A 56,415-nucleotide genomic window follows, 5' to 3' on the forward strand; every position below is an offset into this window, starting at 1 on the left:
ACGTCGGGGATGGTGGCGATGAGCTGCGCCACCTTCATGATCGGGCCCTTCAGCCCGCCGAGAGCCCGGGCCAGCGCCTCGGCATTAGAGGCGTCCCGCCCCTCCACCCCGAAGAGCCGGGAGCCGGCGATCCGCGCCGCCACCCCGCCGACATTGGCGCCGACGCGGGCATAGCGCGCGGCACGGGCGGAAAGTCGATTGGCTTCGCTATCGCGTTCGGACATCGGCTCGCTTTCGCGGATCGCTCGTCCCCAGCATTTAAGACGCCGTCGCCGTCATTCCAATGCGGCACTTGGCCAACGGCTCCGCAGACGCCCCCGCTTGTCACCGCTGACGGGCGCCACTAGGCAGGAGCCATGTCTCGACTGATCGAAATCGGCGGCACCCGCGCCCTCCTCTTCGCCAGCACCGGACCGCTCCTGGCCAGCCCGGGCGACTCGAACGACTTCATCGGCGAGGCCTGGTCCGTCAGCGCCGACCTGCTCGCGATCCCCATCGAGCGTCTCGGCCCGGACGTGCTGAACCTGCGCACGCGCGTCGGCGGCGAGATCTTCCAGAAATTCGCGAATTATCGCCTGCGCTGCGCGATCGTCGGCGACATCAGCGCTGCCCTCGAGGGCAGCGGCGCCCTGCGCGATTTCGTGCGCGAGACCAATGACGGCCCGGCGCGCTGGTTCGTCCGGGATATCGATCAGCTGCGCGCCCGGCTCGAAGCCGAAACCGCCGCCTAGCAATCGAAGGCCATCAAGAGCCGTTTACCGCGTCACGCGCCGCGAGATCGGCGCGCACCTCGGCGACGCTCGCCGGGCGGCCTCCCGCGGCCTCGACCTTGCGGACGAGATCGGCGATCAGCGCCGCATTGCTGCGTGTCTCACCGAAGGGTGCATCCTCCAGCCCGCCGCGGACATGGATGCCGCGCGCAACGGCGGGCGCGATCAGCCCGGAGAGGTCGACGCCGAGCCCGGCGATCATCACCGGCGCATCGGGCGCATCCTCCGCCAGCAGCTTCAGATGAGCCTCCAGCGCCCATTCGCGCGGCGGAAAGCCCCAGGCGAAGGCGTCGGAGAACATCAGCCGGTAGATCGGTGTCGGCATGCCCGGATAGACTTGGGCCAGCGCAGCGCCCAATCGCGTGAAGCCCGGCTCGTAGATCGCATAGCTCGGATGAATCTTGTGGCGCTCAGCCACCTCCATCCCCTCGCGGATATGCTCGCCGGGGTTCTGGTAGATGAAGCCGGCCTCGCCCTGCGGGATGCCGGCGAAACTCGTCCAGTTGCAGGAGCCGGGATCGAGCACGCCCCATTCGACCAGCTCGCGCTTCGCCAGTTCCTCGAGATGGGTGTAGCGGCCGGAACCGTGCATGTCGCCTGCGTAGGCGGAGCCGAGGATCGGGATCGTCGGATAGACGATGGCGTCGACCTTGGCGCGGATGCCCTCGATCGCCTGCGCATAGAGCTGCCAGTCGTCGCGCTGCCTGCCGGTCGCGACATCGTATACGTGGAGATGGACGATAGCCGCACCCGCCTCGGCAGCCGCAATGCCATCGGCGACGATGTCGGGAATGGTGATCGGGATGCCCGGCTGGCGCTCCTTGCCCCAGGGTCCGTTGATCGCAGCTTCGATCCAGATCGGCTTGGTCATGAGCTTATCCTTCCCGCAAGCCGCATGCGATCGAGCTGTCTGAACGGCTACGCGGCAAAGATCTCTTTTTCCGCCGGTATGATGCCAGCAGGCCTTCGCGCCCATCTTCCATCGAAAGCCAGCGTCGCCACAAGCCACAGAACCAGCGCGAGAATCGCCGTGGTTCCCAAGGTCAGGAACGCAGCCGGGTATCCGAACGCCTGCGCGACCGAGCCGCCGAGCGTCGGGCTGAGTGACGCACCGATGCCCTGTATGGTCATGACGGCGCCCAATCCCACATTGAAATGTCCGCTGCCCCGCAGAATGCCCGCGACGAGGCCCGGTAGGGCAACGCCGAGAAGCCCCGCCCCGACGCCGTCGAGAATCTGCACGGGCACGAGAACCCAATAGCCTTGGAAGCTCGCAGCGATGAGCCCGCGCAATGGCAGCGCGACGAGGGCGAGCACGATCACGATCCAGTACCCCCTGCGCTGCGCCAGCCGGGCGGCGAGGAGTGCCATCGGGATCATGGTCAGTTGTGCCACCACGACGGTCAAAGCGGTCGCCGCGCTCGGGTCGCCCTCGCCTCGGGCCACAATCGCTTGCCCGAGGAGCGGCAGCATCGCGCCATTGCCGAGATGGAAGAGCAGCATCACCAGCGCGGTCACCACCAGCGGCGTCGAGGTCAGCAACACCCGCCAGCCGGAGCCATCGCGTTCTTCGGCGTCCGGCGCCTCACGGCCACGCGCCGCTTCGTGATCGATGGCATCCGCAGGGATGCAGAGCGTCGCCGCGGTCGCGCCGACCGCCATCGCGGCCATGAACCAGAACACCGCCTGCAAACCGAAGACGTAGCCGAGGCCGCCGCCGGCCAGCGCCGCGAACATGTTGCCGCCGTGATTGAACGCTTCGTTGCGGCCGAGCTGCTTTGCGAACCCGGCCTGCCGGACGAGCCCAAGCGTGATCGCAGCGATGGCCGGCGCGATGACGGCACCGGCGACGCCCTGTACGATCTGCGCGCCGAGCGTCACCGAGAGGCTGGGGACGTAAAGCATGGTCAGGCTCGCCACGATGATGGCGAGCGAGGCCGCGATCATCACCGCGCGTTTCGCCCGCGTCGCGTCGACGAAGGCTCCCAGCGGCGTCGTCGCGATCATCCCGGCAAGCCCGCCGACCGTCATGACGACGCCGATGTCCTGCGGCCCCCAGCCCTTCTCCTGCAGATAGACCCCGAGGAAGGGGCCGAGCCCGTCCCTGACATCGGCCATGAAGAAGTTGAGGGCGTTCAGGGCCGGCAGGGACATCGGATTTCTTCCGCAGGGGGCGGCGGCAGAACGTCCGGAAAGGGAGCAGGTTCCCGCAGTCGCGTCGTGCGTGAAGGCGCCAAGGCAGCGCCTTGCAGCAGGCCCCGATGGAGGCTCTAGTTGTGATTGACGACAAAGCTCCGGATGAGGACATGCTCGAACGCTGCGCGACCTATCGTGAAACGCTGAACGCCTTCGCCTGGCGCATTCCCGAGCGCTTCAACATCGGCACGGCCTGCTCGGACGCACATGCCGACGGCGCCGGCAAGCCTGCGCTGATCTTCGAGGAGGACGGCGGAAAACTCGCGACGCTCTCCTTCGACGATCTCGCCCATGCCTCCAACCGCTTCGCCAACCTGCTCCGCGCTCACGGCATCGGGCCGGGCGAACGCGTCGGCATCCTCTTGCCGCAATCGCCGCAGACCGCGATCGCCCATCTCGGCGCCTATAAGCTGGGCGCCATCGCCCTGCCGCTCTTCATCCTATTCGGACCGGAAGCATTGGAGCACCGCCTCGGCCATAGCGGCGCCAGCGTGCTGGTCACCGACGCGGAGAACATCGGCAAGGTCGAGGCGATCCGCGACGCCTTGCCGAACCTGCGCAAGATCTTCGTCGTCGGCGGCGCCGGCCATCTCGATTTCGAGGCCGAGATGGCGAAGGCCTCCGACAGCTTCACTCCTGCCGATACACGGGCCGAAGACCCGGCCGTGATCATCTACACCTCCGGCACGACGGGAAAGCCGAAGGGCGCGCTGCATGCCCACCGCGTCCTGCTCGGCCATCTGCCTGGCGTGCAGATGCCGCAGGAGTTCTTCCCGCAGGCCGGCGATCTGTTCTGGACGCCGGCAGACTGGGCCTGGATCGGCGGTTTGCTCGATGTGCTCCTGCCCAGCCTCTATTGCGGCGTGCCGGTGCTGGCCTCCCGCGCCCGCAAATTCGACCCCGAGGCCGCCTTCGCCCTGATGGCGCGCCACAAGGTGCGCAACGCCTTCCTGCCGCCGACCGCGCTCAAGCTGATGCGGCAGGTCGGCAATCCCAAGCGCTTCGGCTATGCCATGCGCTCGATCGGCACCGGCGGCGAGACGCTGGGCGCCGACATGCTGGACTGGAGCCGCGAGACCTTCGGCTTCCCGGTCAACGAGTTCTACGGCCAGACCGAAGCGAACCTGCTCGTCGCCAATTGCGCCAGCCTCTATCCCGTGAAGCCGGGCTCGATGGGCCGCGCCGTGCCCGGCCACCGCGTCGCGGTGATCTCGCCCGAAGGCCGGGAACTGCCGCCGGGCGAACCGGGATTGATCGCGGTCAACAGGCCCGATCCCGTGATGATGCTGGAATACTGGAACCAGCCCGACGCCACGGCGGCGAAATTCATCGGAGACTGGCTCGTCACCGGCGACACCGGCGCCCGCGACGACGAAGGCTACTTCTGGTTCCAGGGCCGCGACGACGACATCATCTCCTCGGGCTCCTACCGCATCGGGCCGGGCGACATCGAGGACTGCATCATCCGGCACCCTTCCGTGCTGATGGTCGCGGTCGTCGGCGTGCCCGATCCGGTCCGAACCGAGATCGTCAAGGCCTTCGTCCTGCCGAAGCCGGACGTGACACCCTCGGCCGAACTGGCGGCCGAGATCCAGGCCTTCGTGCGCGACCGGCTGGCGGCTTACCAGTACCCGCGCGAGGTCGAATTCGTCACGGAACTGCCGCTGACCGCGACGGGGAAGATCATGCGCAAGGATTTGCGCAATCGCGAGATCGAGAAGCAGCGCGGCGGGTAAACCCTGCCGTCATGCTCGGGCTTGACCCGAGCATCTCAGGCCGGAAGAGACTCCGGCACCTTGTTCGGCAAGAGATTCTCGGGTCTGCGCTGCGCTTCGCCCGAGAATGACGAGGTGGTTACAGCGCCTCCAGGACCAGCTCGAATGTCATCAGCACCGGATTGTCGCCCCGAACCAACCGCCCGCTTGCCAGCGCGCCGCTATAGTCGACCAGCGCGACATCGATCGCCGCTTCGAAGCCCCCCACGCCCGGAGCGATCCGACCCTCGGTGATCGCAACCTCCGTAGCGAAGTTCTCGACCGCCCCGCCATCCGTGAACCGCGCCCCTATGGTCGAGCCGACGCCGCCATGGATCACCGCCTCGCGGATGCCGCGATCGGCGCAGAACGCTTCCAGAACCCTGCAGAAATCGACATTCGGCTTCACCCGCAGCGCGAAGAAGCGCCCATCCCCTGCACCACCCGACGCGGACGACACCGGCCCGAACAGCTTGAAATGGGTCTCGCTGTCCGGCTCGGCCACGAAAACCGCTCCGTCGAGCCCCACCGCCGGCACGGTGATCGTCTCGGCGACCGTTGTCTCGTCCGGCAGGATATGGCCGCCGCAGCGCTTGCCATCGCCTTCCGTCCAGAGCGCATGAGCGTGGAAGAAAGGCGCCCCGTCACGCTGGCCGAAGGTCATTGCACCCATCTCGATGCGCGCGCCGCCTTCTGGCCTGAACGTCTCGCTGTAGAATGCGGCATGCTCCGGCGTCTTCGACAGGGCCGGCATCACATAGGCGAAGGGCAAGAGCTTCAGCCCGTCGAGCTTCACCATGCCCGAGGCGAACCCCTCTGCCGCGAAACCGCTCCTCACCGCCTCCAGCAATGGCACACCAGCTGGCAACATCAGCGAAAAAGCGCGCCCGCCGCATTCCACACATTGGATGCGCTCGGGCGTGCCGGTGCCGGGCTGCTCGATGCGCCTCATGACGCCTTCCCCTTCAGGAAATCGAGCTCGCCGCGCTTCTCCAGCTCATCCTTGACGAGGCGCTTCGGCACCTTGCCGTAGCCCGATTTCGGCAGGGCCTCCCAGAACAGGAAGCGCTTCGGCATCTTGTAGCGGGCGATCTTCGGCCCGAGGAAATCCGCGATCTCGGCCTCCGTCGCGCTCTGGCCGGGTCGGTTGACGCAGACCGCGATACCGATCTCGCCCCAGACCGGATCGGGCACGCCGAGCACGGCCACCTCCGCGATCGCCGGATGGGTCAGGATCTTCTCCTCGATCTCACGCGGATAGATGTTCGAGCCGCCGGAGATGTACATGTCCGAGGCGCGGCCGGTGATGTAGACGAAGCCCTGCTCGTCCATATGACCGAGATCGCCGGTGCGGAACCAGCCGTCGCGGAAGGATTTCGCGTTGGCTTCCGGGTTGTCGTAATAGCCGGCGAAGACCGCGGGCCCGATCACGCAGATTTCGCCCTGAACGCCCGGCTCGACCTCCTTGCCGTCCTCATCCTGGATCTGCACCTGCATGCCCGTGCGCTCGAAGCCGCAGGTGCCGATGCGGGCATTCGGCCCGTCCTCGGCCTCGTGCAGGGCCGGCGGCAGCACGGTGATGTTGCCGGTGACTTCGCCCAGCCCGAAATACTGCACGATCACCTTGCCGAGCTTCTTCAGCGCCGCCTTCTGGTCTTCGCGATACATCGGCGCGCCCGCATAGATGATGTAGCGCAGGCTGGAGTGATCGTGCTGGTCGGCGGCGGGATGCTCGACCAGCATCTTCAGGATCGTCGGCACGGTGAAGATGTTGCTGACGCGGTGCTTCGCGATCAGGCGATAGGCCTCGTCGATGTCGAAGCGTTCGGTCGGCAGCAGGATCGAGGCCGCGCCCCGCGCCGAGATCATGAGCTGGTGCACGCCCGCGCCATGCGAGAGCGGCGCCACCACCAGCGAGGCGTCCTTTTCGGTCGAGCCCGGCACGAGGTCGCAGAGATGGTTGGTGATGACGAAGCCCATCTGGCCATGGGTCAGCACCGCCGCCTTGGAGCGCCCGGTCGTGCCGGAGGTGAAGAAGAACCAGCAGGGATCGTCATGCTCGACCGCGGCATTCTCGATACGCTCGCCGCGATGGCGCGCGATCACCGCGCCGACCTCGTCTTCGCCGAAGGCGCCCGCTCCGATCCGCCAGGTGAACTCCGGCGCGGGGCTCGAAGCAGCGACAGCCGCCGCATGCTCCGGGAAATCGCCATGGCAGAGGAAGCCCTTCGCCCCCGAAGCCGTGGCGAGATAGGCGACCTCGTCCGGCAGCAGGCGGAAATTCGTGGGAACCCAGACGGCTCCGAGCCGGAAGGTCGCGAACATCGAGACGAACATCGCGTCGCAATTTTTGGAATGGACGAGCAGGCGGTCGCCCTTGCCGATGCCGCGCGCCTTCAAACCCGCGGCAAGCGCCGAGACCTGCGCATCGATCTCGGCCCAGTCCAGCGTCTTTTCGCCCCAGATGAAGGCGGGATGCCCGGCCAGGCGGCGCGCATTCTGCGTCACGATATGGGCGAGGTTCATCACCCGCCGCGTCATCGGCACGACACCCCCGATGGGGGCTGCGGTTGCGGAGCTCATCTTGCGGCTCTCCCTGTCTCGATCTGTCGTGGCGCGGCCGCCACAATGGGCTTGCTGCCCTGCTTGGAAACGAACATCTGCGCCAGCAGCGCTTCCATCCGCGCGGCCTCGCGTGCCAGCAGCCGCGAAAGCTCCTCCTGCCGGGCCGGCGCCATGCGGCTGTCGATCGCGGCAATCGAGAAGGCCCCGGCGACGCGCCCGTCCGGATAACGGAAAGCCCGCCCGACGCCCCAGGAACTGGCGACGAGCCGGCCGGGATTGAGCGAGAACCCACGCTCGCGTGTCTCCGCGATATCGACCCTCATCGCGTGCGGCGCAAAGCCGGGGTAGCGCGCCAGCAGCGCCGCTTCGTTGGCGGCGATAATGCGGTCAACATCTTCGTCTGGCAGCGCGGCGAGGAGCGCGAGCGCGCCGGCGCCGACGCCCAGCGGATGCTGGTCACCGGTCTGCAGCGCGTGGGTGCGCACCGGATAGGTACCCTCCTCCCGGTGCAGGCAGATCGCGTAGTTCTCGCGCCGGATGGTGAGAAAGCTCGTATCCTGCGTCTCGCCCGAAAGCCGGCGCAGGCTGTCCATCGCCAGCTCGAGCAGGCCGTGGCGGCGCGCCGCCAGCACGCCCAGCACGAAAGCCTCCTCGCCAAGGCAATAACGGCGCGTCTGCGGCTCCTGTTCGACCAGCCCGGCCCGCATGAGGGCCAGCAGCAATCGCCGGGTCGTCGGCTTGTTGAGCCCACTGCCGGAGACGATCTCGCCGAGCGGCAGGCCTTCGGCCGGCTCCCGCCCGATCAGCGAGAGCAGCCCGAGCGCCCGGTCGACGCTCTGCGAGCCGGACAGGCCGGCTTCGGGCGCGGAACTCTGCGGCAAGCGTTCCTCCTGATAGTCCATATCATGGACCTTGTTCTTATCGCCTGAGCCTAGATTGGCGCATTGCCGATTGCAACGCCGCCTTCGACGTGTAAATCTGCCGACCGTCCGCTACTCACAGTATGGACCGAAATCGACGCCGGCGACCCACAAGATCGGCGCGAAGGGAGGATGAACGATGGCCCTCGTGGCAACCTGCGTAGCGGGCGCAAGCGCGCGCCGCCCGAGCTTCGGCTGAGGCCGCGGCATGGTCGATGTCGCCGATACCCTGACGATCCCCGAGAATCTGAGCGAGAACGCCGACGCGCGTCCGGGCTCCGCCATCATGCGCCCGGTCGAGATCGTCGCGGCCGCGCTGGTCGCCTTCATCATCGGCGTGCTGCTGCTCGGCGTCGTCTCGCGCTATGTCTTCGCGCTGCCCTTCGTCTGGGTCGACGAGGTCGCCTCCATCGCCTTCATCTGGCTCGCCATGCTCGGCGCCGCCATTGCGGTCGACCGCAACGAGCATCTGCGCCTGACGCTCTTCGTCGGCATGATGCCCACGAGGCTGCGCGAATTCGTCGAGACGCTGGCGCTCACCGCCGTGGCCGCCTTCCTGGCCGCGATGGTCGACCCGGCCATCGAATATGCGGTGGAAGAGAGCTACGTCACCTCGGCCGCGCTCAACATTCCCGTCAGCTGGCGCGTCTCGGCCCTCGCCGTCGGCATCGTGCTGATGGCGCTGCTCACCCTGCGCTATCTGTTCAAGACCGCGCGCCTGGTCGACATCGCCGCCGCGGCCCTCGTCGTCGGCGGGTTCGGTCTCGCCTTCTGGCTCCTCGGGCCGACGCTGAAGGGGCTCGGCTACTATAACATCCTGATCTTCCTGATCGGCGTCGTCGCCGCCTGCCTCGTCGCGGGCGTTCCCATCGCCTTCTGCTTCGGGCTGGGCACGCTCGCCTTCCTCGCCTTCTCGACCAACGTCCCGATCATCGTCATGGTCGGGCGCATGGACGAGGGCATGTCGAGCCTCATCCTGCTATCCGTGCCCATCTTCGTGCTGCTCGGCTGCATCCTCGACGCCACCGGAATGGGCAAGGCGATCGTGGATTTCCTCGCATCGCTGCTCGGCCATGTCCGCGCCGGCATGTCCTATGTGCTGCTCGGCTCGCTCTATCTCGTCTCCGGCATCTCGGGCTCGAAGGTCTCGGACATGGCGACGGTCGCGCCCGCGCTGTTCCCGGAGATGAAGCGGCGCGGCTACAAGCCCAAGGACCTGATCGCGCTGCTCTCCACCGGCGCGGCGATGGCCGACACCGTGCCGCCCTCGATCGTGCTGATCGTGCTCGGCTCCGTCGCCGGCGTCTCGATCGCCGGCCTGTTCAATGCCGGCTTCGTCATCGCCGGCGTGCTGCTGGTCGCGCTCGCGGGCCTCGCCCGCTGGAAGGCGGCGGCGGAGGACATGAAGGGCGTGCGCCGCGCTCCGCTCGCGGTCATCGGCAAGGTCGCGCTCGTCGCGGCTCCCGCCCTGGTCCTGCCCTTCATCATCCGTGCCGCGGTCGGCGGCGGCGTCGCCACCGCGACCGAAGTCTCGACCATCGCGGTGCTCTATGCGCTCGTCATCGGCATCGTCCTCTATGGCGGCATCGGCCCGCGCAAGTTCTACGCGATGCTGGTCGAGACGGCGGCGCTCTCCGGCGCGATCCTGATGATCCTCGGCACGGCGCTCGCCATGGCCTGGGCCCTGACCCAGACCGGCTTCGCCCGCGACCTCGCCGGCTTCATGGCGCATCTGCCCGGCGGCTGGCTCAGCTTCATGGCGGTGTCGATCGTCGTCTTCATGATCCTCGGCTGCGTGCTGGAAGGCCTGCCGGCGATCGTGTTGCTGGCGCCCTTGATGTTCCCGATCGCGAAGAGCCTCGGCATCAACGACGTGCACTATGCGATGGTCGTGGTCACCGCGATGAATATCGGCCTGATGGCGCCGCCGATCGGCATCGGTTTCTACATCGCCTGCAAGATCGGCAACGTCTCGCCTGACGAGGCAATGGGCGCGATCTGGCCCTATCTCATCGCCCTGCTCGTTGGCCTCGTCGTCATCGCGCTCGTCCCAGGCCTCTCGACCTGGGTGCTGTGAAGCTCACCGCCAACCATAAGAAACTTGCAAGACAACAGACGTTCTCAAGGAGAAAACGCCCATGACCATCTCGCGCCGCACCCTGCTCCAGGCGACAGCCGCCGCCTCCGCCATCGGCACCTTCCATATCGGCCGCGCCAATGCCCAGGCCGCCGAGTTCACCTACAAATACGCCAACAACCTGCCCGTCGCGCACCCGATGAACACCCGCGCCAACGAGGCCGTTGCGAAGATCAAGGAAGAGACGAAGGGCCGCGTCGACATCCAGATCTTCCCGAACAACCAGCTCGGCTCCGACACGGACATGCTGAGCCAGGTCCGCTCGGGCGGCGTCGAGTTCTTCACCCTCTCGCCGCTGATCCTGTCGACGCTGGTCGCCAACGCCTCGCTCTCGGGCATCGGCTTCGCCTTCCCGAACTATGACGCGGTCTGGAAGGCGATGGACGGCGAGCTCGGCGCTTACGTCCGCGGCCAGATCAACAAGGCCAACCTCGTCGTCATGGACAAGATCTGGGACAACGGCTTCCGCCAGATCACCTCGTCGAAGGGCCCGATCAACACGCCCGACGACCTCAAAGGCTTCAAGATCCGCGTGCCGGTCTCCCCGCTCTGGACCTCGATGTTCACCGCGCTCCAGTCGGCACCGGCCTCGATCAACTTCGCCGAGGTCTACACCGCGCTGCAGACCAAGATCGTCGACGGCCAGGAGAACCCGCTCGCGATCATCTCGACCGCGAAGCTCTTCGAGGTGCAGAAGTACCTCTCGCTGACCAACCACATGTGGGACGGCTTCTGGTTCCTGGCCAACCGCCGCGCCTGGGAGAAGCTGCCGGAAGACCTGCGCGCCATCGTCGCCAAGAACATCAACGCCGCCGCGCTGCTGGAGCGCCAGGACGTCGCCAAGCTCAATGCCGGCCTGCAGGGCGAACTCGCCTCCAAGGGCATGACCATCAACGAGACCAAGGCCGACGCCTTCCGCGACGCTCTGCGCAAGGCCGGCTTCTACGCCGAGTGGAAGAAGAAGTACGGCGACGAAGCCTGGGGCATCCTGGAGACGGCCGTCGGCAGCTCGCTGAGCTGACCTCTGCCACACCGTCATTCTCGGGCGCCGCGCAAGCGGCGACCCGAGAATCTCATGACCAGCTCGCTCTGGTTTCCGAGATGCTCGGGTCAAGCCCGAGCATGACGCGCCTCTTGAACGCGTCCGCGCTACGCCCACAGAAAGACCTTCCATGGCCGACCGGCTGAAGGGCAAGATCGCGATCGTCTTCGGCGCCGGCTCCTCCGGCCCCGGCTGGGGCAACGGCAAGGCCGCCGCCGTCGCCTATGCCCGCGAGGGCGCCGGCGTCGCCTGCATCGACCTGAACCTGGCAGCAGCGGAAGAGACCGCCGCGATCATCGCCGGAGAAGGCGGCAACGCCCTGGCGCTGGCGGCCGATGTCACCAACCTCGCCTCGGTCGAGGCCTGCGTCGCGGACGCTGCGCAGCATTTCGGCCGCATCGACATCCTCCACAACAATGTCGGGGTCACCCATATGGGCGGCCCGGTCGAGCTGTCGGAGGAGCAGTTCAACGCCTCGCTCCAGCTCAATCTCGGCTCGGTCTATCGCTGTGCCAAGGCCGTGATTCCGCAGATGCTGAAGAGCGGCGGCGGCGCGATCGTCAACATCTCCTCGCTCGCCGCCATCCGCTGGACCGGCTATCCCTATTTCGCCTACTACGCCACCAAGGCGGCGGTGAACCAGGCGACGGTGGCGCTCGCGATGCAGTACGCGAAGCAGAACATCCGCGCGAACTGCATCATGCCCGGCCTGATCGACACGCCGCTGATCTACAAGCAGATCTCCTCGCAATACGCCTCCGTCGAGGAGATGGTCGCCGCCCGCGACGCGCAGGTGCCGATGGGCAAGATGGGCACGGCCTGGGACATCGCCAACGCCGCCGTCTTCCTCGCCTCGGACGAGGCCAAGTTTATCACCGGCGTCTGCCTGCCGGTCGATGGCGGTCAGAGTTGCACCGCCGGCCTGCCGGGCTGAGCCACGGCGTCGTTCCCGGGCGAAGCGAAGCGGAGGCACGGGAATCTCGTGCCGGGAAAGCAGCTGGAATCTCCTGCGGCAAGAGATGCTCGGGTCAAGCCCGAGCATGACAGCCCCCTTCCCCGGTCGATTGTTCATTCCCCTATTGGAACGCTTGCTCCATTTCCGCTTCGCTGCCAGAACTGTCGCAACGGGGACGGCAACGGGAATCCAGGATGAGCGAAACCGCCGTTGCGGAACTGCCGCGTGATTTCGACGGCCTGCGCACGCTGATTCTCGCCCAGCGCGAGAGCCTGCCCAAGCGCATCGCCCAGATCGCGGCCTATGCGCTCGACAATCCCGACGAGATCGCCTTCGGCACCGCCGCCAGCATCGCTGTCTCGGCCGGCGTGCAGCCCTCGACGCTGATCCGCTTCGCCCAGCATCTCGGCTTCGACGGCTTCACCAGCCTGCAGGGCGTCTTCCGCGAGCGGCTGCGCGAGCGCAATTCGAGCTATGAGGAGCGGCTCAACACGCTGCGCGCCGGCGAGGACGCGGCCGCCGGCAATCACCGCATCCTCGACGGCTTCCTGACCGCCTCGCGCAAGTCGCTCGACGTGATGAGCCGCTCGCTCGACCACGGAGCGCTCGACCACGCGATCGCGACGCTGGCCGAGGCCGAGACGATCTATATCCTCGCCCGCCGCCGCTCCTTTCCGGTCGCGAGCTACCTCGCCTACGCGCTCGGCAAGCTCGAGGTACGCAACCAGCTCGTCGAATCCGCGGCAGGCCTGAGCCCCGAGATCATCTCCTTCGCCACGCCGGGGGATGCCGCCCTCGTCGTCAGCTTCTCGCCCTATACGCCGGCGACGATCGAGGATGCACGCGGCCTCGCCGAGCGCGGCGTGCCGGTTGTCGCCATCACCGACAGCGCCTTCTCGCCACTCGCCAGTTTCGCCCAGACCTGGTTCGAGGTGGCCGAGGCGGATTTCGGCGGCTTCCGCACCCTGTCCTCGACCATGGCGCTGGCCATGGCGCTCGCCGTCGGCATCGGCGATGCCCGCCGCGCCGGGCGCGGCCGTCGCCGCCGCTCGCGTGAGTAGGAACAAGTATTCCGCATTGACGGCGTAATGGAATTATTATTTCATACCGTCAGCGCGGAGCCGTTCGGCCGACCGCGCCTCACAAGAAGCGACAAGGCCTGGAGGAACATATGACGGGACCGCTCGGCGGATCGGCGCAGGCGCTCGACGTCATCACCATCGGCCGCGCTTCGGTCGATCTCTACGGCCAGCAGATCGGCTCGCGGCTGGAGGATGTCACCAGCTTCGCCAAGTCGGTGGGCGGCTGCCCGGCGAACATCGCCATCGGCACGGCGCGGCTCGGCCTGCGCTCGGCCCTGCTCACCCGCGTCGGCAACGAGCAGTTCGGCCGCTTCCTGCGCGAGCAGCTCGCCCGCGAAGGCGTCAATCTCGACGGCCTCAAGACCGACTCCGAACGCCTCACCGCACTCGCCATCCTCTCGGTCGAGAGCGACAAATCCTTCCCGCTGCTATTCTACCGCGAGAACTGCGCCGACATGGCGCTGGAGGAAGGCGACATCGACCCCGCCTTCATCGCGAAGGCCCGCGCCGTCGTCGTCACCGGCACGCATTTCGCCCGGCCCAAGCCCGAGGCCGCCCAGCGCAAGGCGATGAAGCTGATGCGCGAGAACGGCGGCAAGGTCGTGCTCGATATCGACTACCGACCTAATCTTTGGGGCCTTGCCGGCCACGACGCCGGCGACAACCGCTACATCGCCTCGCAGGCCGTCTCCGAGCGGATGAAGACCGTGCTGCCCGGCTGCGACCTGATCATCGGCACCGAGGAAGAGGTGCTGATCGCCTCGGGCGAGAGCGAGCTCTTGCAGGCGCTGAGGACGATCCGGTCCCTCACCCCCGCCACCATCGTGCTCAAGCGCGGCCCGATGGGCTGCATCGTCTATGAAGGCGCGATCCCGGACGATCTCGAGGACGGCATCGTCGGCAAGGGCTTCCCGATCGAGGTCTACAATGTGCTCGGCGCCGGCGACGCCTTCATGTCCGGCTTCCTGCGCGGCTGGCTCGGCGGCGAGAGCCTCCAGACCGCCGCGACCTGGGCCAATGCCTGCGGCGCCTTCGCCGTCTCGCGCCTGCTCTGCTCGCCGGAGAGCCCGACCTTCGAGGAATTGCAGTATTTCCTCAGGAACGGCAGCCCGCACCGCGCCTTGCGCAAGGACGAGGCCATCAACCACATCCACTGGGCGACGACGCGCCGGCGCGACATCCCCTCGCTGATGGCGCTCGCCTGCGACCACCGCATCCAGCTGGAAGAGCTTGCCGCGAAGCTCGGCGCCGACCCCGCCCGCATCCGTGACTTCAAGGTCCTCGCAGTCAAGGCTGCCGCCCGCGTCGCCGATGGCCGGCCCGGCTACGGCATGCTGCTCGACGAGAAGCATGGACGCGAGGCGATGTTCGAATTCGCGCGTCATCCCTTCGCCTGGCTCGGCCGCCCGGTCGAGCTGCCGGGATCGCGCCCGCTGCGCTTCGAGACGAGCCAGGACATCGGCTCGCTGCTGCCGGAATGGCCGGTCGACCACTGCATCAAGGCTCTCTGCTTCTATCACCCGGACGATTCCGAAGAGCTGAAGCAGACACAGCAGGACAAGCTGCGCGGTCTGTTCGAGGCTGCGCGCAAGGTCGGCCGCGAATTGCTGATCGAGATCATCGCCAGCAAGAACGGCCCGCTGGGGCCGGACACGATCGCTCGCGCGATGGAGGAGATCTACGCGCTGGGCATCAAGCCGGACTGGTGGAAGCTCGAGCCGCAATCCTCTCCAGCCGCCTGGGCGGCCATCGAGAAGACCATCGCGAAGCACGATCCCTGGTGCCGCGGCGTGCTCCTGCTCGGGCTCGACGCCCCTGCCGAGGAGCTGGAGGCAGGCTTCGCCGCCACGGCCGCCGCCCCCATCGTCAAGGGCTTCGCCGTCGGCCGCACCATCTTCATGGCCGCAGCGGAAGGCTGGCTCGCCGGCAAGCTCGACGACGAAGCCGCCATCGCCGACATGGCCCGGCGTTTCGAGGCACTGACCGACCTCTGGCTTGCCACGCGCGGCCGCAAGGCGGCGTAGGCTCGGTGCTGCACTTTCATCCTCGCGGGTCATCCCGGACAAGCCGCGATAGCGGCGCCGATCCGGGATCCATTCCGGAGCTTTCATCGGTTAGGCTCCGGAATGGATCCCCGGTCTCGCTTCGCTCGTCCGGGATGACATCGTTACTTGTTATAGAGAGTCGGAAACCGACATGACTCGTACCGTCCGCCTCACCATGGCGCAGGCGCTGACGCGCTATCTCGCGGCGCAGATGACGGAGGTCGACGGGCAGCGCCTGCCGATCTTCGGCGGCGTCTGGGCGATCTTCGGGCATGGCAACGTCGCGGGCCTCGGCGAAGCGCTATGGCACGAGCGCGAGCGCCTGCCGACCTTCCGCGCCCATAACGAGCAGGCCATGGCGCATGCGGCCATCGCCTATGCCAAAGCGAACATGCGCCGCCGCTTCATGGCCGCGACCACCTCGATCGGCCCCGGCGCGACCAACCTCGTCACCGCCGCGGCGCTCGCTCATGTCAACCGCCTGCCGGTGCTGCTGCTGCCGGGCGACGTCTTCGCCAATCGCATTCCCGATCCCGTCCTCCAGCAGGTCGAGGATTTCGGCGACGGCACCGTCTCGGCCAATGACTGCTTCCGCCCCGTCTCGCGCTATTTCGACCGCATCACCCGGCCGGAGCAGATCATCCCGGCGCTGGCCCGGACCATGCAGGTGCTGACCGATCCGGCCGAATGCGGGCCGGTGACGCTGGCGCTGTGCCAGGACGTGCAGGCGGAAGCCTACGACTATCCCGAGAGCTTCTTCGCCGAACGGCTCTGGACACCGCGTCGCCCCCGGGCGGACCGCGACGAGCTGAAGGCTGCCGCAGCAGCTCTGAAAGGCGCGAAGAAGCCTCTGATCGTCGCGGGCGGCGGCGTACTCTATTCCGGCGCTTCCGACGACCTCGCCCGCTTCTCGGCCACGACGGGCATTCCCGTCTGCGAGACGCAAGGCGGCAAATCCGCCCTCCCCGACGATAGCCCGCTCAACATGGCTGCGGTTGGCGTCACAGGCACGGGAGCTGCGAACCGCTTGGCCGCCGAGGCGGACCTCATCCTCGCCATCGGCACCCGCCTGCAGGACTTCACCACCGGCTCCTGGGCGCTGTTCGGCGCGCAGCAGAAGACGATCATCGGCCTCAACGTCCAGCCCTTCGACGCTGGCAAGCACCGCGCCCTGCCCCTCGTCGCCGATGCCCGCGAGGGCCTGGCCGAGCTGGCGGAGATCATCGGCGGCTGGAAGGCGCCCGAGAGCTGGACAGCCGATGCCAAGGCCGGCAAGGCCGACTGGCGCGAGGAGGCAGACAAGGTCACCGCTGCCACCAACGCGGCGCTCCCCTCGGACGCGCAGGTCATCGGCGCGGTCCAGCGCGCGCTGGGCTCGGACGTCGTCCTGCTCCACGCTGCCGGCGGGCTGCCCGGCGAATTGCACAAGCTCTGGCAGGCCGGGGCACCCGGCTCCTACCACGCCGAATACGGCTTCTCCTGCATGGGCTACGAGATCGCCGGCGGTCTCGGCGCCAAGATGGCGCGCCCCGACAAGGAAGTCATCGTCATGGTCGGCGACGGCTCCTATCTGATGCTGAATTCCGAGATCGCGACCTCGGTGATGCTGGGGCTCAAGCTCACCATCGTCCTGCTCGACAATCGCGGCTTCGGCTGCATCAACCGGCTCCAGAACGCGACCGGCGGCCAGAGCTTCAACAACCTGCTCCGGGATTCCCGGCACGAGACGCTGCCGGAGATCGACTTCGTCGCCCACGCCGCCAGCATGGGCGCGATCGCGACCAGGGCCGCCTCCATCGCCGAGCTTGAAGCCGCGCTGGCGCAGGCGAAGACCAACAGCCGCACGACCGTCGTCGTCATCGACACCGACCCGTTGATCTCGACCGGCGCCGGCGGCGCCTGGTGGGACGTTGCCGTGCCTGAAGTCAGCGAGCGCGATCAGGTGCGTGCAGCGCGGGCGAATTACGACGAACGACGCAAACAGCAGCGCGTCGGTGAATAACAGGCCGTCATCGCGAGCGTAGCGAAGCAATCCAGGAGACGTCGAGCTCCACGAGACCTGGATTGCTTCGCTACGCTCGCAATGACGGCGGCAACCATGAATGAGAAAGACCCGACACATGATCCGCATCGGCGCGAACCCCATCGGCTGGTCGAATGACGACATGCTCGAGATCGGCGGTGACATCCCGCTCGAAACCTGCCTGAAGGAGGCGCGTGAAGCCGGCTTCACCGGCATGGAACTCGGCAACAAGTTCCCGCGCGAGGCCGCCCGGCTGAAGCCGATCCTCGACGCCCACGGCCATGCGCTGGTCTCCGGCTGGTATTCGACCGAGCTGCTCGTCCGCGACGTCGCCGCCGAGATGGAAGCGGTGAAGGCTCATGCGACGCTGCTGCGCGACATGGGCTGCTCGGTGCTGATCGCTGCCGAGACCTCGAACGCGATCCACTCCGACATCACCAAGCCGCTCTCGGCCCGCCCCGTGCTGCCCAAGGCCCGCTGGGACGATTTCGGCGCGCGCTACACCAACTTCGCCGAGGCGGTGAAGGCGGAGTACGGCCTGCAGCTCGTCTATCACCACCACATGGGCACGGTCGTGCAGACCGAGGCCGAGATCGACCGGTTCATGGGCGTCACCGGCCCGGCCGTCGGCCTGCTGCTCGACACCGGCCACGCCACCTGGGGCGGCGGCGATCCCGCTCGCATCGCCCGCCACTGGAAGGCGCGCATCCACCACGTCCACTGCAAGGATATCCGCGAGGAGGTGATGTGGCGTTCCAATCGCGAGGACTGGTCCTTCCTCGAATCCGTCCTCGCAGGCGTCTACACCGTGCCGGGCGATGGCCTGATCGACTATGTCCGCGTGCTGAGAGAGCTCTGGGACTATTCGGGCTGGATCGTGGTCGAGGCCGAGCAGGACCCTAAGAAGGCCGAGCCAGCCGCTTACGCGAAGCTCGGGCATGCCAATCTGGCGCGCTTCATCAAGGAAGCGGGCCTGGTCTGAATACAACGTCATTCTCGGGCGAAGCGAAGCGCAGACCCGAGAATCTCTTGCCGGAGATGCTCGGGTCGAGCCGAGCATGACGAGCCCACCGAGAATGCGCTGGAGAGCCCCATGTCCCATCTCAAGGTCAAGCCCAACGGCTCCCACGGCCACGTCACCCATGTCACGCCGGAGAATGCCGGCTGGACCTATGTCGGCTTCGATCTGCACCGCCTGAAGCCGGGCGAGACCGTCTCCGCCCCGACCGGCGATCGCGAGACCTGCCTCGTCTTCGTCACCGGCAAGGGCAAGGCGGAAGCCGGCGGCAAGGAACTCGGCGAGCTCGGCCAGCGCATGAGCCCCTTCGAGGGCAAGCCCTGGTCGGTCTATGTTCCGCAAGGCTCGGACTGGTCCGTCACCGCCACCACCGATCTCGAACTCGCGGTCTGCACGGCCCCCGGTCTCGGAGGCGGCTTGCCCGTGCGCGTCATCGGACCGGACGATCTCGGCCAGGAGATTCGCGGCAAGGGTTCCAATACCCGCCACGTCACCAACATCCTGCCGGAAGGCGAGCCGGCGGATTCGCTGCTCGTCGTCGAGGTCATCACCCCCGCCGGCAACACCTCGAGCTACCCGCCGCACAAGCACGATCGGGACGACCTGCCGCAGGAGTCCTATCTTGAAGAGACCTATTACCACCGCCTCAACCCGCCTCAGGGCTTCGGCTTCCAGCGCGTCTACACGGATGACCGCAGCCTCGACGAAGCCATGGCGATCGAGGACGGCGACGTCGTGCTGGTGCCGAAGGGCTATCATCCCTGCGCCACCTGCCACGGCTACGATCTCTACTATCTCAACGTCATGGCCGGCCCGAAGCGGACCTGGAAATTCCACAACGCCGCCGAGCATGAGTGGCTGCTGAAGGGCTGATTGCCGGCTCCGCGCGGGCGCCTGGCTCAGGCCCCCGCCCTCTTACCGGAACGAGCCGGCCACCCGGCTCACCGGACGCACTTGTAGACCGTGCCCGATGTGTCCGGCCCCTTCCACTTGATGTCGGCGGCGCTGGAGACGACATGGCTCCCGCCCATCTCCGCCGCCCTGATCTTCAGACGCGTCACGATCGTATCGCGCGCCGTATCGGTCAGCAGCACCGAATGCAGATCGGACTTGCCGTCGATCACGCCGAGCTTGGTGCAGCCCTCCACCACGCTCTGCGTATCCGTGACCACGACCGCGCTGCTGCGCGAGGTGTGATAGGCGCAAGCTCCCAGAAACAAAGCCGGCAGAAGAAGGAAGAAACGCGGCATCGACATGGTCCAGACTGTCCTGATCGGTTTGGCCATCATGTTCCGCTGCTGTCGCGCAAATGCAAGCCCGGATCTGTGCATGCCCCTTCGGGTTCCTTCACCAGATCGGGGTTCACTCAATTTGAGCGGAATTGTGCGGCTATTGAATGATTTCGGCTGTGCGAACTTTAACGCAAGACCTGAGACATTCTTGACCTGCAACGACGGCTGCTCTTAAGTCCCCGCAGGCCAATGGGAGGCTGAAAAGGATAAAATATGCGTAGCATTCTGATCGTCGGCGCGATGGCCGCTCTCCTCGCCGGTTGCCAGACCGCGCAGGAGTCCATGGCTGACGCTGAAGTCACCTGTGAGGCCCAGGGCTTCCGTCCCGGCACCCGCGCTTACCAGCAGTGCCGCTCGGCGAACTATGTCGAGAACCGTCGCGCTTCGAACGAGGCCGGCAACGCGGTCGCCGCCGGTGTCGCGGCGGGCGTCGTTGGCGGCGCGATCGCGGCCGGCGCCAGCCGCAACTACTACTACGGCCCCGGTTATTACGGCCCGCGCCGCTACTGGTGGTAACAATTGAGCGGCGCCTCCCGGATGCGCCGCGCAAGCAATTTGAGAGCCCTGCGACGCCTCGCGCCGCAGGGCTTTTCCTTATGCGCTTCCGAAACCCCTGATTCCGCTCAGCGCTTGGTCGAGCGCCTGCGGGCCGGAGCGGGCGCCGGCTCCTCCCTGCTCGAGGCCGAGGCCAGCAGAGAGCCGATCACGTAGACGGCGAGTCCGAGCCCGACCAGGGCGGCCATGGGCTCGCGCTCGGCCCGCTTGACCAGCATGCGCCCGCCCGTGTCGGCGTATTCACGCGCTCGCGACGCATAGTCGTTGGCGCGATCCGCATAGTCGTCCGCAAGGTCGCGGCGGGCGCTCAGCCAGTTGCTGCCGGCCTTCAAGGCACGGCTTCCGGCTTCCGCGGCGTCGGAGCCGTAGTCATTGAGCCAGCCACGCACCCGGCCATAGTCGGGCTGATACCGCTCCCAGCGCGAGACAGGCCGGCTGCGCAGCGTAGCCCAGGCGATCAGCCCGATGCTCACGGCACCGAGACCGAGCGTCGCGAGCGGATGCCGCTCCACCGTCCGCGCCACGGCTTGCCCGCCTTCGCGGGCCGTCGCGATCGGGTCGGCCTCGTCCCAGGCTTCCCTCGCCCGCTCATAGCCATCCTTCACGGTCTCGCTCGCCTTGTCGGCCATATCCGCCGCCTTGCCGCGCAGCGTGCTCACCGTGGACTCGACCTGATCCTGAGCTTCCTCGGCAGTGGTAGGCACATCCGGCGGAAATCTGTTGGCGATCGCCATGGCGGTCTCTCCGTTTCTGAAAGGGGGCACGGCCATGGAACGAGGGACGGAGCGGCTGGGTTCCCGCCGACGCGCGAAAAGACGGCCGACGCGAAAAGCCATGGGTCATCATTCTTCGCTGTTCGGCCATAACCCGGTCATGTTTGGATGCGATCTCCCCGGGAACAGGGGCAATCAACGAGAAGGAGACGCTATATGCACGTTCAGCACCTCCAGATCGCACATCCCTCGGTTCTCTCGGATCCGGAATGGATCGCGCTGGAAAGCATCGAAGAAAAGACCCAGCATTTCATCTTCGACGATACGATGCTGCTCGCCTTGCGCGATCGCGGGCTCGTCGAGACGGATGGAGCCGCGTGGCACGTCACGCAATCCGGTCAGCAGCGCCTGAGCGAACGCAGCTGAGCTCCCGGCAGATCGCCGGGCTCTCTCGCGCTTATCTTGCAGGATTATCTTGTCGATCGTCACGCCCGCTTTTCGGCGGGCTTTCGGCGGCGCTGGAAAATCTCCGGCGCCGTCGCCATGTCCGGCTGCAGTTCCACTGCTCGATGAGGCGCCATGGGCAAGCCCGTCTCCATTACCATCTCGCATGATCTCGGCCGCGAGGCCGCGCTCAACCGCCTGCGCAGCGGGATCGATCGCATCCGCGACAGGCTCGGCATGGTCAGGATGCAGCTCGTCGAGGAGCGTTGGGAGGGCGACAGCCTGCATTTTGGCGTCGGCGCGCTCGGCCACACGGTCCATGGGCGCGTCGAGGTCGAGGAGCGCCTCATCCGCGTCGAGGTGACGCTGCCCTGGATGCTCGCCGTCTTCGCCGAGAAGCTGAAGATCGGGGTCGAGAAGCAGGGCCAGGTCCTGCTCGAGAAACCCAAGGCGTAGGACTTACCCGTCATTCGCCGTTTGCGTCTCGGTCACCCGGCCGCCGACGTCGCTTCCCCATGTCCGCGGCTCACGCCGAAGGGACAGAAAATTCGCCATGGCAAGCCTAAAAGACGTACGTCTTTCGGTTGAAATCGGCGGTCTCAGTCCCCATGCTCCGAAACGTTCCAACATTTTCGATTTCTTGACGTTTCGGATTCGGGAGACCCATGCATCACGGCCCGCTGATCGCCATCATTGTCGCGGGCCTAGGCCTTGCTTTCGTCTTCGGGGCGCTTGCCCAAAAACTGCGGATTTCCCCCCTCGTCGGCTATCTCGTCGCCGGCGTCGCCGTCGGCCCGTTCACGCCCGGCTTCGTCGCCGATCAGAACCTCGCCAATGAGCTGGCCGAGATCGGCGTCATCCTGCTGATGTTCGGCGTCGGCCTGCATTTCTCCCTCAAGGACCTGCTTTCGGTGAAGGCGATCGCCGTGCCCGGCGCCGTCGTCCAGATCGGCATCGCCACGCTGCTCGGCCTCGGGCTCGGCACCCTGCTCGGCTGGAGCTGGTTCTCCGGCGCGGTCTTCGGCCTTGCCCTCTCCACCGCCTCGACCGTCGTGCTGCTGCGTGCCTTGCAGGAGCGCCGGATGGTCCAGACCGAGCGCGGCCGCATCGCCGTCGGCTGGCTGATCGTCGAGGATATGGCCATGGTGCTGGCGCTGGTACTGCTGCCGGTGCTGGCCGACATCATCAACGGCGGCTCGCAGCCGGGCGCGAGCGCGCCGCTGGCGACCCGCTTCGACCTCGGCATCTGGGGCGTAATCGGCCTGACCTTCGCCAAGCTGATCGGCTTCCTCGCTTTCATGCTCGTCGTCGGGCGGCGCGTCATCCCCTGGGTGTTGCACTGGGTCGCCCATACCGGCTCGCGCGAGCTCTTCCGCCTCGCCGTGCTCGCAGTCGCCCTCGGCGTCGCCTATTCGGCCGCCACCCTGTTCGGCGTCTCCTTCGCGCTCGGCGCCTTCTTCGCCGGCATGATCCTGTCGGAGTCGCCGCTCTCGCAGCGCGCAGCCGAGGAGACGCTGCCGCTGCGCGACGCTTTCGCGGTGCTGTTCTTCGTCTCGGTCGGCATGCTCTTCGACCCCGGCATCATCCTGCGGGCGCCGGGTCCGCTGATCGCGACGCTCGCCATCATCCTGATCGGCAAATCCGTCGCGGCCTGGATGATCGTGCGCGCCTTCGGCCGCTCGAACGCGGTCGCGCTCACCATCTCGGCCTCTCTCGCGCAGATCGGCGAGTTCTCGTTCATTCTGGCCGGGCTCGGGAGCGCGCTCGGAATCCTGCCGGCCCAGGGCCGCGATCTGATCCTGGCCGGCGCGATCCTGTCGATCCTGTTCAATCCCGTGATGTTCGCGCTGGCCGAGCGCCTGGCTTCGGAGCCCCCCGCGACGGCGAAGCCAAAGCCAAAGCCCGCGCCTGCTCCAACCGAGCCGGCCGCGGCGGAAAAGGCCGCGGCTCCTGTTCCCCAGCCCGAAACACCGCCGGAGCGCGACATCACTCCCACCAGCCTCAACGATCATATTGTCGTGGTCGGTTACGGCAGGGTCGGCAGCCTGCTCGGTGCCGGCCTGCTGGCGCAGGGCTCGAAGCTGCTCGTGATCGAGGACAATCCGGACGCGGTCGAAACCGCGAAGCGCGACGGCGCCGAGCTGCTCGTCGGCAATGCGGCCGACCCCGAGGTACTGTCCGCGGCGGCGGTCGGGCGCGCCATCCGCCTCTTCGTCGCCATCCCCGGCAGCTTCGAGGCCGGCCAGGTCTGCGAGCAGGCCCGTGCCGAGAATCCGACCCTGCCGATCGTCGCCCGCGCCCATTCCGATGCGGAGGTAGCCCATCTCACCAAATGCGGCGCGACGTTGACGATCATGGGCGAGGCCGAGATCGCGCGGGCGATGCTGGGCCTGTGCCAGAACCTGGCCGCCACGGCACAGCCTGAGGCCGAAGCGGAAACGAAGGCCGCGCCGCCCGAGACGCAGACCGACGAGGCACTACCAACCGAAGCGGCCGAGCCCCGCATGTTGAGGCCGCGCAAGCCGGCGGCGGAGAGCCCGCCGGAAGATCCGCCGGCCGCCGCGTGAACGAGAAAGGGCGGGACGCCATGCGTCCCGCCCTTCTTGTCTCAACCCGTGCGCTGGACGCGGCTCAGCCGGCCAGCTCGAAGCGGATGTCCTGCGCGCCTTCCCAGAGGGTCTTGCGGCCGAGCGCGTAGAGGTTCTCAAGCCCCGAGGTCAGGGTAAGGAAGTGGTTGCCGGAGAGGACACCGGCCTTGCTGGCGAATTGCACGCCGCCATAGGCGAGCAGGATCTCGGTCTCGCTCACACCGCCCGGATAGAGGATGATCTGGCCCGGAGCCGGATAGGCCGTGTTGTTCTCGTAGCCGACGCCGAAATCGAGATCGCCGAGCGGCATCCAGACGCCCTCGCCACTCCAGCGCACATGCACGATCTTGCTGACGAAGGGCAGGTGCCGCAGGAAGGCGGCGCAGGTCTTCGGCGCGGCCTCGAGCTCGAGCTTCGCGTCGAAGCTGTAGGGGCCGGCGGTGACGATCAGCTTGCTGCTCATGGAAAATCCCTGTCCTTCTGAAAACGGGTCCCTGACGGTGAATGGCATTTCGCCTCGCCCTCGCGCAAGCGCGGTCCCGGGAACAGGTGAGACGCCGGAACGCGAAGAATCCTGCAATCAGCGGACTGGGTTCGGGAACCTCAGGTGATCGCCTCCCGGAGGTCGAGCGTCTCCGTGTGGCCGATCGCGGCATAATTGCGCTTCAGCCAGCGCTTGGCCGCCCCACGGCCTATGTCCCGCAGCCGCAGCAGGAATGACCAGTCGGCGTTCATCCGTGACGAGGAGGTCAGTTCGGCCAGCGGCGGGCCGCCGTCGATCCGGTGCATCAGCACGCGCTTGTACTCGTCGCGCGGCACCTTGCCGGCATCGACGAGCCGGTTGACGAAATCGATGGCGCGCAACTCGCGCAGCAGCGAGGCGTTGAAGGTGATCTCGTTGATCCGGTCCTGGATCTCGCGCGCCTTGGTCGGCAGCTCCTTGCGCTGGACCGGGTTGATCTGCACCAGCAGGATGTCGTCGCAATCAGCCTTGTAGAACAACGGGAACAGGGCCGGGTTGCTCATGTAGCCGCCGTCCCAATAGGCCTCGCCGTCGATCTCCACGGCCTGGAAGACCATCGGCAGGCAGGCTGACGCCATCACATGGTCCGGGGTCAGGTCCTTGCCGTCGAACACGGCGATCTTGCCGGTACGGACATTGGTCGCGGCGATGAAGAGTTTCACCGCGTCGCAGGCCCGGACCTTCTCGAAATCGATCAGATCGGCGACGACGCCGCGCAGCGGGTTGATGTTGAGCGGGTTGATGTCGTATGGGCTCGCGACCTTCGAGAACATCTCCAGGAAGAGCAGGCCGGGCGGCGTGCCGTCACGGCCCCAGGAACCGAGCATCGTGTCGAGCAGCGAGCGCTCCGAGCCAGCATATTTGCCGTCGACGCTGACCGCCCGCCAGAAGGCTTCAAGCTTGGCGCGCGCGCCGTCGGCGCCCCCGTCGATCCAGCCTTCGACCAGCACCACAGCATTCATCGCGCCGGCGCTGGTCCCGGTCAGGGCCTCGATGCCGAGGCGCCCGTCTTCGAGGATGACGTCGAGCACGCCCCAGGTGAAGGCGCCATGGGCGCCTCCGCCTTGCAGGGCCAGCGAGACCGTCTTTTCCGCCTTCGGCCCGGCCAGTCCCTTGACCGGCTCGGCCTTGCGGGAGGGGCGCCCGCTCACGCGGCGGTCCAGCCGCCGTCGATTGGCAGGGTAGCTCCCGTGATCGACTTCGCCGCGTCAGTGCAAAGGAAGACGGCGAGCGCCGCGACCTGCTCGACCGTCACGAACTCCTTGGTCGGCTGGGCGTCGAGCAGCACGTCGTTGATGACCTGTTCCTTGGTCATGTTGCGCGCCTTCATCGTGTCGGGGATCTGCTTCTCGACCAGCGGCGTCCAGACATAGCCGGGCGCAATGGCGTTGACGGTGATGCCCTTGGTCGCGACTTCCAGCGCCACCGTCTTGGTCAGCCCGGCGATGCCATGCTTGGCGGCGACATAGGCTGATTTGAACGGCGAGGCTACGAAGGCATGCGCCGACGCTGTGTTGATGATGCGGCCCCAGCCCTTCTCCTTCATCTTCGGCAGGGCGGCGCGTATGGTGTGGAAGGCTGAGGACAGGTTGATCGCGATGATCTGGTCCCACTTTTCCAGCGGAAACTCGTCGATGGGCGAGACGTACTGGATGCCGGCATTGTTGATCAGGATGTCGATGGCGCCGAACACCTTTTCGCCCTCGGCAATGAAGCCGGCGATCTCGGCGGGCTTCGTCATGTCCGCCGGCGAGAACAGCACCTTGACGCCGAACTCCGTCTCCAGGTCGGTGCGCAGCTTCTCTGCATCGGCTGGCGGGAGGATGCCGTTGATGACGAGATTGGCGCCCTCGGCACCAAGCGCGCGGGCGTAGGCGAGGCCAATGCCGGAGGTCGAGCCGGTGATGGCCGCAGTACGGTCTTTGAGGAACATGAGCGTCAAGGCCCCTGACAATCGAGGAGAAAATGCTTAGGTTCGGGCTGAACGTGGCAATGCCGCAACGACAGGCACTCGCAAGTTGCCCGATGACTCTTTGCAACGCAACATGACGAAAATGCAGCCAAACGCGCATACGCATGACAACCATGTGCATCATACGCATGACGGAGATTGTCGCCATGCGGAGGATCATCGCCGCCACGCCGCCGAGGCGCTGGCGCGCGCCGAGCGGATCTGCCGCGAGCGCGGTCTTCGCCTCACTCCGATCCGGCGGCAGGCGCTGGAAGCGCTCCACGCGGACCATCGTCCGGTCGGCGCCTACGACCTCGCTGACCGCATTTCGCCGAAAGGCGGGCGGCGCCTCGCCCCGATCTCGATCTACCGCGCTCTCGATTTTCTCGTCGAGCAGGGTTTCGTCCATCGCCTCTCCTCGAAGAACGCCTATGTCGCCTGCCTTCACGGCCATGGCGCGAACGAGGTCGTAGCCTTCCTGATCTGCGAGGTCTGCGGCGGCGTCGATGAGGATTCCTCGCCCGCCATGAAGAAAGCGGTGGCGGCCATCGCCGAAACCCGGCAATTCTCGCCCTCTCATCAAATGGTCGAGATCGTCGGCCGCTGCGAGCATTGCCGGAACGCCGCTTCGTCATGAGGCTGTCAGAAACCATGAAAACGCTCTAGAGCAGCCGCATGAATGAGCGCGCCTTCTCCCATCTGACCCCGGAACGCGCCGGCCCGCTCGCCCGGCAGCTCACCGTGCCGGTCAAGGTCGGCCACGTCGTCGTCGGCGGCGGCGCGCCGATCGTCGTGCAGTCGATGACTAACACCGACACGGCCGATATCGCGGCTACGGTGGCCCAGGTCGCCGCGCTCGCGCGGCAAGGTTCGGAGCTGGTGCGCATCACCGTCGACCGCGACGAGGCCGCTGCCGCCGTGCCGAAGATCCGCGAGCGGCTCGACCGCATCGGCGTCGATGTGCCGCTGGTCGGCGACTTCCACTATATCGGCCACAAGCTGCTGGCCGATCATCCGGCCTGTGCCGAGGCGCTGGCGAAGTACCGGATCAACCCCGGCAATGTCGGCTTCAAGGACAAGAAGGACAAGCAGTTCGCCCAGATCGTCGAGATGGCGATCCGGCACCGCAAGCCCGTCCGCATCGGCGCCAACTGGGGCTCGCTCGACCAGGAGCTGCTCACCGCCCTGATGGACGAGAACGCCCGTGCCCAGCGCCCGCTCGATGCCCGCGCCATCATGCGCGAGGCCATGGTGCAGTCGGCGCTGCTCTCGGCGGAGCGTGCCGAGGAGCTCGGCCTCGCCCGCGAATACATCATCCTCTCGGCCAAGGTATCGGGCGTGCAGGACCTGATCACCGTCTACCGCATGCTGGCGAGCCGGGCGAACTACGCCATCCATCTTGGCCTGACCGAAGCCGGCATGGGCTCGAAGGGCATTGTCTCCTCCTCGGCCGCGCTCGGCATCCTGCTGCAGGAAGGCATCGGCGACACGATCCGCTATTCGCTGACGCCGGAACCGGGCGGCGACCGCACGCTCGAGGTCAAGACGGCTCAGGAACTGCTCCAGACAATGGGTTTCCGCGCCTTCGTGCCGCTCGTCGCGGCCTGCCCCGGCTGCGGGCGCACGACGTCGACCGTGTTCCAGGAGTTGGCGCGCGACATCCAGAACTGGATTTCGACCTCCATGCCGGAATGGAAGACGCGCTACCCCGGCGTGGAGAACCTCAACGTCGCGGTGATGGGTTGCATCGTCAACGGCCCCGGCGAATCGAAGCATGCCGATATCGGCATCTCGCTCCCGGGAACCGGCGAGGCGCCGACCGCGCCGGTCTTCGTCGACGGCAAGAAGGTCGCAACCCTCAGGGGCGCCGGCATTGCTGAGGAGTTCAAGACCATGGTCGCGAGCTATGTCGAGCGGCGCTTCGGTGCCGGGCTCGGCGCCTCCAACTGAACCCTGCCTTTGCGCGCCGTTCGCATTATGCTAGAGCCCCCGGCCTTTCGCTGCACCGCAGCGTGTGCGGAGATCCCTGATGGGGCATGAGAAGCCGAATCCTGCGACCGTCCGGCCAGAGGATTCCCGTTTCGGACTCGACGATGGCCAAGGCCAGGCTGCGAGCCAGGGACACGGCAGGACCGGCTTCGCCGCTCTGGCTTTGGGCGCGCTCGGCGTCGTCTATGGCGATATCGGCACGAGTCCGCTCTATGCGCTTCGCGAAACGATCCTCGCCGCGACCGGCGGACAGGAGAACGTCACGGTTCCGCCGACCGTCGTGATCGGCGTCCTCTCGCTGATCCTGTGGTCGCTCGTCGTTGTGGTGACGCTGAAATATGTCGTGCTGCTGATGCGGGCCGACAACAATGGCGAAGGCGGCATCCTGACCCTCGTCGCGCTCGCCCAGCGCAGCCTCGGCCGGGCGCGCAGCCATGTCGCGCTGCTGCTCGGCATGATCGGCGCCGGCCTGTTCTACGGCGACACCGTCATCACCCCCGCCATCTCGGTGCTCTCGGCGATCGAGGGCGTCAAGCTGATCACCCCGGCCCTCGACGATTACATCCTCTGGATCGCCTCGGTGATCCTGATCGGCCTTTTCGTGATGCAGAGCCACGGCACCCATCGCGTCGCGACCTTCTTCGGCCCGATCATGCTGGTCTGGTTCCTGACGCTGGCCGGGCTCGGCATCTACCACATTGCCGACGATCTCAGCGTTTTCCGCTCGATCAACCCCTATTACGCCCTGCTGTTCTTCCGCGACCACGCCGGCGTCTCGCTCGCCGTGCTCGGTTCGGTCTGTCTGGCCGTGACGGGTGCCGAAGCGCTCTATGCCGATATGGGCCATTTCGGCCGCGGCCCGATCCGTGGCGCCTGGCTCTACGTCGTCTTTCCGGCGCTGTGGCTGAACTATCTCGGCCAGGGTGCGCTGATCCTGTCCGACCCGAGCGCCATCGACAACCCGTTCTATCGCCTCGCGCCGCAGGGCCTGCTGCTGCCCTTCGTCATCATGGCGACGGTGGCGACCATCATCGCCAGCCAGTCGGTCATCACCGGCGCCTTCTCGCTGACGCGGCAGGCGATCCAGCTCGGCCTGCTGCCGCGCATGGAGATCCGCCACACCTCCGAGCAGACCTCGGGCCAGATCTACGTGCCGCGCGTCAACCTGCTGCTGCTCGTCGTCGTGCTGATCCTGGTCTGGTCGTTCCGCACCTCCTCCAGCCTGTCGCACGCCTACGGCATCTCGGTCTTCGGCACGATGGTGGTTTCCTCGCTGCTCGCCGCCATCGTCATCCGTCGCCACTGGGGCTGGAGCCTGCCGGCCACCGCCGCGCTCATCCTCCCCTTCCTGCTGGTCGACGTCTCGTTCTTCTCGGCCAACATGCTGAAGCTGTTCCACGGCGGCTATGTGCCGGTGCTGCTCGCCATGGCGCTGACGCTGGTGATGTGGACCTGGATGCGCGGCACCAAGATCCTGTTCGACAAGACCCGCAAGACCGACGTGCCGCTGCTCGAGCTCGTCACCATGCTGTCGAAGAGCCCGCCGGCCCGGGTGAAGGGCATGGCAGTCTTCCTGACCAGCGACCCGGAGACGGCGCCGGCCTCGCTCCTGCACAACCTCAAGCACAACAAGGTCCTGCACGAGCGCAACGTCGTCCTGACCGTGCGCTCTGCCGACACCCCACGCGTGCCCGAGGAAGAGCGTGTGCGCCTCGCCCGCATCACCGACGACTTCTGGCGGGTCGACATGGTCTATGGCTACATGGAAAGCCCGAACGTGCCCAAGGGCCTCGCCATGCTGCGCAAGCAGGGCTTCAAGTTCGACATCATGTCGACCTCGTTCTTCCTGTCGCGCCGCTCGATCAAGCCCTCGCCGCAATCCGGCATGCCGATCTGGCAGGACAACCTCTTCATCGGCCTGACCAAGAGCGCGACCGACGCGACGGACTTCTTCCAGATCCCGACCGGCCGCGTCGTCGAGGTCGGCACGCAGGTCACGGTCTGAACGGCTCCCCCGCCCCAAGGGGGCGTCATGCTCGGGCTGGCCCCGAGCATCTCGTGATCCAGAAGGGCTGATTTACCCGCGCTTCTCTTTCATGGAGATTCTCGGGTCGTCGCTGGCGCGCCGCCCGAGAATGGCCGCTGCAATCTCAGTCCAGCCGTGCCGAAGCCGCTTCCTGCGGCACATGCCGCACACGCTCGCGATAGAGCAGATAGAGCCCCGAGGCGATGACGATCCCGGCGCCGGCAAAGGTCCAGCGATCCGGCCACTGGCCGAAGACGAGCCAGCCGAGCAGCACCATCCAGACGATCTGCGAGTAGATGAACGGCGCCAGCACCGTGGCCGGTGCGAGCCGATGCGCCAGGATCAGCAGCCAGTGGCCGACGCCGCCGAGCACGCCGACCAGGACCATCAGCAGCCAGGGCAGCAGCCCCTGCGGCGTCTCCCAGATCCAGGGCAGCAGCGGAACCGTGGCGAGCGTTCCGGCGGCGCCGGAATAGATCATCGTCGTTTCCGATGAATCATGGGCCGAGAGCACGCGGGTCGACAGCGCGTAGAAGGCGAAGCAGAAGCAGCCGAGCACGCTGAGCAGCGCGGCCGGATGCATGCCGCCGATGCCCGGCCGCGTCACCACCAGCACGCCGAGAAAGCCGACGGCGATCGCCACCAGCCGGCGTGGGCCCGGCCATTCGCCGAGGAGCGGCCCGGAGACCAGCGCCACGAGAAACGGCGCCGCGAACATGATCGAAATCGTCTCGGCCAGTTGGAGATAGCGCAGGGCGATGAAATTCAGCGCGGTCGAGGCGAGCAGGAGCAGCGAGCGCCCCCATTGCAACCAGGGGCGCTTGGTCCGCAGCACGCCGGGATGCGTCCACGGATTGATCAGGGCGAAGACCAGGATCATGCTGCCGGCGTAGCGCGCAAACACCACCTGCAGCGGGTTCATCGACTGCCCCAGCCATTTCGCGCTGGCATCGAGCATCGAGAACAGAAGGACGGCCACGCCCATCAGGCCTATGGCCGCGAGCCGGGCTCGCCCCGCTTCGGAAGAGGCCTCGGATGGCAGGGGCACGTCCGGTTTCGCCATGCTCTGGAGGAATGACAAAACCAGATTGAACCGATTTAGAAGCCTTCGCCAGTGCAGGAGCGCATGCGTTCCATGCAGAAATCAGGCGTCGCTATCGGCCTCGTCGATATCGCTGTCCGGGTCGTCGTGATCGGCGCCGGCCTTGGACAGGCCTTTCGCCGCCTTGCGCAGCAGCTTGCGCAGTTGCTTGCGCTCCTTGCCGTCGAGCTTGTCGAGAAGTTCCTCCTCGACGTCGTTCCAGACGGCATCGAGCTCGATTGCGGTCTTCTGCCCGGCTTCCGTCAGGGCAACCTGGACCAGTCGGCCGTCACGGTTGCCGCCTTCGCGCGTCACCAGCCCCTGCAGCGACAACCGCCCGATCGTCTTCGACACGGTCGGCGGCTTCACGCGCAGCAGCGAGGCGAGCTCGCCCATCGTCATCGGCGCCGGTTGCAGCGCCTTCAGCGCCTGCTCCTGCCCTGGAAACAGGCCGAGCCCGTTCAGCCTCTCGCCCATCCGCGACCGATGCAGCCGGGCGGTGACGAGCAGTGCACGGCCGACGCTTTTCTCGATTGCCTTGGTCATAGGTCGATCCTTCGGGCCGATCCTTGGACGGATAAGCAGACGCTTCGCCGGCTGCGTAATCGCGCGCGAACATGACAGACAGATGACAATCCGATGTCAGAGCTAAAACACTGTCAGCTTCGTGGCGACTTTTTGCAGGAATGCCCCCCGGCTCTCCACGGTCGAGAGATTCATCTCATAATGAGCCAGATAAGTCGTGCGCGCCAGCGGATGGCAAACGGCGCGCAGCGCCCGGCAAACGGCCTTGCGCGGCGGATCGCCCACCAGAAAGGCGCGCCAGCGCGAGCCGCCATAGCTCGTCACAGCCGCAAGCCTGCGGATATTGTGGAGCGCGGGCTGAGCCTTTCCGTCGACCATCTTGAACGAGACGCCGGGCAGGAAGACCCGGTCGAGGAAACCCTTCAGGATCGCCGGGTAGCCGAAGTTCCAGACCGGAAAGCACAGCACCAGAGCCTCTGCCGCCCGGACGCGCTCGACATAGCCGGCAACCGGCAATGTGTTGCTGGCTGTGTCGTGATAGCCGCGGCGCTCGCCGCAGCTCAGCACCGGGTCGAAGCCCTCCGCATAGAGATCGCAATCGTCGACATCGTGCCCCGCCCGCTTCAGCGTCGCGACCACCGTCTGATGGATCGCGGCACCGAAGCTTTCCGGAACCGGATGGGCATAGAGGACGAGCACGCGCATGGCTGAGGCCTCCGTTCGACCATTTGTCGAGCCCTCATCCTGAGGAGCCGCGAAGCGGCGTCTCGAAGGATGCTTAAGCAGGCTCCGGAACCATCTCGATCATCCTTCGAGACGCAGCCTGCGGCTGCTCCTCAGGATGAGGGCTGAAGCTTCAAAAGATCTCTTAGCCGACGCCGGCCTCGGTGAGGCTGCGGAACAGGAAGGTCTTGCCCGAACGGTAATCGTAGCTCGGATCCTCCCAGGCGATCATCTTGCCGGGGTTGAGCAGGCCCTGCGGGTCGGCCTCGCGTTTGAAGGCGAGCTGCGTCTCGTCGGTCTGCTTCATGCCGCCCTCCTCCAGCGTGTAGCGATGCGGGTTGAAGATCGGCGCGCCCATCTCCTCATGAACAGCGATGATCTCCTCCAGCCGCTCCTCGGTGGTGAAACGGATGAGCGGCAGGCCGAAACAGGTGATCTTGCCGTCGAAGCGCACGAATTCGAGATGGCAGGTCACCTCGTCGCCGAAGCGGGCATGGATCTTGTCCACCAGCTCGACCTGGTTCGGGAAGGGATAGAGCACCTGCAGATAGGTGATCGCCGGGTCGACGCGCAGCGCCCTCAGCGTCGTGTGGTTCCAGCCGAGCTCATAGGCCGGCGGCAGGCCCTTGGCGTCCTCGGGCGCGAGCTTGTCGGTGCGCAGCAGCAGCTCCGCCCCCTTGAAGCGGCGCGCATAGGCGCAGAGCGCATCCACCGCGAAATCGGCGGCCATGACGATGACGAGATGGCTGTCGCGCGGCAGGAACTTGCGGTGGCGCAGGAAGTAATCGTGCGGAGCGGGCGCAGCCACGACGCAGAGGTTCTTGAGCGCGAGCCCGTCCTGTTCGCCGACGGCATTGGCGAATTCGGTCGCGGCACGCAGGCTCTCGAAACCGATGATGACGTCGACCCAGTTATAGGCCGGCCCCAGCGGCATCTCGACCTCGGTGATGATGCCGTTGGTGCCATAGGCATGGGCGACCTTGTGCAGATCCTCGCCGGAGAATTCGAGGATGCGCGGGCTTGCCTCCATCGTCGCGACCTTGAGCCGGATGATGTTGCCCCAGTCGCGCAAGCCCCCCCATTTGATCGAGCCGACCCCGCCGGAGCCGCCGGCGATGAAGCCGCCGATCGAGGCGGTCTGGTAGGTCGAGGGGTGCAGCCGCAGTTCCTGCCGCGAATGCGCGCGCGTCTCGTCGTCGATGCGAGCCATGATCGCGCCGGGCTCGGCGACATAGCGACCGGCAGCGATCTCCTTGACCTTGTTGAAGCCGGAGAGGTCGAGCAGAACGCCGCCGGAGAGCGGCATCGCCTGGCCGTAATTGCCCGTGCCGGTGCCGCGCGGCGTGATGGGAATGCCGAGTTCGTGGCAGGCGGCAAGAACCTGCAGAACCTGCGCCTCGCTCGTCGGCGAAACGACGATGTCGGCCACGACATGATCGAGCTGGCGCTTCAGCACCGGCGAGTACCAGAAGAAATCCCGGCTCTTCTGCTTCACCAGCGCCGGGTTCTCTTCGGTGCGGATGCCACTGATGCGGGTCTTCAGCGTGGCGATGTCGTAGCGTTCGGTCATGCGAGGCGTTCCTGTGGCGTCATGCTCGCCCTTGTGGGGAGCATCCACGTCTTGAACACCGCCCGCGACGGAGGAAAACGTGGATGGTCGGCACAAGGCCGACCATGACGGGAAAGGTCATGGCGGGAAAAGTCGTCACTTGGCGCTCGCCATCAGATGGTCGAGTTCGCGGTAGTCCGGCAGCGTCCGGTCGATCGGCTTGCCCGCGACCAGCACGGTACGGTCGGCCTGCGGCCGGGAGAAGAGTTCTGTCCAGTCGCGTGCCCGCGTCAGGATGAGGTCGGCGGTCGCCCCGACAGCGATGACGCCGGTATCCCGCAGACCCATCGCCTCGGCCGGGCTGCGCGCCACGGCGTTGGCCCAATCCGGCCCGGAATGGTCGAGCTGGAGGATACGCGTGCCCTCGCGCAGCACCTCGACGAGGTCGAGATCGCCATAGGCATAGAACGGGTCGCGCGTATTGTCGGAGGCGATCATCACCGGCACGCCGGCCGCCTTCAGCTCATGCAGGGCGGCGACACCGCGCCAGCGCGGCGTGCGACCGGGTTGCCGGTCCTGCAGGTACATGTTGCACATCGGCAGCGAGACCACGGCGATGCCGGCCTCGCGCAGCTTGGCGATGATGCGCGCCTCGTCCTCCCGCGCCTGCAGGCTGAGCGAGCAGCAATGCCCGCAGAGGATGCGACCGGTGAAGCGATGGCGCAGCGCCGCATCCGCGATGTGCTCCAGCGAGCGCGCCGCCGGGTCGTTGGTTTCGTCGACATGGAAATCGAGGTCGAAGCCGTTCTCGATCGCCGCCTGGAACAGGATGTCGAGCGCCCGGTCGAGCTCCGGGATCATGTAGGTGACGCAGCCGAGCAGACCGTCGCCATGCGCCTTCACCGCGGCGATCACCGCCGCCATATGCGCCGGATCGAGCGCGGCGTCGGCGCCGAACAGCGGCGACGCCTGCAGCGCGATGCGCCCCGCCCATTCCGCCCGAACCTCGGCATAAGCCGGCCAGGAGATACCGATCTGCTTGCCCAGCGAGTCGAGATGGGTGCGCAACGCCGCCGTGCCGTGAGCGAAAGCGGTGCGCAGCGAGAAATCCATCCGCGTCCGCACATCCCCGGCGGACCAGTTCGCCTCGCGGTCGGCCCCGACGGTTTCGAGCGCCCCCGGAAAGGTGCCGTCCGGGTTGGGGCTGCGCGGCCAGATATGGCCCTTGTCGATATGAGTATGGCAGTCGACCAAGCGCGGCAGCGCGATGCCGCCGTCGAGATCGAGGCTCGGTGCCGTCCCCGTCGCCACCGCGCCAACGGGCTCGATCGCCTCGATGCGGCCATTGGCAATGGCGAGATCCACCCGCGCCAGCCCATGGCGGTCGGCGGCGATGTCGGCGCCCTCGATCAGGCAGGCAGGGATACGCAGATCGGTGAGGCGGAAGGCCGGCGCGTCGGGCAAGCGGGCGAAACCAGTCGTCACGTTGTCCTTGCCCCTTCCGCTCACAGCCTGTGCGGGTTCGTCGATACCGGGCTGCCCGTAAGCCCGCAAGCCGCGCCGGCCGCTCCTCCCCCGCCGATGGCGCCTGGCGCCATGCGAGCGTCGCATTCGGACTTGTCCGGGGCGGCCGGATCGCGCATGACGGCGGCGTCATCACCAAGAACGAGGTCGGACCATGACCGGCGAAGCCCGCATCATCGACGGCAAAGCCGCTGCCGCCGCGCTCAGGGCCGAGATCGGCCGCGAGGTTGCAGCGATCAAGGCTATCAGCGGACTCGTTCCGGGCCTCCATGTCGTCCTCGTCGGCGAGGATCCGGCGAGCAAGGTCTATGTCGCGTCGAAGGAAAAGCTCGCCGTCGAAGTCGGCATGAACTCGGTGGCCCACCGGCTGCCGGCCGAGACGAGCGAAGCGGAATTGCTCGCCAAACTGGCCGAGCTGAACGCCGACGACGGCGTCGATGGCATCCTCGTCCAGCTGCCGCTGCCCAAGCATATCGACACCGGCCGCATCATCGACGCCATCGATCCCGCCAAGGATGTCGACGGGCTGCACCCGATCAATGCCGGCCTGCTCGCCGGCGGCAAGAACGGGCTGGTGCCCTGCACGCCGCTCGGCTGCATGCTCCTGCTGAGGCAGACGCTGCCGTCGCTGTCCGGGCTCGACGCCGTGGTGATCGGCCGCTCGGAGCTGGTCGGCCGTCCGGTCGCGCAGTTGCTGCTCCAGGCCGACTGCACCGTCACCATCGCCCATTCGCGCACGCGCGACCTCCCCGGCGTCATCAGCCGCGCCGACATCGTCGTCGCGGCGGTCGGCCGCCCGCGCATGATCAAGGGCGACTGGATCAAGCCCGGCGCCACCGTGATCGATGTCGGCATCAATCGCCTGCCCGACGGCAAGCTGACCGGCGATGTCGACTTCACTGACGCGGTGAAGGTCGCGGGCGCCATCACCCCGGTCCCCGGCGGCGTCGGCCCGATGACCATCGCCTGCCTGCTCAAGAACACGCTGACGGCGTTCCACGCCCGGCGGGGATAATTGTTTCCAGCCGTCATGGTCGGCCTTGAGCCGACCATCTCGGAAACCAGTGTTCTCTCTCGTCACGAGATTCTCGGGTCGAAGCGATGCTTCGCCCGAGAATGACGCAGACGCGTCGATCACATATGGATCTGGCGCTTCTCCACCGCCATCGCGGCTTCCTTCACGGCCTCGGCCAGCGTCGGATGCGCATGGCAGGTGCGGGCGAGGTCTTCCGACGAGCCGCCGAACTCCATCAGCACCGTCACTTCGGCGATCAGGTCGCCGGCATGCGGGCCGATGATGTGGCAGCCGAGCACGCGGTCGGTCGCCGCATCGGCCAGCACCTTCACGAAGCCGTCGGTGTGGCGGATGGCGCGGGCGCGGCCGTTCGCCGTGAACGGGAACTTGCCGATCTTGTAGGCGACGCCGGCAGCCTTGAGCTCTTCCTCGGTCTTGCCGATCGCGGCGACTTCGGGGGCGGTGTAGACGATGCCCGGAATGGCGTCGTAGTTCACATGGCCCGCCTTGCCGGCGATGATCTCGGCGACCGCGACGCCCTCATCCTCGGCCTTGTGCGCCAGCATCGGCCCGCGCACCACGTCGCCGATGGCATAGATGCCCGCGACATTGGTCTTGAAGTGGTCGTCGATGACGACGCGCCCCCGGTCGGTCGCGACGCCCGCCTGGTCGAGGCCGAGGCCGTCGGTGTTCGGACGGCGGCCGATCGCAACCAGCACGATGTCGGCGTTGAGCGTCCTGGCCTCGCCCCCGGCGGCAGGCTCGACGGTGACGGTCGCGCCGCCCGTCTTGGCCACGTCGACCTTGGTGACCTTGGAGCCCAGCTGGAAGGTGAAGCCCTGCTTCTCCAGGATGCGCTGGAACTGCTTGGCGACCTCGCCATCCATGCCGGGCAGGATGCGGTCAAGGAACTCTACGACGGTGACCTTGGCGCCGAGACGGCTCCAGACCGAGCCGATCTCGAGGCCGATCACGCCGGCGCCGACCACGACGAGTTCCTTCGGAACCGCGCCGATCTCGAGCGCGCCGGTCGAGGTGACCACCGTCTTCTCGTCGATCTCGACGCCCGGCAGCGGCGCCGATTCCGAACCCGTCGCGATGACGATGTTCTTGGTCTCGAGCTCCTGAGCCTTGCCGTCCTCGGCGGTGACGACGACCTTGCCGGCGGCCGGGATCGAGGCCGTGCCGTGGAAGGCGTCGATCTTGTTCTTCTTGAGCAGGAAACCGACGCCGTTGACGTTGGCGTCGATGGTCTCCTGCTTGTGCGCCATCATCGCCTTGAGGTCGAGCTTGGGCGTGCCGACGACGACGCCGAGCTTCTCGAAGGTGTGGCCGGCTTCCTCGAACATCTCGGAGGCGTGCAGCAGCGCCTTGGACGGAATGCAGCCGACGTTCAGGCAGGTGCCGCCATGCGTCTTGCGTTTCTCGACAACGGCGACCTTGAGGCCGAGCTGGGCGGCGCGAATGGCGCAGACATAGCCCCCGGGGCCGGTTCCGATGACGACGAGATCGTAGGCCATGACGTCCTTCCGCTGATCGGCTGAAGACCGCGGGCGAAGGCCGCGGCAGATGGCGGCCGGCATACATCGGTTCTGCGCCTAGCGCTACGGCATTCCTGTGTTGACCGCAGCCGCGGTGCTTGCCGCGGCTCAGGGAGCGGCGCTTACTGCGCCGAACACAACAAAAGGACGAAACGCCATTCGCTGAAATCTCTGCAGATCAGCCCGCTGGAGGGGCACGCCGTCATGTGGAATCAGGTCTATGATCCATTCGGCAACAGCGTCCTGTCGACGCTCGCGGCCGCGCTACCCGTCGTCGTTCTGCTCGGTCTCATCGCATCCAATGCCGTCAAGGCGCATATCGCCGCCGTCATCGCGCTCATCGTCGCCAATCTCGTCGCGATCTTCATCTTCACCATGCCGGCCGGCATGTCACTGCGCGCCACCCTGCTCGGTGCCGTCACCGGCTTCTTCCCGATCGGCTGGATCGTTCTCAACGTCATCTTCCTCTACCGGCTGACGGTCGAGAAAGGCGCCTTCAAGACCCTGCAGACCACGATCGGCGGCGTCACCGATGACCGGCGCATCCAGCTGCTGCTGATCGCCTTCGCCTTCGGCGCCTTCTTCGAGGGCGCATCCGGCTTCGGCACGCCGGTCGCGGTCACCGGGGCGATCCTGATCGGCCTCGGCTTCTCGCCGCTGGCGGCCTCGGGCCTTTCGCTCATCGCCAATACGGCACCCGTGGCCTATGGCGCGCTCGGCACGCCGATCCAGGGCCTGAGCCAGGTCACCGGCATCGATCCCTTCCTGCTCGGCGCCATGGTCGGGCGGCAGCTCCCGTTCTTCTCGGTGCTGGTGCCGTTCTGGCTGATCTGCGTCTTCGCCGGCTGGCGCGGCATGCTGCAGATCTGGCCGGCAGTCCTCGTCACCGGCATCTCCTTCGCCGTGCCGCAGTTCCTGATCTCGAACTACGTCAATCCCTGGATCGTCGATATCGGCGCTTCGCTGATCTCCATGGCCTGTCTGATCGGCTTCCTCCAGGTCTGGAAGCCGAGGGAGGTCTGGACCTCGCCGAAGCTGCGCGGCCACGACATCTCCGACGACGGGAGCCTTGTCCCGCCCGCTGCCACGACCAGGCCAAGCTCGTCGCAGGTCTGGATGGCGCTGACGCCCTGGATCATCGTCTGCGTCATCCTGCTGATCTGGGGCACGGGCTGGTTCAAGAACGCGGTCAACCCCTGGGCGACGTGGAACTATGCCGTTCCCGATCTGCACAACATGATCAACAAGGTCGCGCCCGTCGCGGCCAGGCCGACACCTGAAGGAGCCGTCTTCTCCTTCACCTGGCTCTCCTATACCGGCTCGGGCATGCTGATCGCTGCGGTCATCTCGGGCTTCGCCCTCGGCTTCGGCCCGCTCAAGATGGCGCAGGTCTACGGCAGGACGCTGAAACTCTGCGCCTATTCGCTGATCACCATCGCCGCGATGCTGGCGATCGGCACGCTGACGCGGCTTTCGGGCATCGACGCCACGCTTGGCCTCGCCTTCGCCGGAACGGGGGTGCTGTATCCCTTCTTCGGCACGCTGCTCGGTTGGCTCGGCGTCGCGCTGACGGGCTCCGACACCGCCTCGAACGTGCTCTTCGGCAATCTCCAGAGGGTCACCTCGGAGCAGCTCGGCCTCTCGCCGATTCTGATGGGCGCGGCGAACTCCTCCGGTGGCGTGATGGGCAAGATGATCGACGCCCAATCGATCGTCGTCGCGTCCACGGCAACCGGCTGGTTCGGCCATGAGGGCGTGATCCTGCGCTTCGTCTTCTGGCACTCGATCGTGCTGGCGAGCCTGGTCGGCGGCTTCGTGATGCTGCAGGCCTATGTCCATCCCTTCTCGGCGATGGTCGTGAAATAGGCCGAGCCCGGAGTGCGGCGGCCCGGGCCCCCCCCCCCACCCCGCCCCCCCGGCCGAGGTGCCGGCCTGCAGGACGATCTGGATCAGCAGGAGCAGCACGCTCCAGCCGAGAACGGTGATTTCAGTCGTCATGGGCAATGCGGTCATGGCTCACTCCAGCTGCGGCATCGGACCGAAAAGCGGCTTCCACCTTGTCCGAAGAATCCGCTGCCAGACAAAGAGATAGATCGTCACTCCGCGTTCGACGGGGCGCTTGACGATCCAGCGAGGAGGAGGATGACAGCTTGTTCGGCCCAGGCCAATCCGGGCGGCGACGCGGCCGCTCAGTGTCGGCTACAACGGCGCGTTGAAGGCCCAGACATGGCCGAAGGGATCGCGCAGGCGGCCATAGCGGGCGCCCCAGAACACGTCGCTCGCCGGCATGAACACGTCGGCGCCAGCGGCCTCGGCTTTCGCGAGGGCAGCGTCGACATCGGCCGGCGTGGGCAGGTTGATGTTGATGGCGACGCCCGTGCCCTTCAGGCTCGACGGCGCCATGATATGGCCGCCGAACTCCGGGAACTCGTCATGCAGGAGGATCTCGCTGCCGAAGAGGGCGAGATTGGCGTGCATCACGCGCTCGCCATCCTCAGCCGCCTGCATGAAGGTGCAGGTTGCGCCGAACGCCTTCTCGTAGAAGGCGATCGCCGCCTTGCCGCCCTTCACGCAAAGGTGCGGCTGCAGCGGCGGGACATTCGGTTGAAAAGCCATGGCCTGTCTCCTCCTGTCCCGCAGCCGCGGGTCTGGTGTCTCAGAGATCGAGCACGAGGCGCGCCGGATCCTCCAGGCCTTCCTTGATGCGGACGAGGAAGGTCACGGCTTCCTTGCCGTCGATGATGCGGTGGTCGTAGCTGACGGCCAGATACATCATCGGGCGGATCTCGATCTTGCCGCCGACCACGACCGGACGCTCCTGGATCTTGTGCATGCCCAGGATCGCCGACTGAGGCGCGTTCAGGATCGGGGTCGACATCAGCGAGCCATAGACGCCGCCGTTCGAGATCGTGAAGGTGCCGCCCTGCATCTCCTCGATCTTGAGCTGGCCGTCACGGGCCTTCTTGCCGAACTCGCCGATCTTCTTCTCGACGCCGGCGATCGAAAGCGCGTCCGCATCGCGCACCACCGGAACCACCAGGCCCTTCTCGGTGCCGACCGCGACGCCGATATGGTAGTAGTTCTTGTAGATGATGTCGGTGCCGTCGATCTCGGCATTGACCGCCGGGATCTCCTTCAGCGCCTGGACGCAGGCTTTCACGAAGAAGCCCATGAAGCCGAGCTTCACGCCGTGCTTCTTCTCGAACACGTCCTTGTACTGGTTGCGCAGCGCCATGACGTTGGTCATGTCGACCTCGTTGAAGGTCGTCAGCATCGCTGCGTTGGACTGGGCCTCCTTGAGGCGGCGCGCGATGGTCTGGCGCAGCTTCGTCATCTTGACGCGCTCTTCGCGGGAGGCGTCGTCCGGCGCCGACGGAGCGCGGACCTGCACCGGAGCCGCCGCAGGCGCAGCGCTGACGCCGGTCGCGATCGCGGCGAGCATGTCGCCCTTGGTCACGCGGCCGTCCTTGCCCGAAGCCGGGACCGACGAGGCGTTGATGCCGCTCTCGGCGGCGAGGCGCGTTACGGCCGGGCCGGAATCCGCGGCCTTGGTCGCAGCCGCCTTCGGGGCCTCGGCGGCCGGAGCAGCAGCGGCGGGCTTGGCCTCCGCCTTCGGAGCGGGCGCCGCAGCGGCGGCAGCACCGCCATCGGCAATCGAGCCGAGCAGCGCGTTGACGCCGACCGTCTCGCCTTCCTTGGCGACGATCTCGCCGAGCACGCCGGCCGCCGGGGCGTTGACCTCGAGCGTCACCTTGTCGGTTTCCAGCTCGACGAGAGGCTCGTCGGCCTTCACCGCCTCGCCCGGCTTCTTGAACCACTTGCCGATCGTGGCCTCGGAAACGGATTCGCCGAGGGTAGGTACGCGGATTTCGGTCGCCATGTCAGGCCTCTGTTGTCTCGTTCTCTGGCGGTCGGTTTGGCATCGGCTGAAGCCCGGGAGCGGCCTTCAGGCGCCGATGCGGCATCGAACCCGGCAACACCGAAGCGGTGTCGCCGGGAGGTTGATCAGGCCGCGAAGGCCTCGTCGAGGAAGGCGTTGAGCTGCGCGGTGTGCTTCGACATCAGGCCGGTCGCGGTCGCGGCCGAGGCCGGGCGGCCGACATAGCGCGGCCGCTTCGACTTGGAGCCGGCATGGCCCAGCACCCATTCGAGATAGGGCTCGACGAAGGTCCAGGAGCCCATGTTCTTCGGCTCCTCCTGGCACCAGACCACATCCGCGGCCTTGAAGCGCGCCAGCTCCTGCGCCAGCGTCTTCAGCGGGAACGGATAGAGCTGCTCGACGCGCATCAGGTAGACGTCGTCGACACCCCGCTTCTCGCGCTCCTCCAGCAGATCGTAATAGACCTTGCCGGTGCAGAGCACGACGCGGCGGATCTTCGCGTCCTTGACCAGCTTGGTGGTCGACTTGCCGCGCTCGGCATCGTCGTGCAGCACGCGGTGGAAGGTCGAGCCTTCGGCCAGTTCGCTCAGGTCGGAGACGCAGCGCTTGTGGCGCAGCAGCGACTTCGGCGTCATCAGGATCAGCGGCTTGCGGAAGTCGCGCTTCAGCTGCCGGCGCAGGATGTGGAAGTAGCTCGCCGGCGTCGAGCAGTTCGCCACCTGCATGTTGTCCTCGGCGCACATCTGCAGGAAGCGCTCGAGCCGGGCGGAGGAGTGCTCCGGCCCCTGCCCCTCATAGCCATGCGGCAGCAGGCAGACGAGGCCGGACATGCGCAGCCACTTGCGCTCACCCGAGGAGATGAACTGGTCGAACACGACCTGCGCACCGTTGGCGAAGTCGCCGAACTGCGCCTCCCACATCGTCAGAGCGTTCGGCTCCGACAGGGTGTAGCCGTATTCGAAGCCGAGCACCGCCTCTTCCGAAAGCATCGAGTTGATGACCTCGTAGCGGGCCTGCCCCTCGCGGATATTGTTCAGCGAGGTGTGGCGCGCCTCGGTCTCCTGGTCGATCAGGACGGAGTGGCGCTGCGAGAAGGTGCCGCGCTCGCAATCCTGGCCGGAGAGACGGACGGGGTTGCCGTCGAGCAGCAGCGAGCCGAAGGCCAGCGCCTCGGCGGTCGCCCAGTCGATGCCCTCGCCCGCCTCGACCGCCTTCTTGCGGTTGTCGAGGAAGCGCTGGATCGTGCGGTGCACGTTGAAGCCGGCCGGAACCGCCGTGATCTTCTCGGTGATCTCCTTCAGCGTCGCTGCCGGCACGCCAGTGGCACCGCGGCGCGGATCGTCCTCATCGGCGCGGATCGCCTTCATGCCGGCCCAGCGGCCGTCGAGCCAGTCAGCCTTGTTCGGCTTGAAGGCTTGCCCTGCGTCGAACTCGACCTCGAGCTTGGCCTTCCAGGCCGCGCGCATCTCGTCGAGCTCGCCGGCGGCGACCACGCCTTCGGCTTCGAGCTTGGCGCCATAGAGCTCCAGCGTCGTCTTGTGGCCGCGGATCTTGCGGTACATCAGCGGCTGGGTGAAGCCCGGCTCGTCGCCTTCGTTGTGGCCGAAGCGGCGATAGCAGAACATGTCGATCACGACCGGCTTGTGGAACTTCTGCCGGAACTCGATCGCAACCTTGGCGGCGAACACGACCGCCTCCGGATCGTCGCCGTTCACATGGAACACCGGCGCCTCGACCATCTTCGCCACGTCGGACGGATAGGGCGAGGAGCGCGAATAGCGCGGATAGGTGGTGAAGCCGATCTGGTTGTTGATGATGAAATGCAGCGAGCCGCCGGTGCGGTGCCCCTTCAGCCCGGAGAGGCCGAGGCACTCCGCCACGACGCCCTGGCCGGCGAAGGCGGCATCGCCGTGGATCAGCAGCGGCAGCACCTTGGAGCGCTCGACGATGTCGCCGAACTGGTCCTGCTTGGCGCGCACCTTGCCGAGCACGACGGGGTCGACGATCTCGAGATGCGAGGGGTTGGCGGTCAGCGAGACATGGACGTTGTTGCCGTCGAATTCGCGATCGCTGGAAGCACCGAGATGGTACTTCACGTCGCCCGAGCCCTCGACGTCGTCAGGCGCGAAGGAGCCGCCCTTGAACTCGTGGAACAGCGCGCGATGCGGCTTGCCCAGCACCTGGGTGAGCACGTTGAGGCGGCCGCGATGGGCCATGCCGAAGACGATGTCGCGCACGCCGAGCGCGCCGCCGCGCTTGATGATCTGCTCCAGCGCCGGAACCAGCGCCTCGCCGCCATCCAGGCCGAAGCGCTTGGTACCGGTGAACTTCAGATCGAGGAACTTCTCGAAGCCTTCGGTCTCGACGAGCTTGTTGACGATCGCGCGCTTGCCCTCGCGGGTGAAGGCGATCTCCTTGTCCGGCCCCTCGATGCGCTCCTGCAGCCAGGCCTTCTGCTCGGGGTCGGAGATGTGCATGAACTCAATGCCGACCGTGCCGCAATAGGTCCGCTGCAGGATCGCGACCATCTCGCGGACGGTGGCGAACTCCATGCCGAGCACGTTGTCGATGAAGATCTTGCGGTCGAGATCGGCTTCGCCGAAGCCGAAGGCCGCGGGTGACAGCTCCTCGGGGTCGTTGCGGCTCTCGATGCCGAGCGGGTCGAGCTTGGCATGGAGATGGCCGCGCATGCGGTAGGCGCGGATCAGCATGATCGCGCGCACGGAATCGCGGGTCGCCTGCTGGACATCGGCCGGCGAGAGCGCCGTTCCGGCGGCCTTGGCCTTGGCGCCCAGCTTGTCGGAGACGACCTTCTCGACCACGGCCCAGTTGCCGTCGAGCGCCGAGATCAGCTCGCCATTGGCGACCACCGGCCAGTTCGGCTTCTTCCAGGAGGCGCCCTTGGCGTTCTCCAGCACCGACTGCTTGTCGTCCTGCAGCGCCCCGAAGAAGCTCTGCCACTGCTCGTCGACCGACTTCGGATCGGCCTCGTAGCGGGCGTAGAGATCCTCGATGTAAGCCGCGTTGCCGCCGTAGAGGAACCCGGTCTGCGCGAGAGCCTCGTTGATATCCTGGCGAGCCATGATGCTCCTGCCTTCCTTCGCCGCTTGCGACATGTCCGGACCCTTGCCCGGACATCCTGTTCAACCTGTCATGCCCGGAGCCTGCCCCCGGGCATCTGCAATCTGTCGTCATGCCCGAGGCTGGCCCGGGCATTTCCTGGGATTTGGTGGCACGCGATGGCCGGCTCCAGGCCGGCCATCATGCGCGCAGGGCGCCTCAGCCCTTCAACACCTCGACCAAGGTCTTTCCAAGGCGCGCCGGCGAGGGCGAGACCCGGATGCCGGCCGCTTCCATGGCCGCGATCTTGTCTTCGGCGCCGCCCTTGCCGCCCGAGATGATCGCGCCGGCATGGCCCATGCGACGGCCCGGAGGAGCCGTGCGGCCGGCGATGAAGCCGACCATCGGCTTCTTGCGGCCGCGCTTGGCCTCGTCCTTGATGAACTGCGCCGCGTCCTCCTCGGCCGAGCCGCCGATCTCGCCGATCATGACGATCGACTCGGTCTTGTCGTCGGCCAGGAACATCTCGAGCATGTCGATGAACTCGGTGCCCTTGACCGGGTCGCCGCCGATGCCGACCGCAGTGGTCTGGCCGAGGCCCTCGCGGGTGGTCTGGAACACCGCCTCATAGGTCAGCGTGCCCGACCGCGAGACGATGCCGACCGAGCCGGGCTTGAAGATGTTGGCCGGCATGATGCCGATCTTCGACTCGCCTGCCGTGACGACGCCCGGGCAGTTCGGCCCGATCAGCCGCGACTTCGAGCCCGAGAGCGAGCGCTTGACCCTGACCATGTCGAGCACCGGGATGCCCTCGGTGATGCAGATGATCAGCGGGATCTCGGCGTCGATCGCCTCGCAGATCGCGTCCGCGGCGCCCGGAGGCGGAACGTAGACGACGGAGGCGGTGGCGCCAGTCTTCTCCTTGGCTTCGGCGACCGTGTCGAAGACGGGCAGGCCGAGATGGACCGAGCCGCCCTTCCCCGGCGAGGTGCCGCCGACCATGATCGTGCCGTAGGCGATCGCCTGCTCGGAGTGGAAGGTCCCGTTCTTGCCGGTGAAGCCCTGGGTGATGACCTTGGTGTTCTTGTCGATCAGGATGGACATGTCTTCTCCTCAGGCCTTCTTGACCGCTGCGACGATCTTCTGCGCGGCGTCGTCGAGGTCGTCGGCGGGGATGACGTTGAGGCCGGACTCGCGGATGATCGTCTTGCCTTCCTCGACATTCGTGCCTTCGAGGCGGACGACCAGCGGAACCTTGAGACCGACGGCCTTCACCGCCGCGATCACGCCGCGGGCGATGACGTCGCACTTCATGATGCCGCCGAAGATGTTGACGAGGATGCCCTGCACCTTCGGGTCGGCGGTGATGATCTTGAACGCAGCCGTCACCTTCTCTTCCGAGGCGCCGCCGCCGACGTCGAGGAAGTTCGCCGGGCTTTCGCCGTAGAGCTGGATGATGTCGAGCGTCGCCATGGCGAGGCCGGCGCCGTTGACCATGCAGCCGATCGTGCCGTCGAGCGCGATATAGGCGAGGTCGTACTTCGAGGCCTCGATCTCCTTGGCGTCCTCCTCGGTCTCGTCGCGCAGCGCGACGACGTCCGGGTGGCGGTAGAGCGAGTTGGAATCGAAGTTCACCTTCGCGTCGAGGCACTTGATCTGACCCTGCGTGGTCACGATCAGCGGGTTGATCTCGAGCATCGCCATGTCCTTGGCGACGAAGGCGTTGTAGATCTGGGTCAGAACCGTGCCGGCCTGCTTGGCGAGGTCGCCGGTCAGCCCCAGCGCCTTGGCGACGGTGCGGCCGTGGTGCGGCATGATGCCGGTGGCGGGATCGACCGAGAAGGTCAGGATCTTCTCAGGCGTGTCGTGGGCGACGGCCTCGATGTCCATGCCGCCCTCGGTCGAGACGACGAAGGCGATGCGCGAGGTCTCGCGGTCGACCAGCGCCGAGAGGTAGAACTCCTTCTCGATGTCCGAGCCGTCCTCGATATAGAGGCGGTTGACCTGCTTGCCGGCCGGGCCGGTCTGCACGGTCACGAGCGTGTTGCCGAGCATCTCCCTGGCGAAGGTTTCGACCTCCTCGACCGACTTGGCGAGGCGCACGCCGCCCTTGGCCTCGGCGGGCAGTTCCTTGAACTTGCCCTTGCCGCGGCCGCCGGCGTGGATCTGCGACTTCACGACGTAAAGCGGACCCGGCAGCTTCCTGGCGGCCTCGACCGCCTCCGCCACCGTGAGCGCCGGGAAGCCGGCCGAGACGGGCGCGCCGAATTCCTTGAGAATGGCTTTGCCCTGGTATTCGTGGATGTTCATCCGGTAGCTCCTGACTGGGCTTTGGAAAAAGAAGGGCCGGAACCGGGCACCGTACCCCATCTGCAAGACGGCGAAACCCCGGCGCGAGCGGCCCTCGCGGCCGATTGCACGGGCAAGGATTTCGATGATAGGACGGAACAATCAGACTGAAGATCTGATTGGAGGATCAACCTATGCCGATGTCGTATTCCTGCATCAACATCGATTCCGTTCGCTCGGCGCGGACCGAGCGAGAACCCTACAACTACTTGGTGGCCGGCAACGTCATCTTGCCGGGGGCTGTCGACAGCTTGCGCAGCGATTTCCCCGACATCCGCGAGTCGGGCTACCATCCCGAGGAAGACCTCAAGCGGCACGGCGCCTTCGCGAAACTCCTCGAGGAGATGAAGGGCCGCGAGATGTCCGAGATCGTCTCCGAGAAGCTCGACATCGACCTCGTCGACAAGCCGAAGATGATCACGATCCGCAAGATCTCCGCCGCGAAGGATGGACGCATCCATACCGACAGCGAGTCGAAGATCGCGACCCTGCTCGTGTACCTCAACGACGCCTGGCAGGACTCGCCCGCCGGACGCCTGCGGGTGCTCTACAACGGCACCGACTTCGAGAACATGAAGGAGGAGATCAGCCCGGTCACCGGCTCGCTCTTCGCGTTCCGTCGCGCGGACAACTCCTGGCACGGGCACACATCCTTCGTCGGCGAGCGGCGCGTCGTCCAGATGACCTGGCTCAGAAGCCAGGCCGACGTCGAGCGCAAGAAGAGCCGCGGCTCCTTCACCCACCTGGTCAAGAAGGTGCTGCATCTCGGGTGACGGCCGCAGCCGTCCCCCGATAGCCTGCTTCTTATGTGCCTGCGCCCGGCGCATCGCTCGCCTTAGCCAGCCAGCGATGCGTCGACGCCCTTGCAGGCGTCGACCAGGCCCTGCACCGAGGCGACCGACTTCGCCAGCATCTCCTTCTCGGCGCCATTGAGGCGGATCTTCACGACCCGCTCGACACCCTTGGCGCCGATGACCACCGGCACGCCGACGAACATGTCCTTCACGCCGTACTGACCCTTGAGATAGGCGGCGGCCGGCAGGACGCGCTTCTGGTCCTTGAGATAGCTCTCCGCCATCGCGATGGCGGAAGCCGCCGGCGCATAGAAGGCCGAGCCGGTCTTGAGCAGGTTGACGATCTCGCCGCCGCCCTTGCGGGTGCGCTCGACGATGGCGTCCAGCTTCTCCTGCGTCGTCCACTTCATCTTGACGAGGTCCGGCAGCGGGATGCCGGCGACGCCGGAGTAGCGGACCAGCGGCACCATGTCGTCGCCATGGCCGCCGAGCACGAAGGCCGAGACGTCCTTGACCGAAACCTGGAATTCCTCGGCGAGGAAGTGGCGGAAGCGGGCGGAGTCGAGCACGCCGGCCATGCCGCAGATCATGTTCGGCTTGATGCCCGAGAACTTCTGGAGTGCCCAGACCATGGCGTCGAGCGGGTTGGTGATGCAGATCACGAAAGCCTTCGGCGCGTACTGCTTGATGCCCTCGCCGACCGACTTCATCACCTTGAGGTTGATGCCGATCAGGTCGTCGCGGCTCATGCCGGGCTTGCGCGGCACGCCGGCGGTGACGATCACGACGTCGGCGCCCTTGATGTCCTCATAGGAGTTCGTGCCCTTGTAGCCGGCATCAAAGCCGTCGACCGGAGCGGACTCGGCGATGTCGAGGCCCTTGCCCTGCGGGATGCCCTCGGCGATGTCGAACAGGACGACGTCCCCCAGTTCCTTGAGGCCGGCGAGGTGGGCGAGCGTGCCGCCGATCTGACCGGAGCCGATGAGGGCGATCTTCTTACGGGCCATTGCCTAGTCCTTTTGTTTCTGGCGCTACCATCGACACCGGCAGCTGCCGGCTTCGACATCCACAATGCCTTGGCTCAGCGACAGGCCGGTGGCCCGGCCGAAGCGTGCGTTCCTTTGGCCCAAACCGGGCTTTTGCTGCAACCCTTGCCCGAAAAGCGGCTTTTCTCGGGCATTGAGCGCAGATCGGGCGATGGCGCTGCGCCAAGCTCGATTTTTCAACGACTTATCGACGAAGGCTTCGCGCGCTCGGTTCCGTTTGGGACGAAGGAGGAAAGTTACAACTTACTTATATTGTAATTCGTAACCAGATTATTCACACGATACCGCTGCCGAGCACCCGCAGGATCACCCGGATCAGGGTCGACAGCCGCGTATCCACCGAGGCCTGCGGCACGTCCGCTTCCRGCGCCAGCGAGGCGGGGTGGATGAAGCGGTTCGTCGCGTCGATCACGAACGCGACCGCGCGCTCGCGGTCGCGCGGCTCGAAGACGCCCGTTGCGACCCCCTCGTCGACGACGCGCTCGAACAGGGCCCTCACCCGCGTGCGGTTGCGCCGGCTGATGGCATGGCGCTTGGCGACGGCAAGCGACAGCGCCGCGAAGAGATGCGGGTCTTCCTGCAACAGGTCGCGGTTGGCCTTGGCCAGCGCCAGGATCAGCCGTTCGAGTTTATCGTCGGCCGGGTCCGGACCATCGGCGATATCGGCGAGCTTTCGCTCGGTCGCCTTCAGCCAGACGTCGACCACCGCGTCGATCAACGCCACGCGGGAGGGAAAGTAGCGGTAGACATTGGCATGCGTCATGCCCGCCTCTTCCGCCACGGCGACGACGGTGAAGCGCTTCAGCCCGAACTTGCGCAGATGCTCGCTGGCGACCGAAAGGATGCGGGTCTCGCTCGGCTCGCGCTGCGGCATGGGTCAGCGGCTCCCCGGTTTTGGGTTCGCAAGGAAACGCGCCGTCATCCCGGGCTTGACCCGGGATCCATGCCGGAGCGCTGCCGAGCGAGGTTCAGGCATGGCCCCCCGGTCGGCACTGCGCCGCAGCTCGCCCGGGATGATCACCTCCCTATCGCCGACGACGAAACTCACGTCTCGACCAGCCCGGTGGTGTCGCCGCTCGCCGTCGAATCCGGCCTGCCATGCGGCAGGGCCAGATAATCCTCCGAGCGCATCTCGATCAGCCGCGAGACCGTGCGGTCGAACTCGAAGGCCTCGCGCCCCTGCTTGGCGTGATAGAGTTCATGCGGCTCGGCCGCCGCCGAGGCCACGAGCTTCACATGGTGCTCGTAGAGCGTGTCGATCAGTATGATGAAGCGCTTGGCCTCGTTGCGCCGGTCGAGATTGAGGATCGGAATGTCGTCGAGCACCAGCGTGTGGAAGCGCTGCGCCAGCGCGATGTAATCCGAGGCGCCGTAGGCCTGGCTGCAGAGATCGCCGAAGCCGGCCCGGGCAACGCCGCCCGCCGCCTGCGGCAGGACGAGTTCGTGGCCTTGCACGGGGAGGACTGCCCGGTGCCCTCGCGCCACGCCCGAGAGCGCCTTGAAGGCCGCATCGAGAGCGGCCCTGGCCTTCGCATCGGCGGGGACATGGTAGACCGGCGCGCCGCCGAGCTTCTCCAGCCGGAAATCGGTGCGGGCGTCGAGCTTGAGGACCTCGACCTTGGTCTGCAGCAGCTGGATGAACGGCAGGAACAGCGCCCGGTTGAGCCCGCCCTCATAGAGCCGGGACGGCTCGACATTCGACGTCGCCACAACGACGACCCCGGCGGCGAACAGCGCCGTGAACAGCCGCCCGAGGATCATCGCGTCCGCGATGTCGGTCACGGTGAACTCGTCGAAGCAGAGCAGGTAGGCTTCGTCCGCGAGATCGGCCGCAACCGGCGCGATCGGATCGGAATCCTTGACCTCGCCGCTCTTGATCTTCTGGCGATAGGCGTTGATGCGGCGGTGGACGTCGGCGAGGAACTCGTGGAAATGCACGCGGCGCTTGCGCTTCACCGGCGCGGCCTCGAAGAACATGTCCATCAGCATGGTCTTGCCGCGGCCGACCGAGCCCCAGATGTAGAGCCCCTTCGGCGCCTGCGCCGTGTCCGGCTTCTTGCCGAAGAGCCAGCCCAGCGCGCTGCCCTTGCGCGCCAGGCGGCGGGCGGCAAGCGTCGCGGTCAGAGCCTCGAGCTTCTTCAGCGCCGTCACCTGCGCCGGATCGCGCTCGATGGCGCCCGCCTCGACCAGGGCGGCATAGCGGTCGGTGATCGAGGCTGTCATGGCGGCGGGCGGTGGCGATCCGAGGAAGTCCAGACCGGGTTAAGGCAGCCCCGCGACCATCGCAACCCCATGCGGCTCCGCCCCGCTGCCCCGTCTCCGGGATACCCGCCCAAAAATTACCCCGGCGCGGGCATGGCCCGGCCGGGGTGACGATCAATCGCGCCGAGCGGGTAAGTCCGCTCACTCGCCCTTGTTCAGGGTGATCGGCTTGATCGCGTTGTTGGCGAGGCCGTACTTCTGGATCAGCGCGTCATAGGTGCCGTTCGCCTGCAGCCGGTCGAGCGCGCCCTTGACGGCGTCGCGCAGCTGCGTGCCTTCCGCCGTCTTGGCGAAGGGGATGCCGGCGAGCGAATGGGTGAAGGGCTTGCCGAGCGGGATGTAGGTGTTCGGCTCCAGCTTCTGGAAGTGGCTCATCGTCTCGCTGCCCTGGACGCCGCCCTGCAGGCGCTGCGTCTTGAGCTGGGTGCGGGCGTCGACCGAGCCTTCGGTGCCGACCACGTTGATCGCCGGCTTGCCCTTGGCGACGCAATTCGCCTCGCTCCATTCGCCGATCTGGCGCGGCCAGTTGGTCGCGCGGCTGGCGCCGACGCTCTTGCCGCAGAGGTCTTCCGGGGTCTTGATCGTGTCGGCGAAGGCCGTGACCGTGTAGAACTGCGCGCCGGAATCCATGTAGTCGACGAAATCGGCGCTCTCGCGCCGCGCCGGCAGGTCGCTCATGCCGGCCATCACCGCATCGACGCGGCCGGTCTGCAGCGAGGGCAGCATCTGGGCGAAGGCGGTCTCCTGCCACTCGACCTTGACGCCGAGCTCCTTGGCGATGGCCTCGCCCAGCTCGATGTCGAAGCCGGCGAGCTGGTTGGTCGCGACGTCCTTGTAGGCGATCGGTGGATAGTTCGGCTGGGTCGCGATCACGATCTTGCCGGCGGTCTTGACGCGGTCCGGCAGGGCCTGGGCCTGCGCGGCAAGCGCTGTGCCGGCGAGCAAGGCCGCGGCGATGGTCAAACGAAGCATGGTTCTCTCCCGGTTGTGAACTGTTTGCGCCATCGTCACTTCAGGACGGCGGCGATGAAGTCGCGCGTGCGCGCCTGTTTCGGCGCAACGAGAACGGTCTGCGGCGGACCCTGCTCGACGATCTCGCCCTTGTCCATGAAGACGACGTCGTTGGCCACCTCGCGGGCGAAGCCGAGCTCATGCGTGACCACGATCATGGTCATGCCGGAGGCCGCCAGATCGCGCATCACGTTGAGCACCTCGCCGACGAGTTCGGGGTCAAGCGCCGAGGTCGGCTCGTCGAACAGCATCAGCTTCGGCTTCATCGCCAGGGCGCGGGCAATGGCGATGCGCTGCTGCTGCCCGCCTGAGAGCTCGCTCGGATAGGCGTCGCGCTTGTCGGCAAGACCGACGCGCTCCAGCAGTGCCGTCGCTTCGGCGACGATCTCCTTGCGCGGACGCTTCAGGACGGTGAGCGGCCCCTCGATGATGTTCTGCAGCGCCGTCATGTGGTTGAACAGGTTGAAGCGCTGGAAGACCATGCCGGTGACGAGGCGCTGGCGCGCGATCTCCGGATCGGTCAGCTCATGCAGCTCATTGCCCACGCGGCGATAGCCGATCAGCTCGCCATCGACGCGGATCGCGCCCTGGTCGATCTTCTCGAGCTGGTTGATGCAGCGCAGCAGCGTCGACTTGCCCGAGCCCGACGGCCCGATGATGCACTGGACCATGCCGGGCTCGATCGAGAGCGAGACATCGTTCAGCGCCTTCAGGTCGCCGAAGAACTTGCTGACGTTCGCGATTGCAACGATCGCACTATCGGCCACGGCCGTGTTCGCCACCGCGTTCATGCGGGCTCCTCCTGAACCGCGGTGCGCTTGGCGCGCCGCCCGACCCGCCCCTTGGAGAAGTGGCGTTCGAGGAAATACTGGCCGATCTGCAGCAGCGTCACCACGAGCAGATACCAGCCGGCAGCGACGATCAGCAGCTCGATGACGCGGGCATTGGCGTAGTAGATCGTCTGCGCGTTGCGCAGGATCTCGGCGTACTGGATCACGCTCGCCACCGAGGTCAGCTTGACCATGCTGATCACCTCGTTGCCGACCGGCGGGATGATGACACGCATCGCCTGCGGCAGCACGATCCGGCGCAGCGTCGTCAGCCGCGTCATGCCGATCGCCTTGGCGGCCTCGGTCTGGCCCTGGTCGACGGAGAGGATACCGCCGCGCACCACCTCGGCAGTGTAGGCGCCCTGGTTCATGCCGAGCCCGAGCAGCGTCGCCATGAACGGCCCGATGATGTCGATCGTGCGCCAGGAGAACAGGCCGGGGATGCCGATGGTCGGGAAGACCAGCGCCAGGTTGAACCAGATCAGGAGCTGCAGCAGCAGCGGCGTGCCGCGGAAGAACCAGATGTAGAACAGCGCCACGCCGCGCAGCACCGGGTTCGGCGACATGTACATGATGGCGAAGATCACGCCGAGCACGACGCCGAGCGTCATCGCGCAGACCGTCATGATCAGCGTGTTGCCGAGGCCCGCGATGATCGCCGGCGCGGTGAAGAACTGCCGGACCACCGGCCAGGCGATGTCGCCCTCGACAAAGGCCATGACCAGCCAGACGAGGATGGCGACGATCGCCGCGGCCGCGACCCAGCGCCCATAGAAGCGCCGCGGCACGATTCTCAGATGCGAGACCTGGGCGAGATCCCGGCTGCTGATCGGCGAAGTGGCGACGCTCATTGGCCCGTCTCCCGGCTCCAGGTTTCGAGGGCGGCGAGCTTGCCGCGGAAGCGGTCGATCTGTTCGCGCACGCGGTCGGGCGCCGTGCCGCCATGGCCGCTGCGCGCAGCGACCGCGGCATCGAGCGTCAGATGGTCGAGGACCCCGGCATCGAGCCGCGGATCGACCGCCCTGAGATCGACGGCGTCGAGCGATTCAAGCTCCCGGCCCAGTTCCTCGCAATAGCGCACCAGCGCCCCCGTGATCTCATGCGCCTCGGCGAAAGGCACGCCGTTGCGGGCGAGATGATCTGCCACCTCGGTCGCCAGCGCAAAGCCGGAACCGGCCTGGGCGCGCATCGTCTCGGCGTCGGCGCTCATGCTGGCGATCAGCCCGGCGAAGGCCGGCAGCACCTCTTCCAGCACGTCGACTGCGTCGAAGGCGGCGCGCTTGTCCTCGGCGAGGTCGCGGTTATAGGAAAGCGGCAGCCCCTTCAATGCGCCGAGCATGGCGACGAGGTCGCCGGTCAGCCGCGCCGCCCGGCCGCGCGAGATTTCCGCGATGTCCGGGTTCTTCTTCTGCGGCATGATCGAGGAGCCGGTGGCGAAGGCATCGTCCAGCGTCACCCAGGCGAATTGCCTGGAAGCCCACAGCGTCACCTCCTCGGCGAGCCGCGACAGGTTGGTCGTCAGCATCGCCGCGACGAACAGGAATTCCGCGACATGGTCGCGCGCGCCGACCGCGTCGACCGAGTTCTCGAACGGCTCGTCATAGCCGAGTGCCTTGGCGCTGAGCTCGGGATTGAGCGTGATCGCCGAGCCTGCAAGCGCCGCCGCCCCGAGCGGGGACTGGCCGGAGCGCTTTTCCCAGTCGGTCAGGCGCGAGGCGTCGCGCATCAGCACCTGGCCATGCGCCATCAGCCAATGGCCGAAGGTGACCGGCTGGGCGCTCTGGAGATGGGTGAAGCCGGGGCTGACCGAGGCCGCATGCAGCTCGGCCTGATCGGCGATCGCGGTCAGGAGTTCCGCCAGCATCGCCGCGAGCGAGCGCGACTTCGCGCGCAGATAGAGCTTGAGATTGTTCGCGGCCTGGTCGTTGCGCGAGCGCCCTGCCCGGAGCTTGGCGCCCGTCGAGCCGATCCGCTCGGTCAGGATGCGCTCGATGAAGGTATGGACATCCTCGTCCTGCGGGCCGGGCGTGATCCGCCCCTCGACCGTGTCCCGCGCGATCGCGTCGAGCGCGGTCAGGATGGTCTGGAGCTCCTGCGCCGTCAGCAGCCCGGCGCGTCCGAGTTCGGCCGCATGCGCCTTGCCGCCCGCAACATCCTGCGGCACCAGCCTCGCGTGCTCACCGGCCGCGCTCGACAGCTTCATCAGCCGCGGATCGGGCGGCTTGCGGAAGCGTCCACCCCACAGGCGCGTCGTCTGGTTCATGAGCTTGTCCTCCCGTTAGGGAAGAATGGCCTCTTGACCGAAAGCCCGGCAAACGAAACGATCTCCGCAGCGATAGTCCAAAAAGGAATACCCCATGGCCGCCGGCCGGCCTCCTCCGTCATCGACCGCTTTGCGAGCTTTCACCACGGTTGCAAGGCTGGGCTCGACCGCCCGCGCCGCCCTGGTCGTCAACCTGACGCAGAGTGCCGTCTCCAAGCAGATCCTGTCGCTGGAACACCATCTCGGTGCCGTGCTGTTCGACCGCAGCCCGCTCGGCCTCAAGCTCACCGAGGCCGGCGCGATCTATCTGCCCTATGCCGAAGCCGCGCTGGAGCAGATGGAGCGGGGCGCCCGGCGCCTCGCCGAGCGCAGCG

At 66.7% G+C, this 56,415-nt stretch carries 50 protein-coding genes (2 of these 50 only partly in view); 21 read left to right on the plus strand and 29 right to left on the minus strand.

The window, feature by feature from the left end; genetic code table 11:
- On the minus strand, positions 1-224 hold the beginning of the coding sequence (locus AC1DNE_RS21200; RefSeq protein ID WP_476765857.1) for an ABC1 kinase family protein. It extends 1,144 nt beyond the left edge of the window; 224 of the gene's 1,368 nt are visible here — the first part of the coding sequence; it begins with the start codon at positions 222-224; the stop codon falls past the left edge of the window.
- A 132-nt stretch (positions 225-356) separates the two neighbouring features.
- Between AC1DNE_RS21200 and AC1DNE_RS21205 the strand changes: the two genes are divergently transcribed.
- Positions 357-731 carry a DUF4180 domain-containing protein gene (locus AC1DNE_RS21205; protein WP_441472947.1) on the plus strand — a complete coding sequence of 125 codons (375 nt, stop codon included), beginning with the start codon at positions 357-359 and terminating at the stop codon, positions 729-731.
- Between the two features lie 13 nt (positions 732-744).
- Here AC1DNE_RS21205 and AC1DNE_RS21210 read toward each other — a convergent pair whose 3' ends face one another.
- Both AC1DNE_RS21210 and AC1DNE_RS21215 read right to left on the minus strand, forming a co-directional pair.
- Positions 745-1,641: a 3-keto-5-aminohexanoate cleavage protein gene (locus tag AC1DNE_RS21210; RefSeq protein ID WP_441472948.1), complete on the minus strand. Its 897-nt coding sequence runs from the start codon at positions 1,639-1,641 to the stop codon at positions 745-747.
- Positions 1,642-1,688: 47 nt separating this feature from the next.
- Entirely contained in the window at positions 1,689-2,924 is a 1,236-nt protein-coding gene (locus AC1DNE_RS21215; RefSeq protein WP_476765858.1) for an MFS transporter, read from the minus strand.
- Between the two features lie 152 nt (positions 2,925-3,076).
- Here AC1DNE_RS21215 and AC1DNE_RS21220 point away from each other — a divergent pair, with 152 nt between their 5' ends.
- Positions 3,077-4,702 carry an acyl-CoA synthetase gene (locus AC1DNE_RS21220; protein ID WP_441472950.1) on the plus strand — a complete coding sequence of 542 codons (1,626 nt, stop codon included), beginning with the start codon at positions 3,077-3,079 and terminating at the stop codon, positions 4,700-4,702.
- A 118-nt stretch (positions 4,703-4,820) separates the two neighbouring features.
- Here the strand turns inward: AC1DNE_RS21220 and AC1DNE_RS21225 are convergent, their stop codons facing one another.
- Genes AC1DNE_RS21225 through AC1DNE_RS21235 form a run of 3 tightly spaced genes read right to left on the minus strand, consistent with a single transcriptional unit; the run spans position 4,821 to position 8,166 of the window.
- A complete protein-coding gene (locus AC1DNE_RS21225; protein ID WP_441472951.1) occupies positions 4,821-5,672 on the minus strand; it encodes a PCC domain-containing protein in 852 nt (283 codons plus the stop codon).
- Complete coding sequence (locus AC1DNE_RS21230; RefSeq protein WP_441472952.1) at positions 5,669-7,303, minus strand: acyl-CoA synthetase; 1,635 nt, start codon at positions 7,301-7,303, stop codon at positions 5,669-5,671. The genes AC1DNE_RS21225 and AC1DNE_RS21230 overlap by 4 nt, the downstream gene beginning before the upstream one ends.
- Positions 7,300-8,166 carry an IclR family transcriptional regulator gene (locus AC1DNE_RS21235; protein ID WP_441472953.1) on the minus strand — a complete coding sequence of 289 codons (867 nt, stop codon included), beginning with the start codon at positions 8,164-8,166 and terminating at the stop codon, positions 7,300-7,302. The genes AC1DNE_RS21230 and AC1DNE_RS21235 overlap by 4 nt, the downstream gene beginning before the upstream one ends.
- A gap of 247 nt (positions 8,167-8,413) precedes the next feature.
- Between AC1DNE_RS21235 and AC1DNE_RS21240 the strand changes: the two genes are divergently transcribed.
- The 8 genes from AC1DNE_RS21240 (at position 8,414) to iolB (ending at position 19,380) form a co-directional block, all read left to right on the plus strand.
- The gene (locus AC1DNE_RS21240; protein WP_441472954.1) at positions 8,414-10,282 is read left to right on the plus strand and encodes a TRAP transporter large permease; all 1,869 of its coding nucleotides are present in this window, start codon (positions 8,414-8,416) and stop codon (positions 10,280-10,282) included.
- A 61-nt stretch (positions 10,283-10,343) separates the two neighbouring features.
- A complete protein-coding gene (locus AC1DNE_RS21245) occupies positions 10,344-11,363 on the plus strand; it encodes a TRAP transporter substrate-binding protein (RefSeq protein WP_476765860.1) in 1,020 nt (339 codons plus the stop codon).
- Positions 11,364-11,514: 151 nt separating this feature from the next.
- Entirely contained in the window at positions 11,515-12,318 is an 804-nt protein-coding gene (locus AC1DNE_RS21250; RefSeq protein ID WP_476765861.1) for an SDR family NAD(P)-dependent oxidoreductase, read from the plus strand.
- A gap of 215 nt (positions 12,319-12,533) precedes the next feature.
- Positions 12,534-13,400 carry a MurR/RpiR family transcriptional regulator gene (locus tag AC1DNE_RS21255; protein ID WP_441472957.1) on the plus strand — a complete coding sequence of 289 codons (867 nt, stop codon included), beginning with the start codon at positions 12,534-12,536 and terminating at the stop codon, positions 13,398-13,400.
- A 110-nt stretch (positions 13,401-13,510) separates the two neighbouring features.
- Positions 13,511-15,445, plus strand: a complete 1,935-nt coding sequence (locus tag AC1DNE_RS21260; RefSeq protein ID WP_476841179.1) for a bifunctional 5-dehydro-2-deoxygluconokinase/5-dehydro-2-deoxyphosphogluconate aldolase — start codon at positions 13,511-13,513, stop codon at positions 15,443-15,445.
- Between the two features lie 172 nt (positions 15,446-15,617).
- Entirely contained in the window at positions 15,618-17,468 is a 1,851-nt protein-coding gene (gene iolD, locus AC1DNE_RS21265; RefSeq protein WP_476765863.1) for a 3D-(3,5/4)-trihydroxycyclohexane-1,2-dione acylhydrolase (decyclizing), read from the plus strand.
- 118 nt (positions 17,469-17,586) lie between these two features.
- On the plus strand, positions 17,587-18,471 hold the full coding sequence (gene iolE / locus AC1DNE_RS21270) for a myo-inosose-2 dehydratase (RefSeq protein WP_476765892.1): 885 nt from the start codon (positions 17,587-17,589) through the stop codon (positions 18,469-18,471).
- A gap of 111 nt (positions 18,472-18,582) precedes the next feature.
- Positions 18,583-19,380: a 5-deoxy-glucuronate isomerase gene (iolB, locus tag AC1DNE_RS21275; RefSeq protein ID WP_476765864.1), complete on the plus strand. Its 798-nt coding sequence runs from the start codon at positions 18,583-18,585 to the stop codon at positions 19,378-19,380.
- Between the two features lie 68 nt (positions 19,381-19,448).
- Here iolB and AC1DNE_RS21280 read toward each other — a convergent pair whose 3' ends face one another.
- Entirely contained in the window at positions 19,449-19,763 is a 315-nt protein-coding gene (locus AC1DNE_RS21280) for a hypothetical protein (protein ID WP_476765865.1), read from the minus strand.
- A gap of 249 nt (positions 19,764-20,012) precedes the next feature.
- On the opposite strand from AC1DNE_RS21280, the gene AC1DNE_RS21285 reads away from it, so the two are divergent.
- On the plus strand, positions 20,013-20,315 hold the full coding sequence (locus AC1DNE_RS21285) for a hypothetical protein (protein WP_441472962.1): 303 nt from the start codon (positions 20,013-20,015) through the stop codon (positions 20,313-20,315).
- Between the two features lie 107 nt (positions 20,316-20,422).
- Here the strand turns inward: AC1DNE_RS21285 and AC1DNE_RS21290 are convergent, their stop codons facing one another.
- Positions 20,423-21,088: a hypothetical protein gene (locus AC1DNE_RS21290; protein ID WP_476765866.1), complete on the minus strand. Its 666-nt coding sequence runs from the start codon at positions 21,086-21,088 to the stop codon at positions 20,423-20,425.
- A 195-nt stretch (positions 21,089-21,283) separates the two neighbouring features.
- Between AC1DNE_RS21290 and AC1DNE_RS21295 the strand changes: the two genes are divergently transcribed.
- The 3 genes from AC1DNE_RS21295 (at position 21,284) to AC1DNE_RS21305 (ending at position 24,078) form a co-directional block, all read left to right on the plus strand.
- Positions 21,284-21,493 carry a hypothetical protein gene (locus tag AC1DNE_RS21295; RefSeq protein WP_441472964.1) on the plus strand — a complete coding sequence of 70 codons (210 nt, stop codon included), beginning with the start codon at positions 21,284-21,286 and terminating at the stop codon, positions 21,491-21,493.
- 153 nt (positions 21,494-21,646) lie between these two features.
- On the plus strand, positions 21,647-21,967 hold the full coding sequence (locus tag AC1DNE_RS21300; RefSeq protein WP_441472965.1) for a polyhydroxyalkanoic acid system family protein: 321 nt from the start codon (positions 21,647-21,649) through the stop codon (positions 21,965-21,967).
- Positions 21,968-22,176: 209 nt separating this feature from the next.
- The gene (locus tag AC1DNE_RS21305; protein WP_476765867.1) at positions 22,177-24,078 is read left to right on the plus strand and encodes a cation:proton antiporter domain-containing protein; all 1,902 of its coding nucleotides are present in this window, start codon (positions 22,177-22,179) and stop codon (positions 24,076-24,078) included.
- A gap of 64 nt (positions 24,079-24,142) precedes the next feature.
- Here AC1DNE_RS21305 and AC1DNE_RS21310 read toward each other — a convergent pair whose 3' ends face one another.
- The 3 genes from AC1DNE_RS21310 to AC1DNE_RS21320 all read right to left on the minus strand — a co-directional run bounded on the left by AC1DNE_RS21310 (position 24,143) and on the right by AC1DNE_RS21320 (position 26,555).
- A complete protein-coding gene (locus AC1DNE_RS21310; RefSeq protein ID WP_476765868.1) occupies positions 24,143-24,562 on the minus strand; it encodes a DUF3830 family protein in 420 nt (139 codons plus the stop codon).
- 140 nt (positions 24,563-24,702) lie between these two features.
- The gene (locus AC1DNE_RS21315) at positions 24,703-25,773 is read right to left on the minus strand and encodes a patatin-like phospholipase family protein (protein WP_441472968.1); all 1,071 of its coding nucleotides are present in this window, start codon (positions 25,771-25,773) and stop codon (positions 24,703-24,705) included.
- Positions 25,770-26,555, minus strand: coding sequence for a 3-hydroxybutyrate dehydrogenase (locus AC1DNE_RS21320; RefSeq protein ID WP_441472969.1), 786 nt, complete (start codon positions 26,553-26,555; stop codon positions 25,770-25,772). Before AC1DNE_RS21320 ends, AC1DNE_RS21315 begins: the two co-directional genes overlap by 4 nt.
- Before the next feature lie 112 nt (positions 26,556-26,667).
- On the opposite strand from AC1DNE_RS21320, the gene AC1DNE_RS21325 reads away from it, so the two are divergent.
- The 3 genes from AC1DNE_RS21325 to AC1DNE_RS21335 all read left to right on the plus strand — a co-directional run bounded on the left by AC1DNE_RS21325 (position 26,668) and on the right by AC1DNE_RS21335 (position 30,567).
- Positions 26,668-27,210, plus strand: coding sequence for a Fur family transcriptional regulator (locus AC1DNE_RS21325; RefSeq protein WP_441472970.1), 543 nt, complete (start codon positions 26,668-26,670; stop codon positions 27,208-27,210).
- A gap of 38 nt (positions 27,211-27,248) precedes the next feature.
- Positions 27,249-28,523 carry a flavodoxin-dependent (E)-4-hydroxy-3-methylbut-2-enyl-diphosphate synthase gene (gene ispG, locus AC1DNE_RS21330; protein ID WP_476765869.1) on the plus strand — a complete coding sequence of 425 codons (1,275 nt, stop codon included), beginning with the start codon at positions 27,249-27,251 and terminating at the stop codon, positions 28,521-28,523.
- Positions 28,524-28,602: 79 nt separating this feature from the next.
- Positions 28,603-30,567, plus strand: coding sequence for a potassium transporter Kup (locus tag AC1DNE_RS21335; RefSeq protein ID WP_441472972.1), 1,965 nt, complete (start codon positions 28,603-28,605; stop codon positions 30,565-30,567).
- A 145-nt stretch (positions 30,568-30,712) separates the two neighbouring features.
- On the opposite strand, the gene AC1DNE_RS21340 is transcribed toward AC1DNE_RS21335, so the two are convergent.
- The 5 genes from AC1DNE_RS21340 to AC1DNE_RS21360 form a co-directional block, all read right to left on the minus strand.
- Positions 30,713-31,636, minus strand: coding sequence for a DMT family transporter (locus tag AC1DNE_RS21340; protein WP_476841180.1), 924 nt, complete (start codon positions 31,634-31,636; stop codon positions 30,713-30,715).
- A gap of 96 nt (positions 31,637-31,732) precedes the next feature.
- Positions 31,733-32,215: a MarR family winged helix-turn-helix transcriptional regulator gene (locus tag AC1DNE_RS21345; protein WP_441472974.1), complete on the minus strand. Its 483-nt coding sequence runs from the start codon at positions 32,213-32,215 to the stop codon at positions 31,733-31,735.
- 102 nt (positions 32,216-32,317) lie between these two features.
- Positions 32,318-32,899 (minus strand): NAD(P)H-dependent oxidoreductase, encoded by a 582-nt coding sequence (locus tag AC1DNE_RS21350; protein ID WP_476765872.1) that lies wholly within the window; start codon positions 32,897-32,899, stop codon positions 32,318-32,320.
- 163 nt (positions 32,900-33,062) lie between these two features.
- Entirely contained in the window at positions 33,063-34,487 is a 1,425-nt protein-coding gene (locus tag AC1DNE_RS21355) for an FAD-binding oxidoreductase (RefSeq protein ID WP_476841181.1), read from the minus strand.
- A gap of 135 nt (positions 34,488-34,622) precedes the next feature.
- Complete coding sequence (locus AC1DNE_RS21360) at positions 34,623-35,951, minus strand: cytosine deaminase (RefSeq protein WP_476765874.1); 1,329 nt, start codon at positions 35,949-35,951, stop codon at positions 34,623-34,625.
- Positions 35,952-36,144: 193 nt separating this feature from the next.
- On the opposite strand from AC1DNE_RS21360, the gene folD reads away from it, so the two are divergent.
- Positions 36,145-37,005, plus strand: coding sequence for a bifunctional methylenetetrahydrofolate dehydrogenase/methenyltetrahydrofolate cyclohydrolase FolD (gene folD, locus AC1DNE_RS21365; RefSeq protein ID WP_476765875.1), 861 nt, complete (start codon positions 36,145-36,147; stop codon positions 37,003-37,005).
- Positions 37,006-37,124: 119 nt separating this feature from the next.
- Here folD and lpdA read toward each other — a convergent pair whose 3' ends face one another.
- Positions 37,125-38,525 (minus strand): dihydrolipoyl dehydrogenase, encoded by a 1,401-nt coding sequence (lpdA, locus tag AC1DNE_RS21370; protein ID WP_441472979.1) that lies wholly within the window; start codon positions 38,523-38,525, stop codon positions 37,125-37,127.
- Positions 38,526-38,750: 225 nt separating this feature from the next.
- Here lpdA and AC1DNE_RS21375 point away from each other — a divergent pair, with 225 nt between their 5' ends.
- On the plus strand, positions 38,751-40,412 hold the full coding sequence (locus tag AC1DNE_RS21375) for an L-lactate permease (protein ID WP_476765876.1): 1,662 nt from the start codon (positions 38,751-38,753) through the stop codon (positions 40,410-40,412).
- A gap of 333 nt (positions 40,413-40,745) precedes the next feature.
- Here AC1DNE_RS21375 and AC1DNE_RS21380 read toward each other — a convergent pair whose 3' ends face one another.
- The 5 genes from AC1DNE_RS21380 to sucC form a co-directional block, all read right to left on the minus strand.
- Positions 40,746-41,162 carry a VOC family protein gene (locus tag AC1DNE_RS21380; protein ID WP_441472981.1) on the minus strand — a complete coding sequence of 139 codons (417 nt, stop codon included), beginning with the start codon at positions 41,160-41,162 and terminating at the stop codon, positions 40,746-40,748.
- 40 nt (positions 41,163-41,202) lie between these two features.
- Positions 41,203-42,426, minus strand: a complete 1,224-nt coding sequence (odhB, locus tag AC1DNE_RS21385) for a 2-oxoglutarate dehydrogenase complex dihydrolipoyllysine-residue succinyltransferase (protein ID WP_476765878.1) — start codon at positions 42,424-42,426, stop codon at positions 41,203-41,205.
- A 125-nt stretch (positions 42,427-42,551) separates the two neighbouring features.
- The gene (locus tag AC1DNE_RS21390; RefSeq protein ID WP_441472983.1) at positions 42,552-45,509 is read right to left on the minus strand and encodes a 2-oxoglutarate dehydrogenase E1 component; all 2,958 of its coding nucleotides are present in this window, start codon (positions 45,507-45,509) and stop codon (positions 42,552-42,554) included.
- A 196-nt stretch (positions 45,510-45,705) separates the two neighbouring features.
- On the minus strand, positions 45,706-46,590 hold the full coding sequence (gene sucD, locus AC1DNE_RS21395) for a succinate--CoA ligase subunit alpha (protein ID WP_441472984.1): 885 nt from the start codon (positions 46,588-46,590) through the stop codon (positions 45,706-45,708).
- A gap of 9 nt (positions 46,591-46,599) precedes the next feature.
- The gene (sucC, locus tag AC1DNE_RS21400; RefSeq protein WP_441472985.1) at positions 46,600-47,796 is read right to left on the minus strand and encodes an ADP-forming succinate--CoA ligase subunit beta; all 1,197 of its coding nucleotides are present in this window, start codon (positions 47,794-47,796) and stop codon (positions 46,600-46,602) included.
- Positions 47,797-47,969: 173 nt separating this feature from the next.
- On the opposite strand from sucC, the gene AC1DNE_RS21405 reads away from it, so the two are divergent.
- The gene (locus tag AC1DNE_RS21405; protein ID WP_441472986.1) at positions 47,970-48,608 is read left to right on the plus strand and encodes a 2OG-Fe(II) oxygenase; all 639 of its coding nucleotides are present in this window, start codon (positions 47,970-47,972) and stop codon (positions 48,606-48,608) included.
- Positions 48,609-48,670: 62 nt separating this feature from the next.
- Here the strand turns inward: AC1DNE_RS21405 and mdh are convergent, their stop codons facing one another.
- The 7 genes from mdh to argH form a co-directional block, all read right to left on the minus strand.
- Complete coding sequence (gene mdh, locus AC1DNE_RS21410) at positions 48,671-49,636, minus strand: malate dehydrogenase (RefSeq protein WP_441472987.1); 966 nt, start codon at positions 49,634-49,636, stop codon at positions 48,671-48,673.
- Between the two features lie 313 nt (positions 49,637-49,949).
- Entirely contained in the window at positions 49,950-50,549 is a 600-nt protein-coding gene (locus AC1DNE_RS21415) for a TetR/AcrR family transcriptional regulator (RefSeq protein WP_476841182.1), read from the minus strand.
- 170 nt (positions 50,550-50,719) lie between these two features.
- Positions 50,720-51,898 (minus strand): cell division protein ZapE, encoded by a 1,179-nt coding sequence (zapE, locus tag AC1DNE_RS21420; protein WP_476765881.1) that lies wholly within the window; start codon positions 51,896-51,898, stop codon positions 50,720-50,722.
- 180 nt (positions 51,899-52,078) lie between these two features.
- Positions 52,079-52,909, minus strand: a complete 831-nt coding sequence (locus AC1DNE_RS21425; protein ID WP_476765882.1) for an ABC transporter substrate-binding protein — start codon at positions 52,907-52,909, stop codon at positions 52,079-52,081.
- A 35-nt stretch (positions 52,910-52,944) separates the two neighbouring features.
- Entirely contained in the window at positions 52,945-53,739 is a 795-nt protein-coding gene (locus AC1DNE_RS21430) for an amino acid ABC transporter ATP-binding protein (RefSeq protein ID WP_441472991.1), read from the minus strand.
- Positions 53,736-54,629 carry an amino acid ABC transporter permease gene (locus AC1DNE_RS21435; protein WP_441472992.1) on the minus strand — a complete coding sequence of 298 codons (894 nt, stop codon included), beginning with the start codon at positions 54,627-54,629 and terminating at the stop codon, positions 53,736-53,738. The genes AC1DNE_RS21430 and AC1DNE_RS21435 overlap by 4 nt, the downstream gene beginning before the upstream one ends.
- Positions 54,626-56,041 carry an argininosuccinate lyase gene (gene argH, locus AC1DNE_RS21440; RefSeq protein ID WP_441472993.1) on the minus strand — a complete coding sequence of 472 codons (1,416 nt, stop codon included), beginning with the start codon at positions 56,039-56,041 and terminating at the stop codon, positions 54,626-54,628. The genes AC1DNE_RS21435 and argH overlap by 4 nt, the downstream gene beginning before the upstream one ends.
- Positions 56,042-56,135: 94 nt before the next feature.
- On the opposite strand from argH, the gene AC1DNE_RS21445 reads away from it, so the two are divergent.
- Positions 56,136-56,415 carry the 5' portion of a LysR family transcriptional regulator gene (locus tag AC1DNE_RS21445; RefSeq protein WP_441472994.1) on the plus strand. 644 nt of this gene lie beyond the right edge of the window, so 280 of the gene's 924 nt are visible here — the first part of the coding sequence; the start codon lies at positions 56,136-56,138; its stop codon lies off the right edge, out of view.

The organism is Allobosea sp. 05L423, from assembly GCF_056397745.1.

Coding starts and splice junctions, on each gene's coding strand:
- AC1DNE_RS21205 (WP_441472947.1), top strand. CDS start 357: ATGTCTCGACTGATCGAAATCGGCGGCACCCGCGCCCTCCTCTTCGCC.
- AC1DNE_RS21210 (WP_441472948.1), bottom strand. CDS start 1,641: ATGACCAAGCCGATCTGGATCGAAGCTGCGATCAACGGACCCTGGGGC.
- AC1DNE_RS21215 (WP_476765858.1), bottom strand. CDS start 2,924: ATGTCCCTGCCGGCCCTGAACGCCCTCAACTTCTTCATGGCCGATGTC.
- AC1DNE_RS21220 (WP_441472950.1), top strand. CDS start 3,077: ATGCTCGAACGCTGCGCGACCTATCGTGAAACGCTGAACGCCTTCGCC.
- AC1DNE_RS21225 (WP_441472951.1), bottom strand. CDS start 5,672: ATGAGGCGCATCGAGCAGCCCGGCACCGGCACGCCCGAGCGCATCCAA.
- AC1DNE_RS21230 (WP_441472952.1), bottom strand. CDS start 7,303: ATGAGCTCCGCAACCGCAGCCCCCATCGGGGGTGTCGTGCCGATGACG.
- AC1DNE_RS21240 (WP_441472954.1), top strand. CDS start 8,414: ATGGTCGATGTCGCCGATACCCTGACGATCCCCGAGAATCTGAGCGAG.
- AC1DNE_RS21245 (WP_476765860.1), top strand. CDS start 10,344: ATGACCATCTCGCGCCGCACCCTGCTCCAGGCGACAGCCGCCGCCTCC.
- AC1DNE_RS21250 (WP_476765861.1), top strand. CDS start 11,515: ATGGCCGACCGGCTGAAGGGCAAGATCGCGATCGTCTTCGGCGCCGGC.
- AC1DNE_RS21255 (WP_441472957.1), top strand. CDS start 12,534: ATGAGCGAAACCGCCGTTGCGGAACTGCCGCGTGATTTCGACGGCCTG.
- AC1DNE_RS21260 (WP_476841179.1), top strand. CDS start 13,511: ATGACGGGACCGCTCGGCGGATCGGCGCAGGCGCTCGACGTCATCACC.
- iolD (WP_476765863.1), top strand. CDS start 15,618: ATGACTCGTACCGTCCGCCTCACCATGGCGCAGGCGCTGACGCGCTAT.
- iolE (WP_476765892.1), top strand. CDS start 17,587: ATGATCCGCATCGGCGCGAACCCCATCGGCTGGTCGAATGACGACATG.
- iolB (WP_476765864.1), top strand. CDS start 18,583: ATGTCCCATCTCAAGGTCAAGCCCAACGGCTCCCACGGCCACGTCACC.
- AC1DNE_RS21280 (WP_476765865.1), bottom strand. CDS start 19,763: ATGTCGATGCCGCGTTTCTTCCTTCTTCTGCCGGCTTTGTTTCTGGGA.
- AC1DNE_RS21285 (WP_441472962.1), top strand. CDS start 20,013: ATGCGTAGCATTCTGATCGTCGGCGCGATGGCCGCTCTCCTCGCCGGT.
- AC1DNE_RS21290 (WP_476765866.1), bottom strand. CDS start 21,088: ATGGCGATCGCCAACAGATTTCCGCCGGATGTGCCTACCACTGCCGAG.
- AC1DNE_RS21295 (WP_441472964.1), top strand. CDS start 21,284: ATGCACGTTCAGCACCTCCAGATCGCACATCCCTCGGTTCTCTCGGAT.
- AC1DNE_RS21300 (WP_441472965.1), top strand. CDS start 21,647: ATGGGCAAGCCCGTCTCCATTACCATCTCGCATGATCTCGGCCGCGAG.
- AC1DNE_RS21305 (WP_476765867.1), top strand. CDS start 22,177: ATGCATCACGGCCCGCTGATCGCCATCATTGTCGCGGGCCTAGGCCTT.
- AC1DNE_RS21310 (WP_476765868.1), bottom strand. CDS start 24,562: ATGAGCAGCAAGCTGATCGTCACCGCCGGCCCCTACAGCTTCGACGCG.
- AC1DNE_RS21320 (WP_441472969.1), bottom strand. CDS start 26,555: ATGTTCCTCAAAGACCGTACTGCGGCCATCACCGGCTCGACCTCCGGC.
- AC1DNE_RS21325 (WP_441472970.1), top strand. CDS start 26,668: ATGACGAAAATGCAGCCAAACGCGCATACGCATGACAACCATGTGCAT.
- ispG (WP_476765869.1), top strand. CDS start 27,249: ATGAATGAGCGCGCCTTCTCCCATCTGACCCCGGAACGCGCCGGCCCG.
- AC1DNE_RS21335 (WP_441472972.1), top strand. CDS start 28,603: ATGGGGCATGAGAAGCCGAATCCTGCGACCGTCCGGCCAGAGGATTCC.
- AC1DNE_RS21345 (WP_441472974.1), bottom strand. CDS start 32,215: ATGACCAAGGCAATCGAGAAAAGCGTCGGCCGTGCACTGCTCGTCACC.
- AC1DNE_RS21350 (WP_476765872.1), bottom strand. CDS start 32,899: ATGCGCGTGCTCGTCCTCTATGCCCATCCGGTTCCGGAAAGCTTCGGT.
- AC1DNE_RS21355 (WP_476841181.1), bottom strand. CDS start 34,487: ATGACCGAACGCTACGACATCGCCACGCTGAAGACCCGCATCAGTGGC.
- folD (WP_476765875.1), top strand. CDS start 36,145: ATGACCGGCGAAGCCCGCATCATCGACGGCAAAGCCGCTGCCGCCGCG.
- lpdA (WP_441472979.1), bottom strand. CDS start 38,525: ATGGCCTACGATCTCGTCGTCATCGGAACCGGCCCCGGGGGCTATGTC.
- AC1DNE_RS21375 (WP_476765876.1), top strand. CDS start 38,751: ATGTGGAATCAGGTCTATGATCCATTCGGCAACAGCGTCCTGTCGACG.
- AC1DNE_RS21380 (WP_441472981.1), bottom strand. CDS start 41,162: ATGGCTTTTCAACCGAATGTCCCGCCGCTGCAGCCGCACCTTTGCGTG.
- odhB (WP_476765878.1), bottom strand. CDS start 42,426: ATGGCGACCGAAATCCGCGTACCTACCCTCGGCGAATCCGTTTCCGAG.
- AC1DNE_RS21390 (WP_441472983.1), bottom strand. CDS start 45,509: ATGGCTCGCCAGGATATCAACGAGGCTCTCGCGCAGACCGGGTTCCTC.
- sucD (WP_441472984.1), bottom strand. CDS start 46,590: ATGTCCATCCTGATCGACAAGAACACCAAGGTCATCACCCAGGGCTTC.
- sucC (WP_441472985.1), bottom strand. CDS start 47,796: ATGAACATCCACGAATACCAGGGCAAAGCCATTCTCAAGGAATTCGGC.
- AC1DNE_RS21405 (WP_441472986.1), top strand. CDS start 47,970: ATGCCGATGTCGTATTCCTGCATCAACATCGATTCCGTTCGCTCGGCG.
- mdh (WP_441472987.1), bottom strand. CDS start 49,636: ATGGCCCGTAAGAAGATCGCCCTCATCGGCTCCGGTCAGATCGGCGGC.
- zapE (WP_476765881.1), bottom strand. CDS start 51,898: ATGACAGCCTCGATCACCGACCGCTATGCCGCCCTGGTCGAGGCGGGC.
- AC1DNE_RS21425 (WP_476765882.1), bottom strand. CDS start 52,909: ATGCTTCGTTTGACCATCGCCGCGGCCTTGCTCGCCGGCACAGCGCTT.
- AC1DNE_RS21430 (WP_441472991.1), bottom strand. CDS start 53,739: ATGAACGCGGTGGCGAACACGGCCGTGGCCGATAGTGCGATCGTTGCA.
- AC1DNE_RS21435 (WP_441472992.1), bottom strand. CDS start 54,629: ATGAGCGTCGCCACTTCGCCGATCAGCAGCCGGGATCTCGCCCAGGTC.
- argH (WP_441472993.1), bottom strand. CDS start 56,041: ATGAACCAGACGACGCGCCTGTGGGGTGGACGCTTCCGCAAGCCGCCC.